Origin of the sequence: Paraburkholderia sp. EG286A (genome assembly GCF_040965375.1) — a bacterium.
In the GTDB taxonomy this organism is placed as follows: domain Bacteria; phylum Pseudomonadota; class Gammaproteobacteria; order Burkholderiales; family Burkholderiaceae; genus Paraburkholderia.
Genome location: NZ_JBFRCB010000002.1, coordinates 1 through 55,929 on the forward strand (window position 1 = coordinate 1; position 55,929 = coordinate 55,929).

The window sequence follows — 55,929 nt, forward strand, 5'->3', positions numbered from 1 at the left end:
CGCCTGCGCACGCTTTACGCCCAGTAATTCCGATTAACGCTCGCACCCTACGTATTACCGCGGCTGCTGGCACGTAGTTAGCCGGTGCTTATTCTTCCGGTACCGTCATCCCCGGCGGATATTAGCCGCCAGGATTTCTTTCCGGACAAAAGTGCTTTACAACCCGAAGGCCTTCTTCACACACGCGGCATTGCTGGATCAGGCTTTCGCCCATTGTCCAAAATTCCCCACTGCTGCCTCCCGTAGGAGTCTGGGCCGTGTCTCAGTCCCAGTGTGGCTGGTCGTCCTCTCAGACCAGCTACGGATCGTCGCCTTGGTAGGCCTTTACCCCACCAACTAGCTAATCCGCCATCGGCCACCCCAATAGCGCGAGGCCCGAAGGTCCCCCGCTTTCATCCAAAGATCGTATGCGGTATTAATCCGGCTTTCGCCGGGCTATCCCCCACTACTGGACATGTTCCGATGTATTACTCACCCGTTCGCCACTCGCCACCAGGTGCAAGCACCCGTGCTGCCGTTCGACTTGCATGTGTAAGGCATGCCGCCAGCGTTCAATCTGAGCCAGGATCAAACTCTTCAGTTCAATACCTGTTACTGTTTTCGGTCTCTCTCGAGACCGGTCGCTCACTCAAAGCTGACAGGAATTTGAATTGCTTCAAAAACCTGACTTACTTTAGTGTGAGACTCTTGATACTTTTGCTGCTCCTGACTTCGCTCCGAAGAACGGCATCAGGCCGCCACCGCATCAAGCGCCCACACTTATCGGCTGTAAATTTTTAAAGATCGATCGCGAAAGCGCCGTTAAACCATCGAACTACCCGGCGTTTTCTGCGTTGCTGCGTCAGCAGCAGAGAAACGAGATTATGAAGAATCTTTTTCGCTTCGTCAACTCCTTTTTTTCGCTCACCGCTTAAAAAAGCTGCCGACTCCTGCGCCCACCGGTTTCCGCGGCGGCCCTCGCTGCCCTGACGTCGGAGACATCGAACTGCGAAGGGGGCGAATCTTAGCGCCCCCGCCGGCACTGTGCAAGGGGGTGGCGAAAATATTCCTCACTTCCGGGTAAGGCCCCCCAGCGGCACCGCATTCGCCATCGCCGCGTAGCCCGCGTCGCTCGGGTGGATGTGGTCGCCGCTGTCATAGCCATAACGCAGTCGCACGGGGTCCGCCGGATCCCGCAGCGCCGCGTCGAAGTCGACCACGCCGTCGAACGCCCCGCTCGTCCGGATCCACTGGTTCACCGCCGTGCGGATCGCCTCGCGCTCCGGCGGCAGCGATGCCGGCGTGAGCGTCGCGCCGAAGATGCGTACGCCGCGCCCGTGCGCCTGCGCGATCACGCGGCGGTAGCCCGCGATCAGGTCGTTCGCGTCCACGTGCGTATGAGGAAAGTCGCAGTCGAGGGCCGAGCGCGCCGGCATCGCCTGGAAGTTGATGTCGTTGATGCCGATGAGCAGCACCACGGTCTTCACGCCCGGGTGGCCGAGCGCGTCGCGGCCAAAGCGGCGCTCGAGCGCCTCGCCGTAGCAAGGCGAATCGCTCAGCAGCCGGTTGCCGCTGATCCCGAGATCGATCACGGCGAGATCCGTGCGCTGCGACTGCGCGATGCGGCGCGCCAACGCGTCCGGCCAGCGACGGTTCTGATTGAGCGAGGAACGCATGCCGTCAGTAATGGAGTCGCCGATCGCCGCGACCGTCGACGCCCCCGGCGCCTCGACCGCCAGCCCCGTCACCCACGCGTACTGCGTAAAGCGCTCGGTGAACGCGCCAATCGACGGATCCGCGACGTGATTGCCCGGACGCGAAACGTAACTCACCTGATTCGCCACGCGATGCCACGCGACCATCTTTTGCTCGGGTCCCATATACGAACTGATGGCGTAGGGCGCGTGCGCCTTCAGATCGATCTGCACCGGGTCGCTGTCGAGCGCGGCACCGGGCGGCACCGACACCGCCGCTCGCCCGCCGAAGGTCACATGCGCCGTACGCGCCTCGCTCGCCGCCGCACCGCCCGCAGAAGGCGCAATCGCCATTGCCTCGATCACGAGCGGCGTGCGCCCATAGAGGTTGCTCACATGCACCCGCGCAACCGTGCCGCCCAGCGTCGGATACACGATCTGCCGAACGGTACGTCCGGCGACCTCGGGCGCGCGGTACAGCGCCGGGAGCGCGTCGCGCTCGGGAATCGACTGCAGCGCCGTCGCCCAGCTCGTAACCCAGGGGCCCGAGGATTGATCGGCGAACGCCGGAGACCCGGCGCCAAGTGAAATGAACATTGCGGCCGCAGCCGCGAGGGGAGCAAAGGAAATCTTCATCCGTGAACGAGTGCGCAGGCAAAGGCGCATTGTGCCCCATGGCCCGATGCACAGCCTTCCATCCGCCTGACAGTCGAGCACACTAAACCAAGCAAAAGCCCGCGCACACGCCGCCGAACGCACAAATCCCAGGCAATCCCGCTGCCGCCCCACTAAAACTCAGCTGTGGATCCACATTTCTTTGCCCTACCTCAAAAAATTCATTTACCGACCGGTCGGTTGGTTTATACTGCGCGACATACCCAACTTCGACGAGAGCGTCTCCATGTACACGCAATCCCTCGACATCCCCGGCAACGTTGCTCCGCTCGACGCGGACGCAACCTCGCCGGAGCAGGCGCAGTTCGACGCCATCATGGCCGCCGACGGCAAGATCGAGCCGCAGGACTGGATGCCCGAAGCCTATCGCAAGACGCTCGTGCGCCAGATCTCGCAGCATGCGCACTCGGAAATCGTCGGCATGCTGCCGGAGGGCAACTGGATCTCGCGCGCGCCGAGCCTCAAGCGCAAGGCGATCCTGCTCGCCAAGGTGCAGGACGAAGCGGGCCACGGCCTCTATCTCTATAGCGCGGCGGAAACGCTCGGCGTTTCGCGCGACCAGCTCGTCGACGCCCTGCACGCCGGCAAGGCCAAGTATTCGAGCATCTTCAATTACCCGACGCCCACGTGGGCCGATGTCGGCGTGATCGGCTGGCTTGTGGACGGCGCGGCGATCATGAACCAGATTCCGCTGTGCCGCTGCACGTACGGTCCGTACGCGCGCGCCATGATCCGAATCTGCAAGGAAGAGTCGTTCCACCAGCGTCAGGGCTTCGACGCCCTGCTCGCCATGATGAGCGGCACCGAAGCGCAGCGCGAACTCGTTCAGCAAGCCGTGAACCGCTGGTGGTGGCCCGTGCTGATGATGTTCGGCCCAGGCGACGCCGATTCGGTCCACAGCAACCAGTCGGCCAAATGGGGCATCAAGCGCATCTCGAACGACGATCTGCGCCAGAAGTTCGTCGATGCCACGGTCGAGCAGGCCAAGGTGCTGGGCGTGACGCTGCCCGATGCCGATCTGAAATGGAACGAAGCGCGCGGCCACTACGACTACGGCACGATCGACTGGGAAGAATTCTGGCGCGTCGTGAACGGCGACGGCCCGTGCAACCGCGAGCGTCTCGGTACGCGCGTGAAAGCGCACAACGAAGGCGCGTGGGTGCGCGAAGCCGCCCTCGCCCATGCCGAAAAGCAGCGTCAGCGCGCCGAAAAGCACGCCGCTTGAGCACACCTCATACATGAATCAGGAAGGAAGGAGATCCACGATGAACAAGGAATGGCCGATCTGGGAAGTGTTCGTGCGCAGCAAGCAGGGCCTCGACCACAAGCACTGTGGCAGCCTGCACGCCGCCGACGCCTCGATGGCGCTGCGCATGGCGCGCGACGTCTACACGCGCCGCCAGGAAGGCGTGAGCATCTGGGTGGTGCCGTCGTCGGCAATCACGGCATCGGATCCGAACGAAAAGGCTGAGCTCTTCGAGCCGGCCGGCGACAAGATCTATCGCCACCCGACGTTCTACACGCTGCCCGACGAAGTCAACCACATGTAAGAGCGCAACATGACGACGCCCACGCCCGAACAACTCGCGTACGTGCTGCGCCTCGCCGATACGGCGCTGATCCTCGGTCAGCGCAATACGGAATGGTGCGGCCACGGCCCGATCCTCGAAGAAGACATCGCACTCGCCAACATGAGCCTCGACCTGATCGGTCAGGCGCGCCTGCTCTACACGCATGCCGCCACGCTGGAAAAGGCGCTCACCGGCCGCGAGCGCACCGAGGACGACTACGCCTACTTCCGCGCCGAGCGCGAGTTTGCGAACTACACGCTCGCGGAGCTGCCGCACTTCGGCCCGCTCGCCGGCACGACGCATTCGGCCAACGACTACGCCGTGACGATCGTGCGCAACTTCCTCTACGCCACGCTGATGGAGCATCTGTGGACCGCGCTGCTGCGCTCCGCCGACCCGCAACTGGCCGCGATCGCCGAGCGCTCGATCAAGGAAACGCGCTACCACGTGCACCATGCGCGCGAGTGGCTGATCCGTTTCGGCGACGGCACCGATGAATCGCACCGCCGCGCCCAGGCAGCACTCGACTGGCTGATGCCGTACACGCGCGAGTTCTTCAGCACCGACGCCGTGGAAACGGCCGTGGCCGAAGCCGGCATCGCACCTCTCACGGCGCAGTTCGAAGCCGCGTGGCGCGCCGACGTGGAAGCCGCGCTCGAAGAAGCCACGCTTACGCTGCCAGAGCAGGTGTTCCACATCACGACCGGCAAGCACGGCGAGCACTCGGAGCACATGGGTTTCGTGCTCGCCGAGATGCAGAGCCTCGCGCGCCAGCACCCGGACGCGCGCTGGTAAGCATCCCCGCAGGAACAGAGGAAGTCACGATGCAAGCAACGGCAGATCACGCGCTCGAACGCGCCTGGGAAGTGCTGGAATCGGTGCCAGATCCGGAGATTCCGGTCGTGTCGATCCGTGAACTGGGCATCCTGCGCGACGTGCGCCGCGCCGACGACGGCCAGATCGAAGTGGTCATCACGCCCACCTACTCCGGCTGCCCGGCGATGTCGCAGATCGCGGAGGACGTCGCGCACGCGCTCGACGCCGCCGCGCTCGCGCCCTACCGCATCGCGACGACCCTCACGCCCGCGTGGACCACCGACTGGATCACCGACGAAGCGCGCGAGAAGCTGCGCGCCTATGGCATCGCGCCGCCCACGGGCAACTGCGGCTCGGCGCCTCAATCGGCCGAACAGCCGATCACCTTCATCGCGAAACCGAAGCCGCTGCCCGCGCCCGCCTGCCCGCACTGCGGCTCGCAGCACACCGAACGCCTCGCGCAGTTCGGCTCGACCGCGTGCAAGGCGCTCTACCGCTGCATCGACTGCCGCGAACCCTTCGACTACTTCAAACCGTACTGATATGGCCACTCCGCAATTCCATTCGCTGCGCATCCGCGAAGTGCGGCCCGAAACCGCGGACGCGGTCTCTGTCGCTTTCGAAGTCCCGCCCGAGCTGCGCGAGGCGTTTCGCTTCACCCAGGGGCAGTTCGTCACGCTCAAGACGCACATCGACGGTGAGGAAACGCGCCGTTCGTACTCGATCTGCGTGGGCGTGACCGACTACGACCGCGACGGCGAGCTGCGCATCGGCATCAAGCGCGTGCGCGGCGGGCGTTTCTCGAACTTCGCATTCGAGCAGCTCGCGCCCGGCCACGAGATCGACGTGATGACGCCCGATGGCCGCTTCTTCACGCACCTGAACGCCGAGCACGGCAAGCATTACGTGGCGTTCTCGGGCGGCTCGGGCATCACGCCCGTGCTCGCAATCATCAAGACGACGCTCGAAACGGAGCCGCGCAGCGCGTTCACGCTCGTGTACGGCAACCGCAGCGTCGACGCGATCATGTTCGCCGAAGAGCTGGAAGACCTGAAGAACCGCTTCATGAGCCGCTTCCGCCTCTACCACGTGCTTTCGGACGACCTGCAGGATGTCGAGCTCTTCAACGGCGTGCTCGATCAGGCCAAGTGCGCGGCGTTCCTCGAAACGCTGCTGCCCGCCGACGAGATCGACGAAGCCTTCATCTGCGGCCCCGGCCCGATGATGGACGCCGCCGAAGCCGCGTTCAAGGACGCGGGCGTGCCGCCGCAGAAGGTGCACGTGGAGCGCTTCGGCTCGCCGCTGCCGCAGGCGGGTGTGCCGAACGTCGAGATCACCGAAAACACGCCGGCCGCCGACCTCGAAATCGTCATCGACGGCAAGAAGCGCAAGATGCGCCTGCCGTACGAGGGCGTGAGCCTGCTCGACGTCGGCCTGAAGGCGGGTCTGGCGCTGCCTTACGCGTGCAAGGGCGGCGTGTGCTGCACCTGCCGCGCCAAGGTGCTCGAAGGCGAGGTGAAGATGGACAAGAACTACACGCTCGAGGAGCAGGAAGTGAAGGACGGCTTCGTGCTCACCTGCCAGTGCCATCCGGTGAGCGAGCGGGTGGTCGTGAGTTTCGACGAACGTTAAGGCGTTAGAGCAACAGCACGCTTTCGGCCCGCAGGCGATCCGCTTACACTAGGGGCCGCCCGCGGGTGTTGCAGCGCAGCGCTGCGACACCCGCGGGCGGCTCCTTTTGTTATTTGCGTGCTTTCGGGCTTACAGGGCGTTCAGCGTGAACGCAACGAGTTGTCGATGACCACGATTCACCTCATTTACGGCGAGCCGGCCGTGACGGCACTACGTCAGGCTCTCGAAGCGGCAGGCCGTCCGGACCGCGTGATCGCCCTGCGCGATGATCTGACGGTCGGCCCGTTGCGCGACATCGACGTGGCGGGCGACCCAGGCGTGGCGCAACGCGCCGCCTTCTGGGAGCGCCTGTGCGATGCGCCGCCAACCCTCGCTCACGACGACTGCGCGGCGTTGGGTACGCTCGAAGCCGACGACGCCCACGTAGTGATCTGGCACACGCACGACGCCGCCCACCAGCTCGCGCTGCGGCGTGTCTGCTACCGCTTGCGCGACGTCCCGCAGCGCCTGAACGAAGTGCGCCTGACTGCCGACGAAATTTCGGGCCCGAACGCCGCAGCCCGCATCGAGGCGCGCTTGCCCGACGCCGCGCCGATCTCGGTGCTGCGCATCACGCGTCTCGCGCTGGAGTGGCAGGAAGCCAAGTTCGCCAACGGCGAGACGCGCCGCTGGCGCGACAACACCTTCACGAGCGGCACGTGGAGCGACCTCGACGCCATGATCCTCGACGTGCTCGACGCCCATGAAGACCGCCCGGCGGGCGCATCCTGGCTCGCCAGCGACGTGCTCGGCGCGGCGCTCACGCGGGGCGGCGCCGGCTTCACGGTTGGCGAGCCCGTCGTGCTGTGGCGCCTGCGCGAGCTGTGTGCGGCCGAAGAACTGCGTCTGCGCGACGATATGTGCGCCGCCTGTGCCCCGCTCGCCGCTGCCGCGCGCGCCGCGCGTCCGCCGCTGCCGCAAACCGCCGCGCACCTTTCCCTCCCCCGCTGAATTCCCATGGCACGCACCCGAGCGCCCGACCACGAAACCCAACGCGACCAGATCCTCGAGCTCGCCGCCGCCAAATTCGCGCAAACGAGCTACCCGAGCACCTCGATGTCGGACCTCGCGGCCGCCAGCGGCACCTCGAAGGCGCGGCTCTATCACTATTACGAGAGCAAGGAAGCGATCCTCTTCGACCTGCTCGATCGCTACACCAAGCGGCTCATGCTGATCATCGCGGAGGTGGAAGGCGCGAGCCAGCGGCGCGGTCACGACGAGCGCGAGAGCTTCGCCGAGCTGATTCGCGCGTTTCTCGCCGAATACGAAACCTCGCACAGCCGCCACGTGGCGCTCCTGAACGACGTCAAATACCTCGTCGACGCCCAACGCGAGATCATCCTGAATCGCCAGCGCGACGTGGTCGCCGCCTTCACGCGCCAACTCGCGCGCGCGTATCCGGGCCAGGTCACGAACGAAAACCAGACCGCGCTGACGATGATGGTGTTCGGCATGATCAACTGGACGTTTACGTGGCTCAAGCCCGGCGGCCGCATGGGCTATCGCGACTTCGCCGAGCAGGTGATCGCCATGGTCGATCACGGTCTGAAGGGCGCCTGAAGGACGCCCGGACGGTGCTCCGGACGGTAGAAATTTTCGGGCCAGATTGCTGCAGTGCGACATGATGCGTCAGGGCAACAGTTGACACGTCAAACGACCCGCTCCGAATAAACGTTAATAATCAATCTGTTGCGCTTATATTTTTATTAATTAGGCGCAACACTCAAATTTGCACTCCGGGTTTTCCCTAGAGTGCACCCAGGGTTTCCGCTAGAATGCGTTTTGCGCTGCATCATGCGGCATGCATTTTAAGGAGAACCCACCATGAACCCGCTTTCGACCCAAGCCAACGTGCCGATCATTTCGTCCGCTCGTCCGCTGACGTCCGGACATGCGCCCGTCATGGTGCGAGTACTTACCTCGGCAGACCGCGAACGCCTGCTCGCGCACTTCCTCTCGCTCGACAGCGATGACCGCCTGCTGCGCTTCGGCCAGGCCGCGCCGGACCACGTGATCGAAAAGTACGTGCGCTCGATGGACTTCACGCGCGACACCGTGTTCGGCGTGTTCGACCATCAACTGCAACTCGTGGGCGTCGGTCATCTGGCCTACCTCCCGGCGGACGGCAACGGCCGCACGGCCGAGTTCGGCGTGTCCGTGCAGGAAAGCGCGCGCGGCCAGGGCATCGGCTCGAAGCTGTTCGAGCGCGCCGCCATCCGCAGCCGCAACACGCACGTCACCACGCTCTACATGCACTGCCTGTCGCGCAACTCGACGATGATGCACATCGCGAAGAAGTCGGGCATGAAGATCGAGTACGCCTACGGCGAAGCCGACGCCTATCTCTCGCTCGAGCCGGCCGACCAGAGCAGCATCATCGCCGAAATGCTCCAGGAGCAAGCCGCCGTGTTCGACTACGCGCTCAAGCGTCAGGCGCGCCAGACCAGCAAGCTGATGGAAACGATCCTGCCGCAGGCTGTCGCGGCGTGACTCCTGCCCTTCGGGATAGATTGATGCACTGAAAAAAGCGGCTTCGGCCGCTTTTTTTGCGTCTGCGGTACGGCGCCGCGCAGTCAGCGGATCGGCAAAGCCGTCGTTTCCTTGAAGGTGTCGAGCGAAAAACTGGACTTCACGTCGATCACCGACGGATGGTGCAGCAACTGGTCCTGCACGAAGCGCGAGAAGTGCGCCATGTCCTCCACCTGCACGCGCAGCAGGAAGTCCATGTCACCCGTCATCGCGTGGCAGGCCACCACCTCAGGCCAGGTCTGCACCGCCGCACGAAACAGCTCGGCGTGCGTCACCCCTTCGCGCCCGGCCGCGGTCGGCCCACGCTTTTCCAGCCGCACGTTCACATAGGCGAGCAGGTCGAGCCCCAGTTTCTGCGCATCGAGCAGCGCCACGTAGCTGCGAATCACGCCGCTTTCCTCCAGCCGCCGGATGCGCCGCAAACACGGGCTCGGCGAGAGATTCACGCGCTCGGCGATCTCCTGGTTCGAGAGCCGGCCATTCTCCTGAAGGATCGCCAGAATGCGTCTGTCGATTGCGTCCAATTCGATGCTTGCCATTTTCTGCCTTTCTAACATTCATTCAAGGCAGTTTATAGCGCAGATCGACGGTAACGCGACCCAACTCGCAAGTTTTCTCCCAATACGGCGGACTACACTGTGCAACACGAAATCTGATCTACATCAGTCAGGAGACAACCATGCAGGTCCCCAACTGGGAGAACCCCGTCGGCACCGACGGCTTCGAATTCATCGAATACACCGCACCGGACCCCAAGGCGCTCGGCAAACTGTTCGAACGCATGGGCTTCACGGCCATCGCGCGGCATCGCCACAAGGACGTGACGCTGTACCGCCAGGGCGACATCAACTTCATCGTCAACGGCGAACCCGCTTCGTTCGCCCAGCGCTTTGCGCGCCTGCACGGCCCGTCGATCTGCGCGATCGCCTTCCGCGTGCAGGACGCCGCCAAGGCCTACAAGCACGCGCTCGAACTCGGCGCGTGGGGCTTCGACAACAAGACCGGCCCGATGGAGCTGAACATTCCGGCCATCAAGGGCATTGGCGACTCGCTGATCTATTTCGTCGACCGCTGGCGCGGCAAGAACGGCGCGGCGCCGGGCAGCATTGGCGACATCAGCATCTACGATGTCGACTTCGAGCCGATCGCGGGCGCCGAACAGAACCCGGTGGGCCACGGTCTCACCTATATCGACCACCTCACGCACAACGTCCATCGCGGCCGCATGAACGAATGGGCCGAGTTCTACGAGCGCCTCTTCAACTTCCGCGAAATCCGCTACTTCGACATCGAAGGCAAGGTCACCGGCGTGAAGTCGAAGGCGATGACCTCGCCCTGCGGCAAGATCCGCATCCCGATCAACGAGGAAGGCGGCGAGACGGCAGGCCAGATCCAGGAATACCTCGACGCCTATCACGGCGAAGGCATCCAGCACATCGCGCTCGGCACGAACGACATCTACCGCACCGTGGATGGCCTGCGCGCCAGCGAAATCGCGCTGCTCGACACGATCGACACATACTACGAGCTCGTGAACCGCCGCATTCCGGGCCACACCGAGCCGCTCGAAGAACTCAAGAAGCGCAAGATCCTGATCGACGGCATGCCCGAAGACCTGCTGCTGCAGATCTTCACGGAGAACCAGATCGGCCCGATCTTCTTCGAGATCATCCAGCGCAAGGGCAACCAGGGCTTCGGCGAGGGCAACTTCAAGGCGTTGTTCGAATCGATCGAACTCGACCAGATCCGCCGCGGCGTGGTGCAGGACAAGGCATGACGCACTCGCGCCGATAAATTCGGCCAATGACAAACAAAAAGGGCGAAGATCGCACGATCTTCGCCCTTTTTGATTTTTGAATCCGCCGCCGCACACCCCGGCGCCGGATTCGGTGAATGGAATGCTGCGCGGATCAGCGCGGCATCAGGATTTGCGTTCGGCCTTCGCGGCCGGCATGGCGTTCGTATCAGCCCTCATGCTCAGCGTGTACTGGGCGCATCGAGTCGTCGCACTCTCGCCGCTCTTCGTGCTGGCGTTCGAATGCAGTGGCGCGCTCATGGCAAAGAACGCAGCCGAGACCGTCAGGAAGGTCTGGATATGTCGATTATTCATGCTGGACTCCTTTTTTAGACTGCCTGTTGCAGTAGTGCCCCTTTTAATAACTGTTAACAGCCAGGGAAGCTGCGCGGTTCGCACAGGTGAGGGAGTTAGACAGGATATTCAAGTCCGGTTCCCAGGTAGTGCAAGTTTTACACGTTGTTACTCCTCTGAGGAATTCGATACATCCGTTATTACACGGGGGTTTCAGGCCGTTTGCGCGACACGGCGCCACAGGCCCGAAACCTGCAGCGCAGTGCGGCGCGGCGCTCGGAGCCTCGAAGCGGCGGGTTTATCCGAGTGCTACTATCGAAAGAAAGAAGCCAATATGGCGACCCCGGCCAGAGCATTCACAAGATGCCGAGGCCCTGAAGTTCTGGCGATCCCACAACGGATTGGTTGGATGGAGGAAGACACATAATGAATGCCCCGCTAGACGCAGGTCAGCGCGCTTCGCTCGAAGCCGCACTCGCTTCCGTCACGCTCGACGATAAATACACCCTCGAACGCGGCCGCGCGTACATGAGCGGCATCCAGGCGCTGGTCCGCCTGCCGATGCTGCAGCAGGAACGCGACAAGGCCGCCGGTCTCAATACCGCGGGGTTCATCTCCGGCTATCGTGGCTCGCCGCTCGGTGGCCTCGATCAGTCCCTCTGGAAGGCGAAGCAGCATCTCGCCGCACATCAGATCGTTTTTCAGCCAGGCGTGAACGAAGACCTCGCCGCGACCGCCGTGTGGGGCTCGCAGCAGGTGAACCTGTACCCGTCCGCGAAATACGACGGCGTGTTTTCGATGTGGTACGGCAAGGGACCGGGCGTCGACCGCAGCGGCGACGTGTTCAAGCACGGCAATTCCGCCGGCTCGTCGCCGCACGGCGGCGTGCTCGTGCTTGCCGGCGACGACCATGCGGCCAAGTCGTCCACGCTCGCGCACCAGTCGGAGCACGTCTTCAAGGCCTGCGGCCTGCCGGTGCTGTTCCCCTCGAACGTGCAGGAATATCTCGACTTCGGCCTGCACGGCTGGGCGATGAGCCGCTACTCGGGCCTCTGGGTCGCGATGAAATGCGTGACCGATGTGGTGGAATCGTCGGCATCGGTCGAGCTCGACCCGCATCGCACGAACATCATCCTCCCCGAAGACTTCGCGATGCCCGAGGGCGGCCTGAACATTCGCTGGCCCGATCCGCCGCTCGTGCAGGAAGCGCGTCTGCTCGACTACAAGTGGTACGCGGGGCTCGCCTACGTGCGCGCCAACAAGCTCGACCGCATCGAGATCGATTCGCCGCATGCGCGCTTTGGCATCATCACGGGCGGCAAGGCGTATCTGGATGTGCGCCAGGCGCTTACCGACCTCGGCCTCGACGACGAAACCTGCTCGCGCATCGGTATCCGGCTCTACAAGGTCGGCTGCGTGTGGCCGCTCGAAGCGCAGGGCGCGCACGCGTTCGCGCGCGGTCTCGAAGAGATTCTCGTGGTCGAGGAAAAGCGCCAGATTCTCGAATACGCGATCAAGGAAGAGCTGTACAACTGGCCCGACGCACAGCGTCCGCGCGTGTACGGCAAGTTCGACGAAAAGGACGGCGCGGGCGGCGAGTGGTCGGTGCCGATGGGCAACTGGCTGCTGCCCGCGCACTACGAGCTGTCGCCCGCGATCATTGCGCGCGCCATTTCCACGCGGCTCGACAAGTTCGAATTGCCCTCGGACGTGCGCGCGCGTATCGCCGCGCGCATGAGCGTGATCGAGGCCAAGGAAAAGGCGCTCGCGAAGCCGCGCGTGCAGGCGGAGCGCAAGCCGTGGTTCTGCTCGGGCTGCCCGCACAACACGTCGACGAACGTGCCCGAGGGCTCGCGCGCGATGGCCGGCATCGGCTGCCACTACATGACCGTCTGGATGGACCGCAGCACGAGCACCTTCAGCCAGATGGGCGGCGAAGGCGTGGCGTGGGTCGGCCAGGCGCCGTTCACGAACGACAAGCACGTGTTCGCCAACCTCGGCGACGGCACCTATTTCCACTCGGGCCTGCTCGCCATCCGCGCGGCGATCGCCTCGAAGGCGAACATCACCTACAAGATTCTCTATAACGATGCGGTCGCGATGACGGGCGGCCAGCCGGTCGACGGCACGCTCACCGTGCCGCAGATCACGCATCAGGTCGCCGCCGAAGGCGCGGCGAAGATCGTGATCGTCACCGACGAACCCGAAAAGTACGAAGGTGAACCCGCCACGAAGCTCGCGCCGGGCGTGACGATCCACCACCGCGACCAGCTCGATGCGATCCAGCGCGAACTGCGCGAGGTTCCCGGCACGACGATCCTGATCTACGACCAGACCTGCGCCACCGAAAAGCGCCGCCGCCGCAAGCGCGGCACCTATCCGGACCCGGCGAAGCGCGTGGTCATCAACGAGGCTGTGTGCGAAGGCTGCGGCGATTGCTCGGTGCAGTCGAATTGCCTGAGCGTCGAGCCGCTCGATACGGAGTACGGCACGAAGCGCCAGATCAACCAGTCCACCTGCAACAAGGACTTCTCGTGCCTGAAGGGCTTCTGCCCGAGTTTCGTGACGGTGGAAGGCGGCCAGCTACGCAAGCCGAAGACGAGCAGCGTCGCGAACGAAGCGATGCCGACCGTCCCGACGCCCGACGTGCCCGCCATCGACCGCCCCTATGGCGTGCTCGTGACGGGCGTGGGCGGCACCGGCGTGGTGACGATCGGCGCGTTGCTCGGCATGGCCGCGCACCTCGAATCCAAGGGCGTGACCGTGCTCGACGTGACCGGCCTCGCGCAAAAGGGCGGCGCGGTGATGAGCCACGTGCAGATCGCCAACCGCCCCGGCGACATCCACGCCACGCGCATCGCCATGGGCGAGGCGAACCTCGTGATCGGCTGCGACGCCATCGTGACGGCCGGCGACGACTGCGTCTCGCGCATGCAGGAAGGCATGACGCACGTGGTGCTCAACAGCGCGCCCACGCCGACTGCCGAGTTCATCAAGAATCCGCAGTGGCAGTTCCCTGGCTCCAACACCGAGGCCGATGTGCGCGCCGCAGCGGGCACGGACCACGTCGCGACCGTCGATGCGAACCGCTACGCGCTCGCGCTGCTCGGCGACGCGATCTACACGAACCCGTTCGTGCTCGGCTACGCGTGGCAAAAGGGCTGGCTGCCGCTCACGCACGAGTCGCTCGCGCGCGCGATCGAGTTGAACGCGGTGCAGGTCGAGAAGAATCTTGCGGCATTCGAATGGGGCCGCCGCGTGGCGCACGATCGCGCCGCCGTGGATCAGCTCGTGAAGAAGCCGATGGCCGAGCAGAACGCCGACGCGGCCGGCGCGAAGATCGTCTCGCTGCACACGCCCAGGGCGCTCGACACGCTGATCGAAAAGCGCGCGCAGTATCTCGCCGCGTATCAGAACGCGGCATACGCGCGGCGTTATCGCGCGTTCGTCGAAAGCGTGCGCCAGGCCGAAGCGAAGCTCGAGCACGTCGACGGCCAGTCTCCGCTCACCGAAGCCGTGGCGAAGAACCTGCACAAGCTGATGGCGTACAAGGACGAGTACGAGGTCGCGCGCCTCTACGCGGACCCGGCGTTCATCGAGAAGATCAAGGCGAGTTTCGAAGGCGACTGGAAGGTGAACTTCCATCTCGCGCCGCCCTCGCTCGCGAAGCATGACGACAAAGGCCAGCTCGTGAAGAAGCAGTATGGCCCGCGCATGCTCACGGCCATGCGCATGCTCGCGAAGTTCAGGTTCCTGCGCGGCACGGTGCTCGACCCGTTCGGCCGCACCGAGGAACGCCGTCACGAACGCGCGTTGATCGGCGAGTATGAAACGCTGATGCGCGAGGTGATCGGCGGTTTGAGCGAAGCGAATCTGCCGCTCGCGCTGGAACTCGCGAACCTGCCCGACGCGATTCGCGGTTACGGCCATATCAAGGAGAACAACCTCAAGGCCGCGCGCGCGAAGTGGGCCACGTTGCTCGCGAAGTGGCGCTCGCCGGAAAACGGCGCGGCGCGGCACGCGGCTTGACGCTCGCCTGATTCGAGGCGGTAAAAACAAAGGGCGCTCCGTGCAATATGGAGCGCCCTTTTCACATCAGGCGAATCACGCCGACGCGATTTACTTCGCCGCAGCCTTCGCCACGTTCGCGTTGGCCGAAGCCACCGCCGTCATGTTGATGATGCGTCGCACCGTCGCCGCCGGCGTGAGGATGTGCACCGGCTTCGAGGCGCCCAGCAGGAACGGACCCACCGTCACGCCTTCGCCGCCGATCACCTTCAGCAGGTTGTAGGCGATGTTGGCCGCTTCCACGTTCGGCATGATCAGCAGGTTCGCTTCGCCCGTGAGCGTCGTGCCCGGGAACGACTGCTTGCGGATCAGCTCGGAGAGCGCCGCGTCGCCGTGCATTTCGCCGTCCACTTCGAGCTGCGGATCGCGCGCGGCGATCAGCTCGCGTGCGGCCTGCATGCGCTGCGACGTCGACGAACGCACGCTGCCGAAGTTCGATGACGACAGCAGCGCGACCTTCGGCGTGATGCCGAACTTCTCGATTTCGCGCGCGGCGAGGATCGTCATGTCGGCGAGCTGCTCGGCGCTCGGCACTTCGTTCACGTAGGTGTCGTTGATGAAGATGTTGCGGCCCGGCAGCATCAGCAGGTTCATCGCCGCGTAGTTCTCGGCTTCCTTCGCCTTGCCGAACACCTGGTCGATGAACTTGAGGTGGTAGTCGAAGCTGTTGAGCAGGCCGCAGACCATGCCGTCGGCGTCGCCGAGGTGCACGAGGATCGCGCCGATCAGCGTGTTGAACTTGCGCACCGAAGCCTTCGCCACGTCAGGCGTGATGCCCTGACGCGCGCCGAGTTCGTGGTACGCCTGCCAGCTCTTCTGGAAGCGCGGATCGTCTTCGGGATCGACGATCTCGAAGTCGGTGCCCGGACGCAGCTTCGAGCCCATCTTCTTCAGGCGCATTTCCACGACCGACGGACGGCCCACGATGATCGGCTTCGCGATCTTCTCGTTGAGCACGAACTGCGCGGCGCGCAGCACGCGCTCGTCTTCGCCTTCGGCGAACACGATGCGCGCGCAGTTGGCCTTCGCCGCCGCGAACACCGGACGCATCACCATGCCCGAGCGGTAGACCGTCGCGCCGAGCTGCTCGCGGTAGGCTTCCATGTCCTGGATCGGACGCGTGGCCACGCCCGAGTCCATCGCGGCCTGTGCCACGGCCGGCGCGATCTTGATGATGAGGCGCGGATCGAAAGGCTTCGGAATCAGATACTCCGGGCCGAATTCGAGCGTGTGGCCTTCATAGGCCTTCGCCACTTCGTCGCCCTGATCGGTTTCCTCGGCGAGCTCCGCGATCGCGCGCACGCACGCGAGCTTCATCTCTTCCGTGATGGTCGTCGCGCCCACGTCCAGCGCGCCGCGGAAGATGAACGGGAAGCACAGCACGTTGTTGACCTGGTTCGGATAGTCCGAACGGCCCGTGGCGATGATCGCGTCCGGGCGCACCTTCTTCGCTTCTTCCGGGCGGATTTCCGGCTCTGGGTTCGCGAGTGCGAGGATCAGCGGCTTGTCGCCCATCTCCTTGACCATCTCGGGCTTGAGCACGCCGGCGCTCGAGCAGCCGAGGAACACGTCGGCGGCCTTGATCGCGTCGCCGAGCGTGCGCGCTTCGGTGTTGGCGGCGTAGCGCGCCTTCGACGGATCGAGATTGCCGCGGCCTTCGTAAATCACACCCTTCGAGTCGGTGACGAGGACGTTCTCTTTCTTCAGACCGAGATTCACGAGCAGGTCCAGACACGCGATCGCCGCTGCGCCCGCGCCCGAGCACACGAGCTTCACTTCATCGAGTTTCTTCTCGACCACTTTCAGGCCGTTGAGAATCGCCGCCGAAGCGATGATGGCCGTGCCGTGCTGATCGTCGTGGAAGACCGGAATCTTCATGCGCTCGCGCAGCTTCTTCTCAATGTAGAAGCACTCGGGCGCCTTGATGTCTTCGAGGTTGATGCCGCCGAGCGTGGGCTCGAGCATCGCGATGGCTTCGACGAGCTTGTCCGGGTCGGTTTCGTCGAGTTCGATGTCGAACACGTCGATGCCGGCGAACTTCTTGAAAAGACAGCCCTTGCCTTCCATCACCGGCTTGGCCGCGAGCGGGCCGATATTGCCGAGGCCGAGCACGGCCGTGCCGTTCGTCACGACGCCGACGAGGTTGGCGCGCGAGGTGTACTTTTGTGCGTCGAGCGGTTCTTCGTAAATCGCCATGCACGCGGCCGCAACGCCGGGCGAGTAAGCAAGCGAAAGATCGACCTGGTTCGAGAGCGGTTTGGTCGGTGTGACCGAAATCTTGCCGGGCCTCGGATTCTGGTGATACGCGAGCGCACTTTGCTTCAGTTGTTCATCCATTTTCAGGCCTGCCTGGACGTGAGAGACGTGAGAGAGAGAATCTTTTATGGTCGTAGGCCCGCCGGTTCGCACGGCACGAGCGTTCCAGCAGGGCCGATTAGTGTACACCTGGCGCCGTTCGCGTCCACGTGGGTCAAAGACTGATACCGGGAATTCGCGCAGCCGATAATGTGGCCGCGCTTTTGTCTGACCGATGCGCGCCGATTACTCGAGCGCCGCGCCGCGGCGTTCGGGAATCAGGAAGAGGGTCGCGAGGATGTCGAGCACGTAGATGGCGGCGAGCATGCCGAGCGCCGCCGTGAAGGAATAGCGCGCGGCCAGCGCGCCCACGGCGAGCGGCCCGAAGCCGCCCACGGCGCGGCCGATGTTGAACAGCACGTTCTGCGCGGTGGCGCGTGCAGCGGTGGGATACAGCTCGGAGATGAGCGCGCCGTAGCCGCCGATCATGCCGTTGACGAACACGCCCATTGCCGCGCCGCCGATCAACAGCGCGAACGGCGTGGAAAGCTGCGCATAGACGAACACCATGACTACGGCGCCCGCCTGATAGAACAGAAAGGCGGGCCGGCGGCCGAACCGGTCGGCCGCGATGCCGAACAGCCAGATGCCGAGCGCCATGCCGGCAACCGTCGCGGCAGTCCACAGCCCCGACTTCGTGAGCGAATAGCCGAAGGACTTCGAAAGGTACGCGGGCAACCAGATCATCAGCCCGTAGTAGCCGAAGTTCTGCACCGAGCAGAGCACGGCCACGCCGAGGCTCGCGCGCGCGGTGCGCGCATCGGCCACGAGCATGCGCAGCGCGCGGGGGCGCTCGGCCCTGGCGGCAGCGGCCATGCGCCGCGCATGCGCGACGAAAAGCTCGGGCTCCTCCACGCGCCGCCGCACCACGAACGAGACGACCGCCGGCAGCAGCCCGATGGCGAACATGCCGCGCCAGCCGATCAGCGGGAGCAGCAGCGGCGTGAGCAGCGCCGCGGCCAGCACGCCCAGCTGCCAGCCGAGCCCGACATACGACGACGCCCGCGCGCGCAGCTGCGCGGGCCACGCCTCGGCAACGAGCGCCATGCCAATGCCGAACTCGCCGCCCAGCCCGATGCCCGCGATGGTGCGGTAGACGAGCAAGTCGCCGTAGCCGCGCGCCAGCGCGCACATGCCGGTGAAGACGGCAAACAGCAGAATGGTCCACGTGAGCACGCGCACGCGGCCGTAGCGGTCGCTCAACAGCCCGAACCCGATACCGCCCACGACCGCGCCGACGAGCGTCCAGGTGACGAGCGCACCCGCCTGCGCACCGGACAGATGCAGATCGGCGCTGATCGCGGGCAGCATGAAGCCGAGCATCAGCAGATCGAAGCCGTCCATGGCGTAGCCGAGCACCGAGGCGACGAGCGCACGCATGGCGTGGCCGCGCGTGGCGGCGGCCGGGTTGGTAGAAACGGCGGTCATAGGGGCAATCCTGGGAAACGTGCGCGCATGGGGAGCGCAAACCGGCGTGAGTGTAAAGGCGGGGCCGGGCCGTCACAACCGCGACGCCGACCGCGCGTAGCGCAGCGCCGCCGGCGTTCGCGCCCCACATCGCTGCCGGCGCTTGCCCGTGCGACTCGTCGGCGATCGTCAAGTCGGGTAAAATACCGGCCTACGCGCGCAAGAGAAGCCGTCCGGACCGGGCGAATCGCCTTGACCCATGCAGTGAGAAAGGTCAGACGATCCACGCCTCCGGGCCGCGCACCGCAGGCGCCGAAGCCACGCTTCGCGCCCGCCGTGCCAGCGCCACCGGGCCATGCGCCCACCCTCCTCCCGCACTCATATCCAAGGATTCGCCCATGACAGGCTACGATCGCCAGACGATCTCGGACGCAACCGCGAAAATGCTGCTCGAAGTGAAGGCCGTGCACTTCAACGCCGAAAAGCCCTTCATCTTCACTTCCGGCTGGGCGAGCCCGGTCTACATCGACTGCCGCAAGCTGATCTCGTATCCGCGCGTGCGCCGCGGCCTGATGGAAATGGCCGAAGCCACGATCCTGCGCGACGTCGGCTACGAGCAGATCGACGCCGTGGCCGGCGGCGAAACCGCGGGCATCCCGTTCGCGGCATGGCTCTCCGACCGCCTGATGGTGCCCATGCAGTACGTGCGCAAGAAGCCGAAGGGTTTCGGCCGCAATGCACAGATCGAGGGTCTGCTCACCGAAGGCCAGCGCGTGCTGCTCGTCGAAGACCTGACCACCGACAGCCGCAGCAAGATCAACTTCATCAACGCGCTGCGCACGGCCGGCGCGCAGGTGAACCACTGCTTCGTGCTGTTCCACTACAACATCTTCAAGGAAAGCGTCTCGGTCCTGAAGGACATCGACGTCGACCTGCACGCGCTCGCCACGTGGTGGGACGTGCTGCGCGTCGCCAAGGAATCGGGCTACTTCGAAACGAAGACGCTCGACGAAGTCGAGAAATTCCTGCACGCACCGGCCGAGTGGTCGGCTGCGCACGGCGGCGCAACGTCGGCACCGCAGTAAGCGCACGAGCCGCACGCGCGCGAGCGCGAGCGCATGTCAAAAAGGCCATCTGCCTCCTGGGCAGATGGCCTTTTTTACTGGCTGGCGTAGCGGTGTAAAGCGGGTGCGGCTCGTGTGCAGCGCGGCAGGATCAACGCGCCGTTTCTGCCTCGCCGCCCGCTTCGGACACATCGGGCGTATACGAGGAAAGATTGAGCAAGCCATTGCTCTGCGCGTACTGGAAAAGTTCGGAGTCTCGATCGAGTCCGAGCTTGCGCATCGCCGTGTTCTTCTGAGTACTAATTGTCTTAATACTGCGGTTCAGCTTCTCGGATATTTCTTTAATCGTCATGCCCGAAACAAAGAGCCGCACGACTTCGAGTTCCCGCTTTGAGAGAATGACTTCATCGGTTTTCCCGCCGCTATTGATGCGCAATTGATCGAGCGCAGTCTTCACCTGTGGGCTCATATATTCGAGATTGCGGCTCACATGCTGCACCGCGAGGCCGATGTGGCTCAGGTCGTCGGATTTGTGCACCACCGCGAACACGCCGAGTTCGCCGAGGCGTTTGAGCAGCGCGGGATTTTCGAGCATCGTGAGGACGACGATGGGAACGTTCGGGAAGTTGCGTCGCAGGTAGCCGATGAGCGGCAATCCGTCGCCGTACTGGCCGCCCGGCATGGCAAGGTCGGTCACCAGCACGTCGCAGGGACCGGTTTGCAACGCCTTGACGAGTTCGGTGGACTGGCGGGCGCGGCCAACGACCTGGATGCCGGGAAAGTTGAGCAGTGCATGTTCCGCACCAAACAAGATCACCGGATGATCGTCGGCGACTACGACCCTGATTGGTTGCTGCATTAGCCCTCCGTGTAGGCAAACCTGCTTATTTCTCCCGCGCGGCCAGTTCACATTTTGCTTCTTGTTTCCGGCCTCCGACGCGCCAGTTGCCCGAGCAGGAGAAGGTACAACTATAGCGGAATCCTCCTGCACGCTTGCTACGCGCGCAGGCGAAAGCTCGCTCGCTTATACCGCTATATTGGATCAAATTCGGACCAGGGAACAATTCCAAACTTTCCTTCAGGACAACGTGTCCCGAATTTCACAAACATGCAGGAGAACTCGCTGATGCGTACTCCCTATGACTTTGAGCCAGCTTGCATGCGCCGTGCATCCCGCCGTGCATCCCTATGCGCGGCCTTGGCGATGGCCAGTGTTGTGGCGACAACCAGCCTGGCCTGCGCAGGCGAAATATTCACGGTATCGAGCGCCGATTTCAGTGATGGCGGAAAAATCGGACCGCGCCAGGTCTTCAACGACGCGGGCTGCAATGGGCCGAACCAGTCGCCCAGTTTGACCTGGCGCAATGCTCCTGCCGCTACGCGCAGTTTTGCCATTACGATCTTCGATCGCGACGCGCCGGGACGCGGCTGGTGGCACTGGGCCGTCGCGAATATTCCAGCACGCGTGACGAGCCTGCCGGAGAACGCCAGCGCCACGGGCGCGCTGCGCAAGCTCGGCGCGATCGAGGCGCGCAACGACTTCAACATCGACGGCTATGGAGGCCCGTGCCCGCCGCCGGGCAATCCCCATCGCTACGTCGTCACCGTGTACGCGCTGAACGTCGAGACGCTCCCGCTCGCACAAGGCCGCCCGGCAGCGCTGTTCGATCGCGAGATCAGCGGCTCGACGCTCGGAAGCGCACAGATCACCGTCACGTACGGCCGCTGAGCGGCGGCGGTTGCGCCCGGCGAGTGTCTGAGCGCTTACGGGTAAGCCCCGATTTTTTTCCGGATGCGTTCACACGCGCGTCCGCATGACGTCTTAAAATACCGTTCCAGCACCGCCTTGGGTGATGGCGCCCCCCCAATCCCCTGCGTTCAGAGAGACTGAGATGAGCACGAAAGTTTTTGTCGACGGACAGGAAGGCACGACCGGCCTGAAGATTTTTGAATACCTGTCGCCACGCACCGACGTCGAGATCCTGCGTATCGACGATGCGAAGCGCAAGGACGTCGAGGAACGCCGCCGTCTCATCAACGCTTCGGACGTGACGTTCCTGTGCCTGCCCGACGTGGCCTCGCGCGAGTCGGCCTCGCTCGTCGAAAACGATCGCACCGTGTTGATCGACGCGAGCACGGCGTTCCGCACCCAGGCCGACTGGGCCTACGGCCTGCCCGAGCTGACCAAAGCCCAACGCGACAAGGTGCGCCAGTCGAAGCGCATCGCCGTGCCCGGCTGTCACGCATCGGCGTTCATTCTTGCCATGCGTCCGCTCGTCGAAGCAGGCCTCGTTGCGCCGGATTTCGCCGCGCACAGCTACTCGCTCACGGGCTACAGCGGCGGCGGCAAGAAGATGATTGCGGAGTACGAAGCGGGCGGCAACGCGAAGCTCGCGAGCCCGCGCCCGTACGCGCTCGGCCTCACGCACAAGCATTTGCCGGAAATGGCGGTGCACGGCGGCCTGAAGTCGGCGCCGGTGTTCACGCCGATCGTCGGCCCGTTCTACAAGGGCCTCGCGGTCACGACCTATTTTTCGCCGAAGCAGCTCACGCGCGGCGCCAAACCGCAGGACCTGCAGGCGCTCTTCGCCGAGTACTACGCGGGCGAGGCGTTCGTGCGCGTGGCGCCGTTCAACGCCGATGAAAACCTCGACGCCGGCATGTTCGACGTTCAGGCGAACAACGACACGAACCGTGTCGACCTGTTCGTGTTCGGCAACGACGAGCAGTTCGTCACCGTCGCGCGCCTCGACAACCTCGGCAAGGGCGCCTCGGGCGCGGCGATCCAGTGCATGAATCTCGCGATTGGCGCGGCTGAGAATACCGGCCTGCATGCCTGAGGCAGCGAGACTCGCCGCGCAAACAAAAAACCGGCTCGCTGAGCCGGTTTTTTTACGCCCTTCGTCCTCGCCTTGCGCCAATGCAAAACCTGCAGACGAAAAAAAGCCCGCCAATGTTTGGCGGGCTGAATCCATATCAGAGGAGACATGGAGGAGACAAGAAGCAGTATATCGACTAGCGTGATGCAATGCAACATGTAAAGTAGTGCGCACCCTGAATGTTGCGCAGCAACAACACATTCGTCATTGCCCTGTCATCGACAGGATGAACATCAGCTGATCGAGCCCCACAGGCCGCACGAGATGCACGTCGAAGCCCGCCGCAAGCGCCTCGTCGCGGTGGCGCGATTCTCCCCAGCCGGCGAGCGCGATCAGGAGCGGCACGCGCTCGCCGCCGACCGCACGCAATTCCCGCACGATCGCTCCGGGCTCGTCCTGCGCGAGCGAAAGCGCCACGATCGCCACGTCGGGCGCCCCGCGCGCGGCAAGATCGCGTGCCTCGTCGAGCGTGCGGGCCACAGATACGCCGTAGCCGAGATCGGTCAGCAAGGTGCTGAGCCCGTCCAGCGACTTCTCGTCGTTATCGGCGATCAGGATGCGCGTCTCCATCCGCCGTTCTCCTACCCTGAAAATGGCCTCACAGCCGGATCTCCCGTTGGATCCGGTGCGTGCCCTGTCGTCGTCATCGGTTCCCCGTCCCCACATCGCGGGCGGCGCCGTCAACCGGCCGCCATCCATCGAGATGCGTCACATTGTGCTCAGCCGCACGCCGGGTCTTTGTGCGTCACCGCGCGGTCGTCTGAAGATTTTGATCGCAAAACGCCCCCGAACGTTCGCCGCGCCTCATTGCGCCCCTTCATTTCACGCAGACTCGTCAGCCGCGGCCCGCGCGCCGCGCGGCCACCTTTCCGAGCACGGCGAAATCGGCGTCGCCGTCGCCGTGGGCCACGGCTTCGAGCAGGCTGTCGCGCAGCACGCTCGCGAGCGGCATCGGCGTCGCGGCGGCGTCGGCCGCGGCCAGCGCGAGCCGCACGTCCTTCAGGCCGAGGCGCGCCTTGAAGAGCGCGGGTTCGTAGCGCCGCTGCGCGATCATGCCGCCGTAGCCCGCATACACCGGGCCCGGAAACGGGCCGCCCGTCACGACGTCGAGGAAGTCGCGCATCGCGACGCCGTAGCCGTCGAGCAGCGCCGCGGCCTCGCCGAGCGACTCGACGGCCGCAGCCAGCATGAAGTTCGCGGCGAGTTTCATCACGTTCGCCTGCTGCGGCACGGCGCCGACGCGCCACGTTTTCTGGCCGATCACGTCGAACAGCGGCTGCACGCGGTCGATCGCCTCGGCCGCCCCTGCCGCCATGATCGTGAGCTTCGCCGCCTGCGCGGCGTCCGGGCGCCCGAGCACCGGTGCCGCCACGTAGTGCAGGCCACGCCCGGCATGGGCCTGCGCAAGCGCTTCGGCCAGCGCGACGGAAATGGTCGCCATGTTCACGTGCACGAGGCCTTGTGGCGCATGGTCGAGCAGCGTCGCGTCGATGACCTCGCGCAGCGCGGCGTCGTCGGCGAGCATCGAGAGCACGGCGTCGCCGGCAAAGGCCTCGCCCGGCGTGCCGACGATGCGCGCGCCCGCGTCGGCCAGCGCCTGCGCCTTCGCGGCCGTGCGGTTCCACACGCGCACCGAGTGGCCCGCCTTCAGCAGATTGCCGACCATCGCGCCGCCCATTTCGCCAAGACCGATAAATCCGATGTCCATCGCCTGCTCCTTCCATGAAAAACGAGGGGAAACCCGCGGCAAAGGTGCAGTACAGCACAAGACGGGCCACGCTGCAGGCGGGCTCCCGCGCCGCGCGAACGCGCGCGCGCCCAGGCAGCCGGTGCGATACTGCTTTGCATGGTCACCGCCACCTTCCGCTTTTACGAGGAGCTGAACGACTTTCTTGCGCGGCCGCTGCGCCGGCGTGCGTTCAGTTGCGCCTGCGCGCGCAATGCCACGACGAAACACATGATCGAGGCGCTCGGCGTGCCGCATACGGAGGTCGAGCTGATCCTCGTGAATGGCGAATCGGTGGGTTTCGACCATCCGCTCGCAGACGGCGACCGCGTGGCCGTCTACCCGAAGTTCGAGGCGCTCGACATCCGGCCGCTGCTGCGCGTGCGCGACGCACCGCTGCGCGAACTGCGCTTCGTCGCCGACGCGCATCTGGGCGGCCTCGCGCAACTCTTGCGGCTGGCCGGTTTCGATACGCTCTACGACAATCACTTCCCCGACGACGAGATCGAGGCGCTCGCCTCCGCCGAACACCGCATCGTCCTCACGCGCGACCGCGAGTTGCTCAAGCGGCGCAGCATCACGCACGGCTGCTACGTGCGCGCGCTCAAGCCGCGCGCCCAGGTCCACGAGATTTTCGAGCGGCTCGACCTCGCGTCGAGCGCGCGGCCGTTCCGGCTCTGCCTCATGTGCAACGCGCCGCTGCGGCCGATCGAGCGCGCCGCGGTGCGCGAGCGCGTGCCCGCCGGCGTCTACGACCGGCAGACGCGCTTCGTGACCTGCGACGTCTGCCAGCGGGTGTTCTGGGAAGGCTCGCACTGGCAGCGCATGCGCACGCTGATCGACGGCCTCACGCGGCCCACGGACGAAGCGCACGCGGCACATAACGGACACGAGCGCCACAACGGCCATGAGGGGCCGGACCGCGGCGACGGCGCGTAGTGGTATTCACGGGTACTCGATGCGGCTGAAAGACGTCCAGGAGGCCAGTCGCCGCGATGGACGCACGCGGGGGTTTGCGTACAATGCGCGCCACCGCCCAACACCGGAGCACGACATATGGCCATGAAGAAAACCGACCTTGAGAAGAACAAGGCGCTGAAACTGATGCAAGCGACGCACAAGAACGGGCCCGACCGTTTCGGCAAAGGTTCGGCGCAACCGGCGCTGGACCGCCGCGAACAGCGCAAGCTGGACCAGGCGCAAGGGCTCGTGCCCTTCGCATGCAAGCTCAACGCCGATCTCGTCGAGAAGCTGAAGGCGCGCGCCGAGGGTCACCCGGGCGGCGTGAGCGGTCTGCTCACGGAATTGCTGGAAGCCGGCCTCGCACGCGACGCTTCCTGAGCGCTCATCCGCAGCGAACGCGCAAAAAAAAAGCCAGAGCAGATGCTCTGGCTTTTTTACGACTGAAGGGCGCTTTAGTTTGCCTGGCCCTTGTCTGCCGTACCGGCGGCCGATGCGCCTTCCGACACAGCGGCACGCTTGCCGTGGTGCTTGAGTTGCTTGTGCTGCTTCTTGGCCTTTGCGGGCGCGCTGGCTGCCGGTGCGGTTGCTGCGGGAGCCGAAGCGTCTTGTGCGAATGCCGAAGCCGTGACCAGTGCGAACGATGCTGCGATGAGCGAGGCGAGAATCTTTTTCATCTGTTGTTCCCCAAACCTGACAAATAATGACCGGCACGTTGTGAATTAGAACAGCGTGAAACCGCGAAACGATCCGCTTGCCGATCTGGGCGGGCGTTTCGCGCGAAGCAGTATTACGCAGCGTAGGGCGTTTGTCATCCGCTAATGGCCGGGTGTATTTTCCGGGAGACAATTCCCTTTCAATTCGGATACGATCGGCATTTACGCGTCCGTTTTCCGGAAGTTCGTTGTTTTTTCACGTAATACGCTGAATCGGCCTGCCCCGAAAGAATTCGGGCCAGATTACCTCCCGAGTCAGATGCAATCGCGAAAAACTGGGCACCGCGCCCTTGCTCAACAGGACACCAGGCGGGACACCGCGCGCCGCGCGCGCCAACCGTCGAAAACGCTGTCGCGTCCGTTCCCCGCGAAAAGAGATCTCCGCTTGCAATCCGCCTCCCGCCGCCACCTGCGCGCCAATCTGCTGATGCTGACCGCCGCCCTGATCTGGGGCTCGGCGTTCGTCGCCCAGCGCCTGAGCCTCGACGCCATCGGCCCGTTCCTGTTCACCGGCCTGCGCTTCCTGCTGGGCGCCGGCGTCGTTTCGGTCTTTCTGCTCGCACGCCGCCACACCGGCCGGCGCGGCGCCGCAGACAGCGGCAACGCGGCGGCCCCGGCGCTGTTCAACGGCGCGCTGCTGCGCTCGGGCACCGTGCTCGGCCTCGTGCTGGCCGTTGCCATCTCGCTTCAGCAGATCGGGCTCGGCTACACGAAGATCGCCAATGCCGGCTTCATCAGTTCGCTCTATGTCGTGATCGTGCCGATGCTCGGCGTGCTGCTGCGCCATCGCACGGGCATCGGCACATGGCTCGGCGCCGCACTCGCTGCGGTTGGGCTCTACTTCCTCAGCATCAACGAGCACTTCTCGGTGATGTACGGCGACTGGTATCAGCTCGGCTGCGCGCTCGTGATCTCGATCCAGGTCATGCTCGTGGGCCACTACGCGCCACGCCACGATCCGCTCGCGCTTTCGATCGCGCAGTTCGTCGCCTGCGGCGTGGTGTGCCTCGCGATCGGGCTCGCGTGCGAACCGCTGCGCGCGGCCGACATCGTGCGCGCCGCGCCCACCATCCTCTATGGCGGCGCGCTCTCGGTGGGCATCGGTTATACGCTGCAGGTCGTCGCGCAGCGCGACGCCGCGCCCGCGCACGCCGCCGTGATCTTCAGCATGGAAGGCGTGTTCGCCGCGCTCGCGGGCTGGGCCGCACTCGGCGAAACGCTCACGCCGCGCGCACTCGTGGGCTGCGCGCTCATGCTCGCCGGCCTGCTCGCCTGCCAACTGCTGCCGGCCTGGCAAGCGCGCATGCTCGCGAAGCAGCGCGCCGCTGCGCAACCTGCCGAAACGGCGTAAAAACGCGCCATGATTTCCCGGCGTTGATATCGCGCTCCGCACTGTTTCGATAAATGGCGTCGCTCTCGAGCGACGCCATTTTTTTTCGTGTGGATAACGCTGGATTGCGCCGCGCCGAACCAGGTTATCCACGTCCACCTCTGGACAACCTGGGGACGACCTGGCGAACGACCTGTGGACCACTTCTTGATAACCACGCGCCTGGCGTTGCGGCCTGAAAAGTTATCCCAGCCGCTCGCCACGCGTACAAGCTTTGTCCGCATGGCTATCCGTTTTGCATCGGTATGAGCCGTCAGGCAATTTTCGTGTTGTCCACAGTTAATGCCAGGACTTGTTAACTGCTACTACTTATAAATATAAATACTGAAAAGACTATGGGGAAAATCGCGACGCTCGCTGCGCTCGCGTGCTGCGCATTCGCGCAGAGTCATTCCACTCTGGTTTTAATCGCGCGTGAGAACCCCGTCGACGAATCGCGGCAAGCCGAGCAACGCGCGTCGCGCGATCGATCTGCGGATCTCGCTTTTCCTGCCGGAAAAGCACACCGTCTCGCCCACGCTATGCACGCGGCCGCGTTCGATGCACGCCCATGCCAGGCAATGCGTCACGACGGCGCAGGACTCCTCGTCTTCGTCGGCGAACCAGCCGATGCTCGCCAGCGCCACGCTCGCGCGTCCCGCGCTGCGCGCAAGCGCGCCTTCGGCGGCTTCACGCGCCAAGGCTTCGCTAACGAGGCCGTTGTGCTCGATCGTCTGCGCGCTCACGCCAGGCAGCGCCGCAAGCGCGGCTTGCGAATGCGCCACGCAACCGAGATCGAGACAACCCGACGCTCCGCGCTGGTCGGCCAGCATCGCGCCGATCGCACCCGCCGTGCCGGTTTCGACGCTCACGAGCACGAGCGAGCGCGACTTCAGATAACCGACGATCTGCTTCGCAATATTCATGACGGCAACGACTGGATCAGGAAAAAGCCAGTGTCGCATGCAGGCGCAATAAAAAAGGGCGTGCCTCCCGAGGAGGCACGCCCTTGCTCAATGCATCGCGTGAGGAACAGCGTGGGGGCTAGTCGCCCGTCATCATCCGCTCAATCGTCGGCTCGAGATCGAGCAAACCGATGGTCGCGGGCTTGGCCTCGACGACGCCGAAGCATTCCGTGCGCCGTGGCGCCGGATCGACGAGGAAATTGCGCGCGTGATGCCCGCAACGCGCAGGCGGCAGAAGCCGCTCGGGCGGGATCACTTCGAACGCCGTCCCCACGGCGATGAAGAGATCGTCCGGCGTCATGTCGCCCTGAATGCGCCAGAGCGTCTCGTACTCGGGCGCGGCCTCGTTGAAGAACACCACGCCGGGCTTCACGCCCTCCACCTGCCCACACGACGGACAGGCCGCCTGCGGATCGAGCGCGCGGCCGGACACGGGAAACCGATAGTCGCAGTCGGTGCACAGCAGCGAAATCATGTCGCCGTGCAGATGCGTCACCTGGCGCGCGCCGGCCTGCTCGAGCATGTCGTCGATGTTCTGCGTGACGAGATGCACGCGCTCCGTGCCCCAGGCGTCCTGCCATTTCGCGAGCCGTTCGTGGGCGGCGTTCGGGCGCGCGTCGCCGCATTCGGCGATGCGCTGGTTGTAGAAACGGAACACCGCGGGCCGGTTGCGGCGCCACGTGAGGTAATTGCAGACCTCGTCGATGCTCGCGTGGGACCAGATGCCGTCGCCAGTGCGGAACGTCGAAATGCCGCTTTCCGCAGACAGCCCCGCACCGGAAAACACGAACAGGCGGGGGAGTCTGCCGGACTGCCCCGGTTGCCGGGATTGCGCCACGTTTGCCACTTTCGTCTCCTTGATCGAACGGCGACATTATGACCGTCCAGCGGCGTTTCGGCAGAGGTTCGCCATGGCGGACAGGCGCACGGTCCAGACGAGCGCGTTACGCGCCCCCAGAGGCGCCGCAGCGCGTCTGGCCACCCCAGCCCACGCACTGAGCCGCGACAGCCGCCTGAGCGGCCTCTGAGCACCTCCTGCTGCGATCGACCCAATAGACTGGCCCAATAAAAAAGGGATGCCGCAATGGCATCCCCTTTTTCAACCGGCGCGCGCGATCAGCGCGCGAACGACCTCACTCCACCGTCACCGACTTCGCGAGGTTACGCGGCTTGTCCACATCGGTGCCGCGCACGCACGCCGTGTGATACGCGAGCAGTTGCAGCGGCACGACGTGCAGGATCGGCGACAGCAGCCCGTAGTGTTCCGGCATGCGGATCACGTGGATGCCGTCTTCGCTCGTGATGTGCGTATCGGCATCGGCGAACACGTACAGCTGGCCGCCGCGCGCGCGCACTTCCTGCATGTTCGACTTGAGCTTCTCGAGCAGCGCGTCGTTGGGCGCGACCGTCACCACGGGCATCGCCTCGGTCACGAGCGCGAGCGGCCCGTGCTTGAGCTCGCCGGCCGGATACGCCTCGGCGTGGATGTACGAGATTTCCTTGAGCTTGAGCGCGCCTTCGAGCGCGATCGGGTAATGCAGCCCGCGCCCGAGGAACAACGCATTTTCCTTGCGCGCGAACTCTTCGGACCACGCGATGATCTGCGGCTCCAGCGCGAGCACGCCGTTGAGCGCGGCCGGCAGGTGGCGCAGCAGTTTCAGGTAGGCGGTTTCCTGTTCGGCGTTCACATGGCCGCGCAGCTTGCCGAGGGTGACGGCGAGAATGAAGAGGCCGACGAGCTGCGTGGTGAACGCCTTCGTCGACGCCACGCCGATCTCGCGCCCCGCGTGCGTGAGGAACTTGAGCGCGGTGAGCCGCACCATCGCGCTCGTCGCCACGTTGCACACCGCGAGCGTGTGCGCCATGCCGAGCGACTGCGCGTGCTTGAGCGCGGCGAGCGTGTCGGCGGTTTCGCCCGACTGCGAGATCGTCACGACGAGCGCGCGCGGATTCGGCACCGACTCGCGATAGCGGTATTCGCTCGCGATCTCGACATCGGTGCGGATCTTCGCCACCGACTCGAGCCAGTACTTCGCCGTGAGGCCCGCGTAGTAGCTCGTGCCGCACGCGAGAATCAGGATGCTGTCGATGCCCTTGAACACCTCGCCCGCGTTCTCGCCGAAGAGGTCGGGCGTGAAGGCGTCGGTGGCCGGAATCGTGTCGGAGATCGCACGCGGCTGCTCGAAGATTTCCTTCTGCATGTAGTGGCGATACGGGCCGAGATCGACCGCGCCGCCGTACGCGCCATAGGCCTGCACGTCGCGCACTTCACGCGTCACGATATTGCCGGCGCGATCGGCGATGCGCACGCCTTCCAGCGTGATCTCGCACACATCGCCCTCTTCCAGATAGCTGATGTGCTCGGCGCTGCCCGCGATGGCGAGCCCGTCCGACGCGATGAAATTCTCACCCTTGCCATAGCCCACCACGAGCGGCGAACCGGCGCGCGCGCCGACCACCGTATGCGGCTGGCTCTTGTGCACCACGCCGATCGCATACGCGCCCGCGAGCTGCTGCACGGCCGCGCGCACGGCGGCGAACAGGTCGCCCTGATACAGGCTGTGGACCAGATGCGCGATGACTTCGGTGTCGGTCTGCGAAACGAATTCGTAGCCCTTCGCGCGCAGCATTTCACGCAGCGACTCGTAGTTCTCGATGATGCCGTTGTGCACGATCGCGAGCGTGTCGCGCGAGAAGATCGGGTGCGCGTTGTTCACCGTGGGCGCGCCGTGCGTGGCCCAGCGCGTATGCGCGATGCCGGTCACGCCTTCGAAGTGCGCCTCGCGCACCTGCTCGTCGAGTTCGGCCACGCGCGCCACGCTGCGCACGCGCTGCGGGCCGTCGGCCGTCACGACGGCCACGCCGCACGAGTCGTAGCCGCGATATTCGAGCCGCCGCAGTCCTTCGATCAGGACGGGAACGATGTTACGTTGCGCTACCGCGCCGACGATGCCGCACATGGATTCGATCCTTTGCAATGAGAGGCGTGGGCGCCGCGCGCTTGTCGCGCGACAGGCGGCGCCCGCAATTCAACCGTTCAGTTCTTTTTCTTCACCGGCCGAACGTAGCCGGTTTTGGCGATCTGCGTTTTTTCGTTGAGCACGAGCGTGGCTTCCGGCACGTCCTTCCACACCGTCGTGCCCGCCGCGATCGTTACGCCGCGGCCCACGCGCACGGGCGCGACGAGTTGCGTATCCGAACCCACGAACACGTTGTCCTCGATGATCGTGCGGTGCTTGTTCGCGCCGTCGTAATTGCAGGTGATGGTGCCCGCGCCGATGTTCACGCCCGCGCCGACATCCGCATCGCCCACGTAGCTCAGGTGATTCGCCTTCGAGCCCACGCCGATGTTCGCGTTCTTCACCTCGACGAAGTTGCCCACGTGAACTTCATCGGCGAGCTTCGCGCCGGGACGCAGACGCGCGTAAGGCCCAAGCACCGCGTTCGCGCCGACCGTCGCGTTTTCGATATGCGTGTAGGCGTCCACACGCGTACCCGCGCCGATCGACGCGCTGCGAATCACGCAGTTCGGGCCCACGCTCACGTTGTCCGCCAGCGTCACCTCGCCTTCGAATACGCAGTTCACGTCGATGAACACGTCGCGCCCGCAGGTGAGCGAGCCGCGCACGTCGATGCGCGCCGGGTCCGCGAGCGTCACGCCCGCGACGAGCAGCGCTTCGGCCACCGTGCGCTGATGCACGCGCTCGAGTTCGGCGAGCTGCTGCTTGCTGTTCACGCCGAGCGTTTCCCATTCGTCATCGGGCTGCGCGGTCACGGCCGGATGACCGGCGGCGATCGCGGCTTCCACCACGTCGGTGAGGTAGTACTCGCCCTGCGCGTTGTCGTTCTTCAGCGCGGCGAGCCAGCCCGCGAGCGGCGCGGTCGGCGTCACGACGATGCCCGTGTTGATCTCGGCGATCTTGCGCTGCGCTTCGTTCGCGTCCTTCTGCTCGACGATGCGCTCGACCTTGCCCGCCGCGTCGCGCACGATGCGGCCGTAACCGGTCGGGTCGTCGAGCGTGACGGTCAGGATGCCGTAGCCGTTCTCGCCAGCGGTCTCGACGAGACGCCTGAGCGTGGAAGCGCGCGTGAGCGGCACGTCGCCGTAGAGCACGAGCGTGGGCACGTTGGCGTCGAGCAGCGGCAGCGCCTGCGCGAGCGCGTGGCCCGTGCCGAGCTGCTGCGCCTGCAGCGCGAACTGGACATCGGGTGCGCCGACGGCTTCGCGCACGGCTTCGCCGCCATGGCCGGCCACGACGACGAGCCGGGTGGGCGACAGCGTGCGGGCAGTATCGATGACGTGCGAGAGGAGCGGCTTGCCGGCGAGCGGGTGGAGCACTTTCGGCAGCGCGGAGTGCATGCGTTTGCCCATGCCTGCCGCGAGGATCACGATGTTCATTGCATCAGTGACTGGATGAGGAATGAAGCGGCTGATTTTAGCATGCGGGATATCCCCGACACGCCGGCCGGCCGGGCTCTCATGCCCCGAAAAACATTGTTTTACAACTGCTTTTCGTCGGATCGGCAGCCAGACATAAAAAACGCTCCGATGCGGGGTCGGAGCGTTTGAATCGAACCGCGGGGACGACTGAAAGGACGGTTCAAAGATCGTCGAACGGCGTGAACTTGATGGCCGTGCCTTCCGCAGGCGTGGGGTCGGTGGAACACGGCTCTTCGTCGAACGCGATGTCGCCCGCCGGATCGGCCACGCCCGTCGCGCGCAGGTCCGCGAAGTTGAACAGGTTCGCGTCCATGAGGTGCGACGGCACGACGTTGCCGAGCGCGTTGAACATGTTCTCGACGCGGCCCGGGAAGCGCTTGTCCCACTCGCGGATCAGCGCCTTCATCTCCGCGCGCTTCAGGTTCGGCTGGCTGCCGCACAGGTTGCACGGAATGATCGGGAATTCGCGCAGCACCGCGTACTTCTCGAGATCGGTTTCCTTCACGTAGGCAAGCGGCCGGATCACGACATTCTTGCCGTCGTCCGACTGCAGCTTGGGCGGCATGCCCTTGAGCTTGCCGCCGTAGAACAGGTTCAGCAGCAGCGTCTGCAGAATGTCGTCGCGATGATGGCCGAGCGCGATCTTGGTCGCCCCCAGTTCGCCCGCCACGCGGTACAGAATGCCGCGGCGCAGGCGCGAACACAGCGAGCAGGTCGTCTTGCCTTCAGGCACGAGACGCTTGACGATGCTGTACGTGTCCTGGTTCTCGATGTGGTACGGCACGCCTACCTTGTCGAGATATTCCGGCAGCACGTGCTCCGGAAAGCCCGGCTGCTTCTGGTCGAGGTTCACGGCCACGATGTCGAAGTCGATCGGCGCGCGCTCGCGCAGGCGCAGCAGCACGTCGAGCATCGCGTAGCTGTCCTTGCCGCCCGACAGGCAGACCATGACCTTGTCGCCGTTCTCGATCATGTTGTAGTCGCCGATCGCCTGGCCGACCTGACGCACGATGCGCTTGAACAGCTTGTTGTTCTCGTAGGCTTCCTTCTGCTCGCGGCGCGTGAGCGCCTGGCGGCCCGTTTCTTCGGTCGCGGCGTCCTCGCCAACGGGTAGCGTTTCGGGGGCGTTCATGAATCAGTCCTCTTTGATGCGAAAGACCTCGACGCCCACCGCGTCGCAGTCCGGATAAACGTCGGGCTTCTCGGTCGAGACGCGCACTGCGCGCACGAGTTCGTGCGACAGCAGCGCCGCGGCGAGATCGTCGCAGAGCGTCTCCTGCAGATGGATATGGCCCTTGCCCACGCGTTCGGCAACGGTCGAGCGCATGAAGTCGTAGTCCACGACTTCGCGCAGCTTGTCCTCTTGCGGCGTGGTCGAAGCAAGCGGCACGAACAGGTCGACATTGATGACGACGCGCTGTTCGCCGCGCTTCTCAAAGTCATGCACGCCGATGTTGATGTGCACTTCGTAGTCGCGCAGGAAAAGCCGGCGGCAGTCGGCGAGCCGGGGGTGAAGCAATACGGTGGACATACGGGTTCCAGTCGATAAAAGCGTGCGTTCTCTCGCACGTATGCCGGCGCGGCGCGCCCGGCGGGTCGTTCAGCCGGTCTGCAAAACCGCTCGTGCGCGGCGGCTTGCGTTCCTTTGTCTTCGTCAGCACCGCTCGCTCGCAGTTCTGCGCGCAGCGGGCTATGCATTTAGTTGCAAATCTTGTTGCAACCCACGTTCGGGCGTCAGCCGCCCGTCAAAAACATCACGTCGCGCGGCAGCGGGACGAGGTGCTGGCCGCCGTCCACGACGAGCGTCGTGCCGGTCACGCCGGTTGCCCGCGCCAGATACAGCGCGGCTTCCACGAGATCGGCGGGCCGCGACGCGCGCTTGAGCGGCGTGACCTGGTGCGCGGCGGCGAAGCTCGCCGGCGTCTGGTCGCCCGACTGCAGCGTGAGGCCGGGCGCGAGCCCCACCACGCGCACCTTCGGCGCGAGCGCCTGGGCGAGCGCGACGGTGGCGTTCTGCAGCGCGGCCTTCGTCAGCGTGTACGACAGATAGTCGGGATTCATGTTGTACAGCTTCTGGTCGAGCACATTGATCACGCACGTGCGCAGCGTCTCGTCGTCCGCCGCCGCCTCGGGCGTTGCCTCGTACAGCGTGCGCGCGAGCACGAGCGGCGCGCCCACGTTGATCGCCATGAGTTGCAGCAGCTTCGTGTAACCCACATCCTGCGCCGTGTCCTCGTCGAAGCGCGAGGCATTGTTGAGCACGCACGCGGGACGGCCGAGCGCCGCTGTGCAGTCCGGCACGAGCCGCGCCACCTGGGCTTCGTCGCCGAGGTCGGCATGCAGCGCCACGGCCCGGCGGCCCAGCGCGGCGATCTGCGCGACGACTTCGTCGGCGGCTTCGCGCGACTCGCCGTAATGGACGGCGACGTCCCAGCCGCGCACCGCAAAGCCGAGCGAGAACTCGCGGCCAATGCGGCGTGCTCCGCCCGTCACCAGCACGACGGGCGCCTTTACGTCAGAATCGGGGCGCGATCCTTCGCCGGATGCGCTCATGTCGGCGTCAGCCGGGCGGATGCCGGGAGTTGCGCTCATTTACAATGCCGGGATGAATCCGAAAGCTCACGAACCCGATAGTTTACCTGTTCCCGAGCCGATCGCGCTCGCGCAGTCCGAGGCGCTCGCGGCCACGTTGCGCGCCGAGATCGCCGCAGCGGGCGGGTGGCTGCCGTTCGACCGCTACATGGAACGCGCACTTTACGCGCCGGGACTCGGCTACTACGGGGGCGGAGCACGCAAGTTCGGCCTGTTCGCCGACGACGGCAGCGACTTTGTGACCGCGCCCGAGCTTTCGCCGCTGTTTGCCGCGACGCTCGCGCGCGCCGTGGGCGAAGCGCTCGCCGCCAGCGGCACGCACCGCCTGATGGAGTTCGGTGCGGGCACGGGCCGCCTCGCGGCGGGCGTGATGCTCGCACTCGACGCCGCCGGCGTGGCGTTCGACGCCTACGCCATCGTCGATCTGTCGGGCGAACTGCGCGAGCGCCAGCGCAAGACCATCGCGCAGCTCGCGCCGGCACTCCTCAATCGCGTGACGTGGCTCGATGCGCTGCCCGCGCAGTTCGAAGGCGTCGTGATCGGCAACGAGGTGCTCGACGCCATGCCGGTGCGCCTGTTCTCGCGCAAGGACGCCGTCTGGCACGAGCGCGGCGTGAGCGCAAACGCCGAAGGCGCCTTCGTCTTTTCCGATCAGCCGGCGAACTCGGGGCGCGACGCCAACTGGCCCGCAAGCGCGCTCGCGGGCGTGGAAGGCAGCGAAGACTACGTGACCGAAACGCACGAAGCCGCACTCGCGTTCACGCGCACGGTTTGCGCGATGCTCCAGCGCGGCGCGGCGTTCTTCATCGACTATGGCTTTCCGCGCCACGAGTACTACCATGCGCAGCGCGCGCAAGGCACGCTGATGTGCCACTACCGGCATCGCGCGCATGGCGACCCGTTCCTCTATCCCGGTTTGCAGGACATCACCGCGCACGTGGAATTCACGGGCATTGCCGAAGCGGGCGTCGAAGCGGGCGCGGACCTGCTCGGCTACACCACGCAGGCGCGCTTCCTGATGAACGCGGGCATCACCGAGGTGCTGGGCGAAATCGATCCGCGCGACGCGCAGCGCTTTCTGCCCGCCGCGAACGCGGTGCAGAAACTCGTTTCGGAAAGCGAGATGGGCGAGCTGTTCAAGGTGATCGCGTTTTCGCGCGGCATCGGCGAGACCATCGCGGCGTTCGCGCGCGGCGACCGCAGCCACACACTCTGACGCTCACGCCACGCGACCATGATCCGCTGGTTTCTCACCACCTTCATCGCCGTGGCGATTCTCTCGAGCGCCCAGCCGTGGCTCAAAAAGCTCGGCATCGGGCGCCTGCCCGGCGACATCACGCTGCGCATTTTCGGCCGCGAGTATCCGCTGCCGTTCATGTCGACGCTCGTGCTTTCGATGGCGCTTTCGTTTCTCGTGCGCGTGCTCTGAACGCGCGCTCGACTGATCAAGCCGTAGCGAGCGCGGCTTCCACCGCCGCCACGCGCGCCTCGTGCACCGCTTCCTTGATTTTCTCGGCGCCGCCGCGTTCGATCGAGCGCGCAATCGCCCCCGCATCCACGCCGCGCGCGGCCACGAGCGCCACACGCAGACGCTCCGCCTGCGGATACGGCGCGTTCTCCCAGTTCAGCCGCCCGCGCAAATCGGCCTCGCAGGCCTGCAACGCCTCGGCGAAACGCGCGGGTTTGCGCAGCGCGTCGCAGCGTTCGAGCATGCGCACGAGCGCCGCCGCGCCCATCTCCATCACGCGATGGACGTTGCCGTGCTCGCGCGCGACCAGCACCGCCAGCTCGCGGCAGTCGTTGGGCACGCGCAGACGGTCGCACAGCGGCTTGAGCAGATCGACGCTGCGTCCTTCGTGGCCGATGTGACGCGGCAGCACGTCCTCCGGCGTCGTGCCCTTGCCGAGATCGTGCATGAGTGCCGCGAAGCGCACCGGCAGCGTGTAGCCCTGCGCGGCCGCATGGTCGATCACCATCATCACGTGCACGCCCGTATCGACTTCCGGGTGATAGTCCGCGCGCTGCGGTACGCCCCACAGCACGTCGACCTCGGGCAGCACGCGCGCGAGCGCGCCGCAATCGCGCAGCACCTCGAACATGCGCGACGGCTTCGCTTCCATGAGACCGCGGGAGATTTCCTGCCACACGCGCTCGGGCACGAGTGAATCGACTTCGCCCGAAGCAACCATCTCGCGCATGAGTTCGAGCGTTTCGGGCGCGACGGTGAAATCGGCGAAACGCGCGGCAAAGCGCGCGATACGCAGAATGCGTACGGGGTCTTCGAGAAACGCGTCGCTCACGTGGCGAAACACGCGCGCTTCGAGATCGCGCGCGCCGCCGAACGGATCGACGACTTCCCCCGTGAGCACGCCGCCCGGCTGCATTTCCTGCGCCATCGCGTTAATGGTGAGATCGCGCCGTGCGAGGTCTTCCTCGAGCGTCACGTCGGGCGCGTAGAAGAACTGGAAGCCGTGATAACCCGCCGCCGTCTTGCGCTCGGTGCGCGCGAGCGCGTACTCCGCATGCGTTTCGGGATGCAGAAAGACCGGAAAGTCCTTGCCCACCGGACGATAACCCTGCGCGGCCATCTGCTCGGGCGTCGCGCCCACCACGACATAGTCGCGGTCGCGCACGGGCAGCCCGAGCATCTCGTCGCGGATCGCGCCGCCTACGACATAGATCTTCATTCGTCGTCGCGTTCGTCGTCCTGGACGATGTGCGTTTCGCGGCGCGCCGCCTCGACCCACTCGGCCACCGCGGGCAGGGCGCTCACGCGCTGCGCGTACGCCGCCGCTTCGGGCGAGAGCTTCGGCTGGTAGCTGTTGAAGCGCATGACGACCGGCGCGTACATCGCGTCGGCGATGCTGAATTCGCCGAACAGGAACGGCCCGCCGCTCGCGGCGAGGCACTCGCGCCAGAGCGCGTCGATGCGCGCGACGTCGGCGAGCGCGCCAGGCGTCGCGCCGGCGCCCGGCTTCACCTTGCGGATGTTCATCGGCATGTGGTTGCGCACTTCGCCGAAGCCCGCATGCATCTCCGCGCTCACGCTGCGCGCGCGGGCGCGCGCGTTCGCGTCGCGCGGCCACAGCGCGTGCTGCGGGAAGCGCTCGGCGAGCGTCTCGGCAATCGCGAGCGAATCCCACACGGCGAAGCCGTCGTCGCCAACGAGGCACGGCACCTTGCCCGAGGCCGAGAACGCCAGGATCGAGGACTTGGTGGCCGGCTCGTCGAGCTCGATCAGCACCTCCTCGAACGCCACGCCGAAGTGCTTGAGCAGCACCCACGGACGCATCGACCACGACGAATAGTTCTTGTCTCCGATTACGAGCTTCATTGTTCCAATGACCGTTGTGAGTTGAAAGAGCGCCGGCTGATCGTCCGCTTTGGACTATCGGCCGGCACTGGCGCGAAAGATGTTCAGCCGCGAACGCAGCGAGGCGTCGGCGAGATAGAGCGGCGCGATCGTCTCGATGCTCGCGGGCTCGATATCGAGCTCGGGGGCGAGCGGCCCGGTCAGCACGCTGTCCACCTTCATCGAATCGAGATTATCGCGCGTGAGCACCGGCACGCCCGGCGCCATCTCGAACGAGAGCGCCTGCAGGCGCCCGAACGCGTCGGGCAGCCGCACGATGCGCGCGTGCCGGCCCACCACTTCGCCGCAATACTGCAGCAGCTGTTCGAGCGTGTAGACCGTCGGGCCGCCGAGCTCGTAAGTGTGCCCGCTCGCGGCGTCGAGATCGAGCACGTTGACGATCGCCTTCGACACGTCGCCCACGAACACCGGCTGGAACTTCGCGTCGGGCATGGCGAGCGGGATCATCGGAAAGAGCCGCTGCAGGAGCGCGAAACGGTTGAGGAAGGTGTCCTCGGGACCGAACACGACGGAAGGCCGGAAGATGGTCGTGGCTAGCGCCGTGGCCGCGTGCACGGCTTTCTCGCCGTCGCCCTTCGAGCGCAGGTACATGCTCGGCCCACGCGGGTCGGCGCCGATGGCGCTGATGTGGATCAGGCGATGCACGCCCTTGCCTTCGCAGGCGGCGACGATCTTCGTGGGCAAGTCGACGTGCAGCTTCGCGAAGCCCGGGCCGTAGGGATCGCCGCGCCCGCCGTTGAGCGTGCCGACGAGATTGATGACCGCGTCCGCATTTTCGACGAACGCTGCGAGCGCGACCGGATCGGACACATCGGCCTCGATCACGTCGACGGGCAGCAGGGTGAGATGGCGGGCGTTGTAGCGGCGGCGGGTGGCGACGCGCACGTCCTTGCCCGCCTCGACGAGCGCGTTGACGAGATGGCTGCCGATGAATCCCGAACCGCCGATGACCGCAATGGCTTGATGTCGCATCTTCGACCTCCTCGGGCAGACGGCGCCGCCGCGTACGAGGTCCGGTTCGTCCCGCAGCGCGCCAGTCAGAAGACGGAGCACGCGGCGTGCCGTCATGCCGCGCGCGATTCCGTATGAAGGGAAGCGGCGCGGCCAAACGGCCCGGCGCTTACGGCGAGATATAGCCGAGACGCGCCTTCAGCGATTGCGGACGGCCCTCGAACAGCGCCGCATAGTAGACCGTGTTCGACAACACGTTTTTCACGTAATCGCGGGTTTCCTGGAACGGAATGGTTTCCGCGAAGATGGCGCCCTCGACGCCGCCCTGCAACGTCTGGCGCCATGCGCGCGGGCGGCCCGGCCCGGCGTTGTAGCCCGCGGTCGCGAGCACGGCGGAGCCGTCGAACTGATTGTAGATCATCGACAAATAGTTCGTCCCGAGCAGGATGTTGGTGTCGAGATCGTTGAGCTGGTCGCGCGACAGGGGCCCGAGGCCGATCTTCTTCGCCACCATCTGCGCCGTGGCCGGCATGATCTGCATGAGGCCGCTCGCGCCCACGCCCGACTTCGCATTGAGAATGAAACGCGATTCCTGGCGAATCAGGCCGTAGGCCCATTCGACGTCGAGGCCGTTGGTCTGCGCGTCGCGTTCCACGACGTCGCGGAACGGCGCGAGATAGCGCAGCGAGAAGTCGTGCTCCGTTTGCGTGCGGTCGGCCGTGTTAACGGTGCGGTCGAGCAGCTGGATGCGCTTCGCGTATTCGGCGACGGCGAGCAGCTGCCGGTCGCTCATGCCGCGCAGCGGCCAGTTCCATTCGCGATTGCCTTCGAGCCGCAGGTTCAGCGCGTAGAAGCGCTGCGCGAGCGCGAAGCCCGGCGTTTGCGCAACCTGGGCGATGTCGGCGTCGCTGACCGTGGTCTTCGGCGGGATGGTGATCTTCTGGCCGAGTTCTTCGGTGGCGAGCTGGCCGTAGAAGTTATAGCCCTGCGAGATCGTCGCGAACTCCTGGTTCGCCTGCCCCGTTTCGCCGGCCTGCTTGAGCGCGCGTGCGTGCCAGTAGACCCACGACGGCTGCGCGCGCAGTGCGGCCGGCATCTGTTCGATCGACCAGCGCACCATGGTCCAGTCGCCGCCCAGCAGCGCGGCGCGCGTACGCCATTCGTAAGCCGGGCTCGAGAGCGGCGCGTTGGCCGAGAGACGGTACCAGTCGAGCGCGGCCGGCAGACGCTTCAACGCGCCCTGATAGCCGATCGTGCCCCAGCCGATCGCCCGCTCCGGCGACGTGAGCTGCGGCGCGACGGTGGCGAACGTGGCCGCGGCCATGGCCGGGTCGTTGCGCGCCATCACGGTGACGGCCAGCAGTGCGAGCTGATGCGACTGCGGATCGCCGGTAACGCCTTGCGCGAGCGTGAGCGGCGGCGTGCTCACGGCCTGGCTGAACGCGGTCGGGTCGGGACGCTGCGAAAGGCCGTCGAGCAGCCTGGCGCCGGTCGAGGTCTGGTTCTGCTCGTAGGCGAGGCGGATCTGCTGCCACACGTCGTCGCTCGAGAACTGGCCTTTGATGGCAAGCGCGGTGATGAGGTCGACGCAGCCGTCGCCGTAATAACGCGGCTCGACGAGCAGCGCACGCGCGTCGTTCGTGACGTTCTCGCCGCGCGCCGCGCGCGACTCCAGCGCGTAGCACTTCACCTGCGTGTCGTCGTTGAGCACGAAGCGCGAATATTGCTGGTCGAAGTTCGCCCAGTCGTGGCGCGCGCCGAGCACGGTCAGATAGTCGTTGCGCATGCGGTCGGCGATCGCCTGGCCGTCGTAGCGCTGCAGGAACGACAGCACCGGCGCATCGGGCGCGTCGATGCGCGCGTGGCCTTGCGAATCGAACAGCTGCGGCTTGAGCTGGAAGTATTCGAGGTACGACGGCGCCGGGTAATCGGGAATCATCGCAGCGAGTTGTGCGGCGCGCGCCGGATCGTTGTTGCGCGCGGCTTCGCGAAGCTGGATGAAAGTCTGATCGTCGTTCGTAAGGACTGCGCCTGGGGGCAGTGCGACGGGGCGCACGGCGTCCGCCGTGCTGCATGCTACGAGTGCCGCGGCAGTCAGTGCGAGACCGACCACGCGATATACTCGGACAAGGCGTTTGGACATCGTTATTTCTGGAGCGCGAGGTGAACCCAAGCATAGCACGCAACCCTCACACGGAATCCAAAAAGGACTGGCGTGCAAGGCTGCTTCCTCGGCGAATTGAAGCGGCTTCCGACGTGGCAATCGGTGCGGCACTCGCGGCCCGTCTCGATGCGCTCGTCGCGCAATTTTCGCCGCGTTCGATCGGGTTCTACTGGCCCTTGCGCGGCGAGTTCGATGCGCGCGCCTGGATCACCGCCTGGCTCGCCGCCGATGCGTCACGCCGCGCCGCCCTGCCCGCCATTCCCGAGCGCCACACGCCGCTCGTCTTTCACGCCTGGACGCCCGACGCACCGATGCGCGAGGGCCATCACGGGATCCTCGAGCCGCAGTCACAGGAAGTGATCGTGCCCGATCTTCTCCTCGTACCCTGCGTGGGTTTCGATCGCGACGGCTATCGTCTCGGTTACGGCGGCGGCTACTACGACCGCACGCTGGCCGCCTGGCCGGGCGTTGCGTTGCCCGTCACGGTTGGCATTGCGTATGAAGCCTGCCGCATCGACGACGGCGTGCTCGCGCGCGAGGCGCACGACCTGCCGCTCGACGCCGTCGTGACCGAAGCCGCCACGCATCTTTGCCAACGTTCGCGTGAGCGCTGAACGCTGAACGCGCCTTGATCGCTCAGAGCGAGGCCGCCGCGCGCGCGGCCGTGTCATAGAGCCCCGACGCATTGCGCATGAGTTGCGCGGCGTCGCCGATCTGCTGGTTCGTGAGGCCGCTCTCCTTGAGCGTCGCGATGAGGCAGCTCTCGCGCACGTCGCGATAGCGCAGGCACAGCGTCTGGCCTTCCGGCGTGACCGAAAAGAAGACTTCCTTGCCGGTCTTTTCGCTTTTTACATACCCTCTGGAGACAAGCTTCTTCAACGCATACGTGGCCACGTGCGTGTCCTCGATGTTGAGCACGAAGCAGATATCCGCGAGCTTCTTGCGCCGCTCGCGATGGCCGACGTGATGGAGCAGCGACACCTCGATCGGCGTCATGTCCTTCACGCCCGCCGCCGACATGCAGCGCACCATCCAGCGGTTGAACGCGTTGCTCGCCATGATGAGCGCGTACTCGAACTCGGAAAGCTCGGCGCTCGTCTCGGAGACGAGATGTTCGGACGAAACGATCTTGGTCGGCTGGCGCGACATGGCAGATAACCCGGTAGTCGGTGTTCGAAAAGGCAAAGCGGCGTGGCGTGAGTGTAATTGCAGCGCGTTTGCCGTGCGCCTGGCGAAAACGCTTATTGATAATTTGTAGATAATTTATCGACAATGTACGCTAGAAAGGAACGACACCGGCCCCGCCTGTGCATCCCCGTGCGTTAATTTTTGACCGGTCGAACCGTCCCCTGATCGATCCAACATGCCGAATTCTGACCCTCGCATTTTTCCTCTCGGTGACGAAGCGCTCGTCTGCGAAGCGCCGCCGCCCGCCACGCTCGAGGTCCAGCGCCGCGTCTGGGCCGTCGCCGCGCTCGTGCGCGGCTGGGCGCCGGTGCGCGAAGTGGTGCCCGGCATGAACAACCTGACGATCACCTTCGATCCGCTCTCGGCCGACGCCGCGGCGCTCGCGGGTGCGCTGCGCGACGCATGGCGCGAGGCAGAAGACGCGAGCGCGGCAGGCCGCGAAGTCGAGATACCCGTGGTCTACGGCGGCGAACACGGCCCCGATCTCGAAGCGGTCGCGCAGCACTGCGCGTTCGCCGCCGCCGACGTCGCCGCGCGCCATGCCGCGGGCGTCTATACGGTGTTCTTCCTCGGCTTTCAGCCCGGCTTCGCCTATCTCGGCGGTCTCGAACCCGCGCTGCACACGCCGCGCCGCCGCGAGCCGCGCCTTGCCGTCCCGGCCGGGTCGGTGGGCATCGGCGGCGAGCAGACGGGCATCTATCCGGCCGCTTCGCCAGGCGGCTGGCAGCTGATCGGCCGCACCGCCGTGAAGCTGTTCGACCCTTCGCGCAATCCGCCTTCGCTGCTCATGCCGGGCGACCGCGTGCGTTTCACCATCGCGGAGCTCCACGCATGATCGAAGTACTGCGCGCGGGCCTGCTCACCACGGTCCAGGATCTCGGCCGCCCCGGCTACCGGCATCTGGGCGTCGCCACCGGCGGCGCGCTCGATACGCTCGCGCTCGAAGTGGGCAACCGCCTCGTCGGCAACCGGCCCGACGCCGCCGGCGTGGAAATCACCTTCGGCCCCGTCGCGCTGCGCTTCGCGCGCGCCACGCGCGTCGCCATTACCGGCACCGACTTCGGCGCGACGCTCGGCGGCCGCCCGGTCTGGTCGTGGTGGAGCCTGCCCGTGGCCGCCGGCGAGGAACTCGTGCTGAACGGCGCGAAGCGCGGCATGCGCGCCTATGTGTGCGTGGCCGGCGGCGTCGACGTGCTGCCCATGCTCGGCTCGCGCAGCACCGACCTCGCGGCGGGCTTCGGCGGCCTCGCGGGCCGCGCGCTCAAGGACGGCGACCGGCTCGCCACGGGCGCCTCGTTCGCGCCGGGCCGCGAGCGCGCCGCGCTCGACCCGGGCGCGCCGGCCTTTGGCGTGAAGGCGCCCGTGTGGTGCAACTTCGCGCTCGCGGACGAGCCGCATCACCGGCGCGGACGCCATCCGGACGGCATGGCCTGGGCCGTGCCCGTGCGCGTGCTGCGCGGCCCCGAATACGACAGCTTCACACCGGAGGCGCAGCGCGCGCTCTGGTCCGATGAATGGCAGATCACGCCCAACAGCAACCGCATGGGCTTTCGGCTCACGGGCACGCCGCTCGCGCGCGCGAACGGCGCGGACCTGCTCTCGCACGCCGTGCTGCCCGGCACGATCCAGGTGCCGCCGAGCGGCCAGCCGATCGTGCTGATGGCCGACGCGCAGACCACGGGCGGCTACCCGAAGATCGGCTCCGTGATTCGCGCCGACTGGTGGAAGCTCGCCCAGGTGCGGCTGACCGGGGGCGTGCGTTTCGTGGAAGCGACGCCGGCCGCCGCGCGCGCGGCGCTGGAAGAGGAACGGGCGTATTTGCGGCAGATCGACACCGCGATCGCCATGCACGACGAACGCCTTGCGAGCCGCCGCGCAAACGCGGCCGCGAGCGCGTGATTTTCAGGCACCACCAGGTAAGACGAGCAGCAAGAGGAACACATCATGACCACCATCGATCTGAATGCCGATCTCGGCGAAGGCTGCGGCTCCGACGAGGCGCTGCTCGACCTCGTGAGCTCCGCCAACATCGCGTGCGGCTGGCACGCGGGCGGCGCCAACGCCATGCGCGAATGCGTGCGCTGGGCCGTGGAGAAAGGCGTGTCGATCGGCGCGCATCCGAGCTTCAACGACCCCGAAAACTTCGGCCGCAAGGAGATGAACCTGCCGCCCGAGGAAATCTACGCGGGCGTGCTGTATCAGCTCGGCGCGCTCTCTGCGATCGCCCAGGCCGAAGGCGGCCGCATCGCCCACGTGAAGCCGCACGGCGCGCTCTACAACCAGGCCGCGCGTGACCCGCAGATCGCCGAGGCCATCGTCTCCGCGGTGCACGACTTCGATCCGTCCGTGACGGTGTTCGCGCTCGCGGGCAGCGGCCTCGTGACGGCAGCGCGCGAGGCGGGGCTCGTCGCGATCGAGGAAGTGTTCGCCGACCGCGGCTATCGCGCGGACGGCTCGCTCGTGCCGCGCAGCGAGCCGGGCGCGTTGCTCGACGACGAAGACACCGTGCTCACGCGCACGCTCGCGATGATCCGCGAGCAGCGCGTGCAGGCGGTGAACGGCGCCTGGGTGGCGCTCAACGCGCAGACCATTTGCCTGCACGGCGACGGCCCGCACGCGCTCGCGTTCGCGCGACGCATCCGTACGGCGCTCGACGACGCCGGCATTGGCGTGCGCGCGGCGGGCGCCGGCCAAGCCTGACGCACGCGAATTTGAATGCAGCAAGGCGCACGGCATGCGCCGCGCGCCGCTCGAGCCGTATCACCGAAGGCAATCACCAGGCAATCCCTCGGCAGCGCAAGCTTGCCAGGCGTAGTTGTGTACCCAGCAGGTTCGTAGTCGTATCCAGCAGGTTCGTAGTTGTGCGAATGGCCGACAGAGCCACGAAGTCAACGCCGCTATCCGCGGCAATCAATGACAAGCCAATACGTTTGGAGATCTACATGCAGAGCACCGTCAACTTATGGCCGCTGATCGGCGTGGCCGTCATCATCGCCGGCTTCTTGCTACGCTTCAATCCGATGCTGATCGTCGCCGCGGCGGCCGTCGTCACCGGTTTCGCCGGGGGCTTCCCGGTCGCGAAGATTCTCGCCGCCATCGGCACCGGCTTCATCAAGACCCGCAACATTCCGCTCATCATCCTGTTGCCGCTCGCCGTGATCGGGCTGCTCGAGCGCCACGGCCTGCGTGAGCGCGCGCAGATCTGGATCGGCAGCATCAAGGCGGCCACCGCTGGCCGTCTGCTGATCGTCTATCTGCTCGTGCGCGAGTTGACCGCCGCCGTCGGCTTGACGGGCCTCGGCGGCCATCCGCAGATGGTGCGCCCGCTCATCGCGCCGATGGCCGAAGGCGCCACCGAAAACCGCTTCGGCAAGCTCTCCGACGCCGTGCGCTACAAGCTGCGCGCCTATTCGGCCGCGACCGACAACGTGGGTCTCTTCTTCGGCGAGGACATCTTCGTCGCGTTCGGCGCGATCGTGCTGATGGTCACGCTGCTCAAGGAAGCGGGCGTTTCGGTCGAGCCGATCCACGTGGCGTTCTGGGGCATTCCCACGGCGATCTGCGCGTTCCTGATTCACGGCTTCCGGCTCTGGCTGCTCGACCGCAAGCTCGAACGCGAACTGGGCGCCATGCGCAACGCGAGCGACGCCAAGGCTGCAAGCCGTGCTCAAGGAGACGAAGCATGACGCTCACCCTCAACTGGCTCTTCTGGCTGCTCGGCATCGTGCTGCTCATCGTCGGCGGCATGATCGTGATGGACCGCGAGCATCCGCGCCGCTTCACGGCGGGCGGCTTCTGGCTGCTCTACGCGCTGATCTTTCTCGTCGGCGACCTGCTGCCCGCCGAAGTCGTGGGCGTGCTCGTGCTCGCCATGGCGCTGATCGCGGGGCTCGGCGGCGTGACGGCCGCGAAGCCCAAGGTGCTCGCGCTCGAAACGCGTCTCGCCAGCGCGAAGCGGCTGGGCAACAAGCTCTTCGTGCCGGCGCTCACCATTCCGGTCATCACGGTCGTGCTCACGCTCGCGGCCAGCCATCTCGTCTTCGGCGGCAAGGCGCTCATCGACCCGAAGAACGTCACGCTGATCGGCTTCGGCATCGGCTGCGTGATCGCGCTCGTGATTGCCTGCATCATCACGCGCGACAGCGTCGGCCAGTCGATGAAGGAAACGCGCCGCCTCGTCGACGCACTCTCGTGGGCCGCCGTCCTGCCGCAAATGCTCGGCATGCTCGGCCTCGTGTTCTCGGACGCGGGCGTGGGCAAGGCCGTGGCGCACGTCACGACGTCGTACATCAACATGGACGTGCGCTTCGTCGCCGTCGTCGTGTATTGCGTGGGCATGGCGCTCTTCACGATCATCATGGGCAACGGCTTCGCCGCGTTTCCGGTGATGACGGGCGGCGTGGGCGTTCCGGTGCTGGTGGGCGTGTTCCACGTCAATCCGGCGATGATGGCCGCCATCGGCATGTTCTCGGGCTACTGCGGCACGCTGATGACGCCGATGGCCGCGAACTTCAACATGGTGCCCGCGGCCCTGCTGGAGCTGCCCGACAAGAACGCGGTGATCCGCGTGCAGGTGCCCACGGCGCTGGGCATCCTCGCGGCGAATATCGTGCTGCTGAACGTGTTCGGGTTTTGACGTCTCGTACGCATGCGGTTGCAAAAAAGCCGGCGAAAGCCGGCTTTTTGCATTCAGGCCGCGTGCGAGCGCGCAGGGCTTAACCCGGCTCAACCCGGGTCGACATTGAAGCCACGCTGGCGCAGCAGCTGGAGCACGCCTTTGGGGCCGCCCAGGTGCAGCGCGCCGACGGCGACGAAGAGCGGCTTGTTGGGCGCCACATACTGCTGCATGCGCGAAACGAAGCGCCGGTTGCGCTCGTAGACGATGCGGTTGTCGACCGACGCCGCCACCCGCGCGTCGTGCGAGAGCTTTTCGGTGCGCGCCGATTCCCAGGCGGCGATCGCGTCGGCGTCGCCCACGCGCCACAGGTGCAGCAGCGTCTGCACGTCGGATACGTTTTGCGCCGGCGTCTGCGCCAGGTCCTGGGCGAGCATCTCGCGCTGCTGCGCGAGGCTCAGGTTCGTGAAGGCGCGCATCTGCTCGCCGAGCGTCTCCAGCCCGACGATGCGGCGGCCCTTCCAGCGCAGGAACACGTTCTGCAGCTGCGCCTCGGTGCCGTACTCGGTCTGCAGGCCGGCGCTCAGCGAATCGTAGGTTTCCACCAGCAGCGAGGCGAGCCACGGCCGCATCTTGCGGATCTCGGCGAGCGCCTCGGGATTGCCGCGCATGCGCGCCTCGAGTTTCTGCCAGAGCGGATCGGGCAACAGGCCCGGCAGACAGGGCCGTCTGCACACCCCGTATTTCGAGACGTCGTCCTGGGACACCAGCAGATCGTCGGGGGACAGCTCGAGCGCAAGAATGGGCGACGCGCCGAGCGCCGCGAGAATCTGCGGGCGAAACGGCTGGCCGGGCGGATAGTCGGCGGGGTCGCCCACATGGAGCGTGCCGAGCAGATAGATCGTGAGATTGCCGCGCGTGGCGACGTAGAACGGCATGCGCGCAGGCTGGGTGCGCACCGGGCCGCCAGCCGTCGTGCCCGATGCGTAGCTCGGCACGGCGGGCGCGGCGTGAAAGCCGGGAATGCCGCCGTTCGCGCCGCGCGGCATGGGCACGGCCGGGTGCACCCCGGGCGTGTTGGCGACGGCGCCGCCAGCGACCGCCGGGCCCGCGGCGCCGGCGAGCACGCCGACCGCGAGCGCCAGCGTGAGCGCCACGCGCGCCGCAGCGCGCGACGCTTTCTTCAACGCCGCACGCAACGCCACCGCGAATGCCACACCAAAAGCCACACCGAATGTCACACGAACAGCCGTACCCAGCCCGGCCGCCACGGCAAGCGCGGCAGCCGGAATGATTGAAAGGACGGCGGAGAAAACGGTGGAAAAAACAGTGAAAAAGGCGGCACGACGGCCGCCCATCAACTGGCGGCGCGTAGCAATAAAACGACGCGCCGCCGTCGCTTCAGGCCGGCATGGGCCGCCCATCCTCTTCCCCCACCTCCTCTGCACGATGGCAGGATACCTGACGGCCGTCCACTTCGCGAAGAACAGGCACTTCCTTACGACACCGCTCGACCGCGTATGGACAACGTTGATGGAACGTGCAACCAGACGGCGGGTTGAGCGGCGAAGGCAATTCGCCCTCGAGCTTGATCTTCACGCGGCGGTCCGCCTCGAAGATCGCGGGCGTGGCCGAGAGCAGCGAGCGCGTGTACGGATGGCGCGGCCGCGAGATCACCGTGTCCTTGTCGCCCAGTTCCGCCACGCCGCCCAGATACATCACCATCACGTCGTCGGCAATGTGCTCGACCACGGCCAGGTTGTGCGAGATGAACACGTAGCTCGTGCGGAACTGCTCCTGCAAGTCCATGAACAGATTGAGAATCTGCGCCTGGATCGAGACGTCGAGCGCGGAAACCGGCTCGTCGGCCACGACGATCTGCGGGTCGAGAATCATGGCCCGCGCGATCGCCACGCGCTGGCGCTGGCCGCCCGAGAACATGTGCGGATAGCGCTTGGCGTGCTCGGGGCGCAGGCCGACGATGCGCATCATGTGCGCGATGCGGTCCGCGCGCTCGCTCGCCGTGAGGCGCGTGTTGATGGCGAGCGGCTCGCCGAGCGTCTGCTCCACGGTCTTGCGCGGGTTGAGCGAGGCGAACGGGTTCTGGAACACCATCTGCACGCGGCGGCGCAGCGCGGCGATCTTCGCGGCGTTGGCGTGCGCAACGTCCTCGCCGTCGATGGTCAGCTTGCCCGCGGTGGGCGGCTCGATCATCGTGAGCTGGCGCGCGAGCGTCGATTTGCCGCAGCCGGACTCGCCCACCACGGCGAGCGTGCGCCCGCGCGTGAGCGAGAACGACACGCCGTTGAGCGCCTTCACGGTGCCCGTGCCGAACATGCCGCGCTTGACGGTGTAGTGCTTCTTGAGATCGTCGGCGATGAGAACCTTGTCGTCCTGATGGTCCTGATGAGCCGCGTGTTGCTGGACTGCGTTCATCGCGCGCCTCCACTGGATTGAGTCACCGCCGCGTTCAGCGGCTTGATGCAGCGCACTTGCGCGTAGCCGCTTTCATCGGTTACTGCGTCGAGCGCGGGCCGCGCCTTCATGCAGTCATCCACCACATACTTGCAGCGCGGCGCGAACAGACAGCCGCTCGGCCGGTCGTCGCGGCCGGGCACCATGCCGGGCAGCGCGGCAAGCCGCATCGCCCCCTTGTTGTGCTCGGGAATCGCGGCGAGCAGCGCTTCCGTGTACGGATGATGCGGACGCGAAAAGATGTCCGGCACGCGGTTCGTTTCGATGATCTCGCCCGCGTACATCACGGCCACGCGTTGCGCGACTTCGGAAACCACGGCCAGATCGTGCGAGATCAGCACGAGCGCCATGCCGCGGTCCTTCTGCAGACGCACGAGCAGTTCCATGATCTGCGCCTGGATCGTCACGTCGAGCGCCGTGGTGGGCTCGTCGGCGATCAGCAGCTTCGGGTTGCAGGCCACGGCCATCGCAATCATCACGCGCTGGTTCATGCCGCCCGACATCTGGTGCGGGAAGTTGTCGATGCGGTTCTTCGCGTCGGGAATGCCGACCTGGTCGAGCAGTTCGATGGCGCGCGCATGCAGCGCGGAGCCGCGCAGGCCCTCGTGCAGCTTGAGCACTTCCTTGATCTGATAGCCGACGGTGTAGCTCGGGTTCAGGCTCGTGAGCGCGTCCTGGAACACCATGGCGATGTCCTTGCCGACGATGCGGCGGCGCTCCTTGCCCGTGGCGCCCAGCAGATCGCGGCCGTCGAAGGTGATCGAATCCGCCGTCACCTTGCCGGGGGCGTCGATGAGGCCCATCAGCGCCATCATCGTCACGCTCTTGCCCGAGCCCGATTCGCCGACGATGCCGAGCACTTCGCCGGGCGCGACCGACAGGTTCACGCGGTCAACGGCGGGCAGGCCGTTGAAGTTCACGGCCAGATTACGGATGGTCAAAAGTTCGTTGTTCATGTCAGTCCTCGCCGGGCCGCCCCAAGAGGACTGACGCCCCCTCGGGGGGCAACGACCGAAGGGAGTGTGGGGGTCGTCTTCATGTCAGGCCATCCGCTTGAGCTTGGGATCGAGCGCGTCGCGCAGCCCGTCGCCGAGCAGGTTGATCGCGAGCACCGAAATGAGGATGGACAGACCCGGCATCGTGACGATCCACCATGCGCTGTCGATGTAGTCGCGCGCCGAGGCGAGCATCGCGCCCCACTCCGCACGCGGCGGCTGCACGCCGAGGCCGAGGAAGCCGAGCGCGGCGGCGTCGAGAATCGCCGAGCTAAAGCCGAGCGTCGCCTGCACGATGAGCGGCGCCGTACAGTTTGGCAGCACCTGCGAGAACATCAGGCGCAGCGTGCCGGCACCGGCCACGCGCGAAGCGGTCACGTACTCCTTGTGCAGTTCGCCCAAAGCCGAACCGCGCGTGAGACGCACGTAGCCGGGCAGCGCCACGATCGCGATCGCGAGCATGGTGTTCGTGAGACCCGGACCGATGATCGCGACCACGGCCACCGCGAGCAACAGCGAGGGCAGCGCGAGCAGCACGTCCATGAGACGCATGATCGGCGTATCGGCCCACTTCTCGAAGAACGCGGCGACGAGCCCGAGCACGATGCCCGGAATCAGCGCGAGCACCACCGAGACGCAGCCGATCCACAGCGAAAGCCGCGCGCCGTACATCAGACGCGAGAGGATGTCGCGGCCCGCTTCGTCGGTGCCGAGGATGAACTTCCAGTTGCCGCCGTCGAGCCAGGCGGGCGGAATCTTCACGTAGTCGCGGTACTGCTCGATGGGGCTGTGCGGCGCGATCAGCGGTGCGAAGATCGCGATGACGATCAGCGCGAGCACGATCACGCCGGCGCCCACGGCGCCCTTGTTGCGCGAGAAGTTCGCCCAGAATTCGCGCAGCACGAGCGCGCGGCCCGAAGGCGGCGTGACGGCGCGAGGCACGGTGTTCTGAATGTCAGCCATCATGCCTCCTGGTGTTGAATGTGGTGTTGTGGGGTTCGCATTTTCATGGCTCGCTTACCTCGTATGTCGAATGCGCGGGTTGAGCACGCCGTACAGCAGATCGACGAACAGGTTCACGACGATCACGAGTGTCGCGATCATGAGAATGCCGCCTTGCACCACCGGGTAGTCGCGCCGGCTGATCGCGTCGATCAGCCATTTGCCGATGCCGGGCCAGGAGAACAGCGTTTCGGTGAGCACCGCGCCCGCGAGCAGCGTGCCGACCTGCAGGCCGATCACGGTCACCACGGGAATGAGCGCGTTGCGCAGCGCATGCACGACGATCACGCGCACGGGCGAAAGCCCTTTGGCGCGCGCGGTGCGGATGTAGTCCTCGCGCAGCACTTCAAGCATGGACGAGCGCGTCATGCGCGCGACCACGGCGAGCGGAATCGTGCCGAGCACGATGGCGGGCAGGATCAGGTGCGAGAGCACCGAGCGGAACGCGCCTTCGTCGGTGCCGGGCAGGAGCGAGTCGATCAGCATGAAGCCGGTCACGTGCGGAATGTCGAATTCCACCGCGATGCGGCCCGACACGGGCGTCCAGCCGAGCTTCGACGAGAACACCATGATGAGGATGAGCCCCCACCAGAAGATCGGCATGGAGTAGCCGGTGAGCGCGGTGCCCATGACGCCGTGATCGACGACGGTGCCGCGCCGCAGTGCCGCGAACACGCCAGCGGGCAAGCCGACCGCGAGCGCGAAGATAAGCGCGCATAGCGACAGCTCGACGGTAGCGGGAAAGCGCGCGAGAAACTCGCCCATCACGCTCGTGTTGGTGATGATCGAGGTGCCGAGATTGCCGTGCACGGCGTGCCAGACGTAGTGCACATACTGCATCGGCAGGGGCTCGTCGAGCCCCAGGCGGTGCATCGCCTCGGCGTGCATTTGCGGATCGACGCCGCGCTCGCCCATCATCACTTCGATAGGGTCGCCCGGGATCAGGTGGATGAGTGCGAACGCAAGGATGGTGATCCCGATGAACGTGGGTATGACCATGCCGATGCGGCGCAATACGAAGCGGAACATGTGGTGTTCCCCCAAAAGCTTGAAATGAAACGCAACCGGCGACAGGGGCTCGTGACCCCGGTCGCCGGACCATTTTCCGCCGGTCCTGGCTGATAGGCGGACCGAGCGGAAAGTCTTACCCGATTATCCTTACTGCATGCCCACGCCGTCGAAGCGCGCGTAGCCAAGCGGTTCGATGCGCATGTCGGTCACCTTCTTGCTGACCGGCTGATAGACGGTCGAGTGAGCGATCGGCGAGAACGGCAGTTGCTTCGCGAAGATCTGCTGCGCTTCCTGGTAGTACTTCGTGCGCTGCGCAACATCCGAGGTCTGACGGCCCTTCTGGACCAGGTCGTCGAACGGCTTGTAGCACCACTTGCCGAAGTTGTTGCCGTTCACCGCTTCGCAGCCGAGCAGCGTGCCGAGCCAGTTGTCCGGATCGCCGTTGTCGCCCGTCCAGCCGATCAGCATCGAGTCGTCTTCGCCTGCGTGCGCGCGCTTGATGTACTCGCCCCACTCATACGTGACGATCTTCGCCTTCACGCCGATCTTGGCCCAGTCGGCCTGGATCATCTCGGCCATCAGACGTGCGTTCGGGTTGTAGGCGCGCTGCACAGGCATGGCCCACAGCGTGATCTCGAAGCCGTTCGACATGCCAGCCTTGGCGAGCAGCGCCTTGGCCTTCTCCGGGTCGTACGCGTTGGCCGGCAGGTTCTTGACGTAGGACCACTGCGTCGGCGGCATCGGGTTGGTTGCGAGCTGGCCCGCACCCTGGTACACCGAGTCGATGATCGCCTTCTTGTTGATCGCCATGTCGAGCGCGTGGCGCACATCGACGTTGTCGAGCGGCTTGTGGGTGACGTTGTACGACAGGTAGCCCAGGTTGAAGCCCGGCTGCGACGGCATCGCGATGTTCGGCTCGGCCTTCAGCGGCGCGATGTCGGCGGGACGCGGATAGCTCATCACCTGGCATTCGTCGCGCTTGATCTTCTGCACGCGCACGCTGGCGTCCGGCGTGATCGAGAAGATCAGCTTCGAGAGCTTCACGGCGCCCGGCTTCCAGTAGTCGGGATTGCCGTCGTAGCGGATCGTCGCGTCCTTCGTGTAGCTCTTGAAGATGAACGGACCCGTGCCGACCGGGAACTGGTTGATGTCGGCGGCCTTGCCGGCCTTCATCAGTTGATCCGCGTATTCAGCCGACAGGATCGAGGCGAATTCCATCGCCATGTTCTGGATGAACGGCGCGTTCGGCTCGTTCAGCGTGAACTTGACCGTGTACGGGTCGACCTTCTCGACCTTCGCGATCAGCTTGTCGAGGCCCATGTCGGTGAAGTACGGGAACGACACCGGGTACGCCTTGCGGAACGCATTGTTCGGGTTGAGCATGCGATCGAACGAGAACACGACGTCGTCCGCATTGAATTCGCGCGTGGGCTTGAAGAACGAGGTGGTCTGGAACTTCACGCCATGACGCAGATGGAACGTGTAGGTCTTGCCGTCCGGCGAAACGTCCCACGATTCTGCGAGACCCGGTTCGACCTTGGTGCCGCCGCGCTCGAATTCGACGAGGCGGTTGTAGACGGTGAACGTGTTCGCGGTGAAGTCGGTGCCGGTCGTGTATTGGGCCGGATCGAAGCCAGCGGGGCTGCCTTCCGAGCAGTAGACGAGCGTCTTGTTCGGAATGCTTTGCGCGGCGTGCGCGAGCGGGGCTCCAGCAATCGATGCCGCTGCGAGCGCCACGAGAGACGTCATTCGTGCAGCACGCAACAGTTTGTTTTCTTTCATGTTTCCTCCAGTTCAGTGCCGGCTTGCGCCAGCGTAGCGCGATCTTACACAGCAGGTGCCGCAGTCACAAGCAAGCCAAAAGTCCCGTCGCCTGTGGAAAACGCCGGGTTGACAGGATCGCTTGTTGCCGCATGGTGCGCTGCAACGTAGCTTTGCCCCTTTTTGTTGCGCCGGAAACTGACAATAGCGCGCCGAATTGACGCGCGCTCCCGGGCGGGCCTGAGCGCCTGACCAGGGTCACCCGGAGTGATCCGGATCGGGCTATTCAAAAGAAAACCGCGCGGCCCGGGGGTCCGGAAACCGCGCGGTTTGTCGCCGCCTGGCGGGGCGAGAGCAAGCGCCCTAGAAGCCGAGCCGCCCGCAAATGGCCTTGGTGGCCGGCGCCGCGTTGAGCGTATAGAAGTGGATGCCCGGCACGCCCGCATCGACGAGACGGCGGCACAGGTCGGTCACCACGTCGAGCCCGAACGCGCGGATCGACTCGCGGTCGTCGCCGAAGCTTTCCAGACGTTTGGCGACCCAGCGCGGCACTTCGGCGCCGCACATCTCCGAAAAACGCATGAGCTGCGAGTAGTTCGTGATCGGCATGATGCCGGGCACGATGGGAATATCCACGCCCAGCTTCTTCGCGTCGTCGACGAAGCGGAAATACGCATCCGCGTTGAAGAAGTACTGCGTGATCGCCGAATTGGCGCCCGCTTTCACCTTTTGCGCGAACGCTTCGAGGTCGTGGCGCGGCGAACGCGCCTGCGGGTGGTACTCGGGATACGCGGCCACTTCGATGTGGAACGCGTCGCCGGTTTCCTC

At 65.6% G+C, this 55,929-nt stretch carries 52 protein-coding genes and 1 rRNA gene (1 of these 53 only partly in view); 24 read left to right on the forward strand and 29 right to left on the reverse strand.

Translation table 11 applies throughout. The features are described 5' to 3' along the window. A 16S ribosomal RNA gene (locus AB4Y35_RS06680) occupies nt 1-583 on the reverse strand; the annotation flags it as partial. A 466-nt stretch (nt 584-1,049) separates the two neighbouring features. Next, a complete protein-coding gene (locus AB4Y35_RS06685) occupies nt 1,050-2,270 on the reverse strand; it encodes an SGNH/GDSL hydrolase family protein (protein WP_368703876.1) in 1,221 nt (406 codons plus the stop codon). A 304-nt stretch (nt 2,271-2,574) separates the two neighbouring features. Between AB4Y35_RS06685 and paaA the strand changes: the two genes are divergently transcribed. The 8 genes from paaA to AB4Y35_RS06725 all read left to right on the forward strand — a co-directional run bounded on the left by paaA (nt 2,575) and on the right by AB4Y35_RS06725 (nt 8,896). Beyond that, on the forward strand, nt 2,575-3,573 hold the full coding sequence (gene paaA / locus AB4Y35_RS06690) for a 1,2-phenylacetyl-CoA epoxidase subunit PaaA (RefSeq protein WP_368703877.1): 999 nt from the start codon (nt 2,575-2,577) through the stop codon (nt 3,571-3,573). A 40-nt stretch (nt 3,574-3,613) separates the two neighbouring features. After that, nucleotides 3,614-3,898 (forward strand): 1,2-phenylacetyl-CoA epoxidase subunit PaaB, encoded by a 285-nt coding sequence (gene paaB / locus AB4Y35_RS06695; RefSeq protein ID WP_010092957.1) that lies wholly within the window; start codon nt 3,614-3,616, stop codon nt 3,896-3,898. 9 nt (nt 3,899-3,907) lie between these two features. Further along, complete coding sequence (gene paaC, locus AB4Y35_RS06700; RefSeq protein WP_321931180.1) at nt 3,908-4,714, forward strand: 1,2-phenylacetyl-CoA epoxidase subunit PaaC; 807 nt, start codon at nt 3,908-3,910, stop codon at nt 4,712-4,714. Nucleotides 4,715-4,743: 29 nt separating this feature from the next. Next, nucleotides 4,744-5,277: a 1,2-phenylacetyl-CoA epoxidase subunit PaaD gene (paaD, locus tag AB4Y35_RS06705; protein ID WP_028203443.1), complete on the forward strand. Its 534-nt coding sequence runs from the start codon at nt 4,744-4,746 to the stop codon at nt 5,275-5,277. Between the two features lies 1 nt (nt 5,278). Further along, nucleotides 5,279-6,367 (forward strand): 1,2-phenylacetyl-CoA epoxidase subunit PaaE, encoded by a 1,089-nt coding sequence (gene paaE / locus AB4Y35_RS06710; RefSeq protein ID WP_368692281.1) that lies wholly within the window; start codon nt 5,279-5,281, stop codon nt 6,365-6,367. Nucleotides 6,368-6,532: 165 nt separating this feature from the next. Beyond that, nucleotides 6,533-7,357, forward strand: a complete 825-nt coding sequence (locus AB4Y35_RS06715; protein ID WP_368703878.1) for a DUF1835 domain-containing protein — start codon at nt 6,533-6,535, stop codon at nt 7,355-7,357. A 6-nt stretch (nt 7,358-7,363) separates the two neighbouring features. Next, complete coding sequence (locus AB4Y35_RS06720; protein WP_342920421.1) at nt 7,364-7,966, forward strand: TetR/AcrR family transcriptional regulator; 603 nt, start codon at nt 7,364-7,366, stop codon at nt 7,964-7,966. 264 nt (nt 7,967-8,230) lie between these two features. Beyond that, nucleotides 8,231-8,896 (forward strand): GNAT family N-acetyltransferase, encoded by a 666-nt coding sequence (locus AB4Y35_RS06725; protein WP_368703879.1) that lies wholly within the window; start codon nt 8,231-8,233, stop codon nt 8,894-8,896. 83 nt (nt 8,897-8,979) lie between these two features. On the opposite strand, the gene AB4Y35_RS06730 is transcribed toward AB4Y35_RS06725, so the two are convergent. After that, entirely contained in the window at nt 8,980-9,474 is a 495-nt protein-coding gene (locus AB4Y35_RS06730; RefSeq protein WP_028203439.1) for an Lrp/AsnC family transcriptional regulator, read from the reverse strand. A gap of 140 nt (nt 9,475-9,614) precedes the next feature. Here AB4Y35_RS06730 and hppD point away from each other — a divergent pair, with 140 nt between their 5' ends. Next, a complete protein-coding gene (gene hppD / locus AB4Y35_RS06735) occupies nt 9,615-10,712 on the forward strand; it encodes a 4-hydroxyphenylpyruvate dioxygenase (protein WP_368703880.1) in 1,098 nt (365 codons plus the stop codon). Nucleotides 10,713-10,856: 144 nt separating this feature from the next. On the opposite strand, the gene AB4Y35_RS06740 is transcribed toward hppD, so the two are convergent. After that, nucleotides 10,857-11,045, reverse strand: coding sequence for a hypothetical protein (locus AB4Y35_RS06740; protein ID WP_368703881.1), 189 nt, complete (start codon nt 11,043-11,045; stop codon nt 10,857-10,859). A gap of 405 nt (nt 11,046-11,450) precedes the next feature. Here AB4Y35_RS06740 and AB4Y35_RS06745 point away from each other — a divergent pair, with 405 nt between their 5' ends. Continuing rightward, nucleotides 11,451-15,053 carry an indolepyruvate ferredoxin oxidoreductase family protein gene (locus tag AB4Y35_RS06745; RefSeq protein WP_368703882.1) on the forward strand — a complete coding sequence of 1,201 codons (3,603 nt, stop codon included), beginning with the start codon at nt 11,451-11,453 and terminating at the stop codon, nt 15,051-15,053. 90 nt (nt 15,054-15,143) lie between these two features. On the opposite strand, the gene AB4Y35_RS06750 is transcribed toward AB4Y35_RS06745, so the two are convergent. Together AB4Y35_RS06750 and AB4Y35_RS06755 are read right to left on the reverse strand one after the other, a co-directional pair. Continuing rightward, nucleotides 15,144-17,429: an NADP-dependent malic enzyme gene (locus tag AB4Y35_RS06750; RefSeq protein ID WP_368703883.1), complete on the reverse strand. Its 2,286-nt coding sequence runs from the start codon at nt 17,427-17,429 to the stop codon at nt 15,144-15,146. A 204-nt stretch (nt 17,430-17,633) separates the two neighbouring features. After that, entirely contained in the window at nt 17,634-18,875 is a 1,242-nt protein-coding gene (locus tag AB4Y35_RS06755) for an MFS transporter (protein ID WP_368703884.1), read from the reverse strand. Nucleotides 18,876-19,252: 377 nt separating this feature from the next. Between AB4Y35_RS06755 and AB4Y35_RS06760 the strand changes: the two genes are divergently transcribed. Beyond that, complete coding sequence (locus AB4Y35_RS06760) at nt 19,253-19,939, forward strand: orotate phosphoribosyltransferase (RefSeq protein WP_028203433.1); 687 nt, start codon at nt 19,253-19,255, stop codon at nt 19,937-19,939. Nucleotides 19,940-20,069: 130 nt separating this feature from the next. Here the strand turns inward: AB4Y35_RS06760 and AB4Y35_RS06765 are convergent, their stop codons facing one another. After that, entirely contained in the window at nt 20,070-20,777 is a 708-nt protein-coding gene (locus AB4Y35_RS06765) for a response regulator (RefSeq protein WP_368704621.1), read from the reverse strand. A gap of 345 nt (nt 20,778-21,122) precedes the next feature. Here AB4Y35_RS06765 and AB4Y35_RS06770 point away from each other — a divergent pair, with 345 nt between their 5' ends. Both AB4Y35_RS06770 and argC read left to right on the forward strand, forming a co-directional pair. Further along, a complete protein-coding gene (locus AB4Y35_RS06770) occupies nt 21,123-21,647 on the forward strand; it encodes a YbhB/YbcL family Raf kinase inhibitor-like protein (protein ID WP_368703885.1) in 525 nt (174 codons plus the stop codon). A 163-nt stretch (nt 21,648-21,810) separates the two neighbouring features. Continuing rightward, nucleotides 21,811-22,758: an N-acetyl-gamma-glutamyl-phosphate reductase gene (argC, locus tag AB4Y35_RS06775; protein ID WP_368703886.1), complete on the forward strand. Its 948-nt coding sequence runs from the start codon at nt 21,811-21,813 to the stop codon at nt 22,756-22,758. A 243-nt stretch (nt 22,759-23,001) separates the two neighbouring features. On the opposite strand, the gene AB4Y35_RS06780 is transcribed toward argC, so the two are convergent. Together AB4Y35_RS06780 and AB4Y35_RS06785 are read right to left on the reverse strand one after the other, a co-directional pair. Then, a complete protein-coding gene (locus AB4Y35_RS06780; RefSeq protein ID WP_368703887.1) occupies nt 23,002-23,367 on the reverse strand; it encodes a response regulator in 366 nt (121 codons plus the stop codon). A 265-nt stretch (nt 23,368-23,632) separates the two neighbouring features. After that, the gene (locus AB4Y35_RS06785) at nt 23,633-24,505 is read right to left on the reverse strand and encodes an NAD(P)-dependent oxidoreductase (RefSeq protein WP_368703888.1); all 873 of its coding nucleotides are present in this window, start codon (nt 24,503-24,505) and stop codon (nt 23,633-23,635) included. 138 nt (nt 24,506-24,643) lie between these two features. On the opposite strand from AB4Y35_RS06785, the gene AB4Y35_RS06790 reads away from it, so the two are divergent. Further along, nucleotides 24,644-25,462 carry a Mut7-C RNAse domain-containing protein gene (locus AB4Y35_RS06790; protein ID WP_368703889.1) on the forward strand — a complete coding sequence of 273 codons (819 nt, stop codon included), beginning with the start codon at nt 24,644-24,646 and terminating at the stop codon, nt 25,460-25,462. A gap of 117 nt (nt 25,463-25,579) precedes the next feature. Beyond that, on the forward strand, nt 25,580-25,864 hold the full coding sequence (locus tag AB4Y35_RS06795) for a hypothetical protein (protein WP_368692293.1): 285 nt from the start codon (nt 25,580-25,582) through the stop codon (nt 25,862-25,864). Between the two features lie 74 nt (nt 25,865-25,938). Here the strand turns inward: AB4Y35_RS06795 and AB4Y35_RS06800 are convergent, their stop codons facing one another. Continuing rightward, nucleotides 25,939-26,160 (reverse strand): hypothetical protein, encoded by a 222-nt coding sequence (locus tag AB4Y35_RS06800; RefSeq protein WP_028203426.1) that lies wholly within the window; start codon nt 26,158-26,160, stop codon nt 25,939-25,941. 424 nt (nt 26,161-26,584) lie between these two features. Here AB4Y35_RS06800 and AB4Y35_RS06805 point away from each other — a divergent pair, with 424 nt between their 5' ends. Further along, a complete protein-coding gene (locus AB4Y35_RS06805) occupies nt 26,585-27,550 on the forward strand; it encodes a DMT family transporter (protein ID WP_368703890.1) in 966 nt (321 codons plus the stop codon). A gap of 443 nt (nt 27,551-27,993) precedes the next feature. On the opposite strand, the gene AB4Y35_RS06810 is transcribed toward AB4Y35_RS06805, so the two are convergent. The 7 genes from AB4Y35_RS06810 to AB4Y35_RS06840 all read right to left on the reverse strand — a co-directional run bounded on the left by AB4Y35_RS06810 (nt 27,994) and on the right by AB4Y35_RS06840 (nt 35,527). Beyond that, nucleotides 27,994-28,494, reverse strand: a complete 501-nt coding sequence (locus tag AB4Y35_RS06810; RefSeq protein WP_368703891.1) for a CinA family protein — start codon at nt 28,492-28,494, stop codon at nt 27,994-27,996. A gap of 118 nt (nt 28,495-28,612) precedes the next feature. Next, entirely contained in the window at nt 28,613-29,380 is a 768-nt protein-coding gene (locus AB4Y35_RS06815; protein WP_368703892.1) for an NAD-dependent deacetylase, read from the reverse strand. 286 nt (nt 29,381-29,666) lie between these two features. Beyond that, entirely contained in the window at nt 29,667-31,493 is a 1,827-nt protein-coding gene (glmS, locus tag AB4Y35_RS06820) for a glutamine--fructose-6-phosphate transaminase (isomerizing) (RefSeq protein WP_368703893.1), read from the reverse strand. Nucleotides 31,494-31,570: 77 nt separating this feature from the next. Further along, the gene (gene glmU, locus AB4Y35_RS06825; protein WP_368703894.1) at nt 31,571-32,932 is read right to left on the reverse strand and encodes a bifunctional UDP-N-acetylglucosamine diphosphorylase/glucosamine-1-phosphate N-acetyltransferase GlmU; all 1,362 of its coding nucleotides are present in this window, start codon (nt 32,930-32,932) and stop codon (nt 31,571-31,573) included. A 202-nt stretch (nt 32,933-33,134) separates the two neighbouring features. Beyond that, nucleotides 33,135-34,106, reverse strand: coding sequence for a tRNA 2-thiocytidine(32) synthetase TtcA (ttcA, locus tag AB4Y35_RS06830; protein ID WP_368703895.1), 972 nt, complete (start codon nt 34,104-34,106; stop codon nt 33,135-33,137). A 3-nt stretch (nt 34,107-34,109) separates the two neighbouring features. Further along, nucleotides 34,110-34,505: a dihydroneopterin aldolase gene (locus AB4Y35_RS06835; protein ID WP_028203420.1), complete on the reverse strand. Its 396-nt coding sequence runs from the start codon at nt 34,503-34,505 to the stop codon at nt 34,110-34,112. 203 nt (nt 34,506-34,708) lie between these two features. Continuing rightward, nucleotides 34,709-35,527: an SDR family oxidoreductase gene (locus AB4Y35_RS06840; RefSeq protein WP_368704622.1), complete on the reverse strand. Its 819-nt coding sequence runs from the start codon at nt 35,525-35,527 to the stop codon at nt 34,709-34,711. Between the two features lie 52 nt (nt 35,528-35,579). Between AB4Y35_RS06840 and AB4Y35_RS06845 the strand changes: the two genes are divergently transcribed. Beyond that, complete coding sequence (locus tag AB4Y35_RS06845) at nt 35,580-36,782, forward strand: class I SAM-dependent methyltransferase (RefSeq protein WP_368703896.1); 1,203 nt, start codon at nt 35,580-35,582, stop codon at nt 36,780-36,782. Between the two features lie 18 nt (nt 36,783-36,800). Next, a complete protein-coding gene (locus tag AB4Y35_RS06850; RefSeq protein ID WP_321915292.1) occupies nt 36,801-36,995 on the forward strand; it encodes a DUF2905 domain-containing protein in 195 nt (64 codons plus the stop codon). Between the two features lie 16 nt (nt 36,996-37,011). Here AB4Y35_RS06850 and AB4Y35_RS06855 read toward each other — a convergent pair whose 3' ends face one another. The 4 genes from AB4Y35_RS06855 to AB4Y35_RS06870 all read right to left on the reverse strand — a co-directional run bounded on the left by AB4Y35_RS06855 (nt 37,012) and on the right by AB4Y35_RS06870 (nt 42,033). Beyond that, nucleotides 37,012-38,253 carry a multifunctional CCA addition/repair protein gene (locus tag AB4Y35_RS06855; protein WP_368692300.1) on the reverse strand — a complete coding sequence of 414 codons (1,242 nt, stop codon included), beginning with the start codon at nt 38,251-38,253 and terminating at the stop codon, nt 37,012-37,014. Then, nucleotides 38,250-38,900 carry a glutathione S-transferase family protein gene (locus AB4Y35_RS06860; RefSeq protein ID WP_368703897.1) on the reverse strand — a complete coding sequence of 217 codons (651 nt, stop codon included), beginning with the start codon at nt 38,898-38,900 and terminating at the stop codon, nt 38,250-38,252. Before AB4Y35_RS06860 ends, AB4Y35_RS06855 begins: the two co-directional genes overlap by 4 nt. 54 nt (nt 38,901-38,954) lie before the next feature. After that, nucleotides 38,955-39,911, reverse strand: coding sequence for a complex I NDUFA9 subunit family protein (locus AB4Y35_RS06865; RefSeq protein WP_368703898.1), 957 nt, complete (start codon nt 39,909-39,911; stop codon nt 38,955-38,957). Nucleotides 39,912-40,059: 148 nt separating this feature from the next. Beyond that, nucleotides 40,060-42,033, reverse strand: coding sequence for a transglycosylase SLT domain-containing protein (locus AB4Y35_RS06870; protein WP_368703899.1), 1,974 nt, complete (start codon nt 42,031-42,033; stop codon nt 40,060-40,062). Between the two features lie 8 nt (nt 42,034-42,041). Here AB4Y35_RS06870 and AB4Y35_RS06875 point away from each other — a divergent pair, with 8 nt between their 5' ends. Continuing rightward, the gene (locus AB4Y35_RS06875; RefSeq protein WP_321931212.1) at nt 42,042-42,668 is read left to right on the forward strand and encodes a 5-formyltetrahydrofolate cyclo-ligase; all 627 of its coding nucleotides are present in this window, start codon (nt 42,042-42,044) and stop codon (nt 42,666-42,668) included. Nucleotides 42,669-42,690: 22 nt separating this feature from the next. Here AB4Y35_RS06875 and AB4Y35_RS06880 read toward each other — a convergent pair whose 3' ends face one another. Then, entirely contained in the window at nt 42,691-43,203 is a 513-nt protein-coding gene (locus tag AB4Y35_RS06880) for a winged helix DNA-binding protein (protein WP_368703900.1), read from the reverse strand. A gap of 214 nt (nt 43,204-43,417) precedes the next feature. Here AB4Y35_RS06880 and pxpB point away from each other — a divergent pair, with 214 nt between their 5' ends. The 5 genes from pxpB to AB4Y35_RS06905 all read left to right on the forward strand — a co-directional run bounded on the left by pxpB (nt 43,418) and on the right by AB4Y35_RS06905 (nt 47,878). Continuing rightward, the gene (gene pxpB / locus AB4Y35_RS06885; RefSeq protein ID WP_368703901.1) at nt 43,418-44,077 is read left to right on the forward strand and encodes a 5-oxoprolinase subunit PxpB; all 660 of its coding nucleotides are present in this window, start codon (nt 43,418-43,420) and stop codon (nt 44,075-44,077) included. Next, nucleotides 44,074-45,141 carry a biotin-dependent carboxyltransferase family protein gene (locus AB4Y35_RS06890; protein WP_368703902.1) on the forward strand — a complete coding sequence of 356 codons (1,068 nt, stop codon included), beginning with the start codon at nt 44,074-44,076 and terminating at the stop codon, nt 45,139-45,141. Before pxpB ends, AB4Y35_RS06890 begins: the two co-directional genes overlap by 4 nt. Nucleotides 45,142-45,186: 45 nt before the next feature. Further along, nucleotides 45,187-45,942 carry a 5-oxoprolinase subunit PxpA gene (pxpA, locus tag AB4Y35_RS06895; protein ID WP_368703903.1) on the forward strand — a complete coding sequence of 252 codons (756 nt, stop codon included), beginning with the start codon at nt 45,187-45,189 and terminating at the stop codon, nt 45,940-45,942. Between the two features lie 242 nt (nt 45,943-46,184). Then, the gene (locus AB4Y35_RS06900) at nt 46,185-46,928 is read left to right on the forward strand and encodes a DUF969 domain-containing protein (protein ID WP_368692306.1); all 744 of its coding nucleotides are present in this window, start codon (nt 46,185-46,187) and stop codon (nt 46,926-46,928) included. Further along, nucleotides 46,925-47,878, forward strand: coding sequence for a DUF979 domain-containing protein (locus AB4Y35_RS06905; RefSeq protein WP_368703904.1), 954 nt, complete (start codon nt 46,925-46,927; stop codon nt 47,876-47,878). Before AB4Y35_RS06900 ends, AB4Y35_RS06905 begins: the two co-directional genes overlap by 4 nt. 89 nt (nt 47,879-47,967) lie before the next feature. Here the strand turns inward: AB4Y35_RS06905 and AB4Y35_RS06910 are convergent, their stop codons facing one another. From AB4Y35_RS06910 to metF, 7 genes are all read right to left on the reverse strand, one after another. Then, the gene (locus AB4Y35_RS06910; RefSeq protein WP_368703905.1) at nt 47,968-49,074 is read right to left on the reverse strand and encodes a TraB/GumN family protein; all 1,107 of its coding nucleotides are present in this window, start codon (nt 49,072-49,074) and stop codon (nt 47,968-47,970) included. Between the two features lie 184 nt (nt 49,075-49,258). Beyond that, entirely contained in the window at nt 49,259-50,293 is a 1,035-nt protein-coding gene (locus tag AB4Y35_RS06915; RefSeq protein WP_368692308.1) for a peptide ABC transporter ATP-binding protein, read from the reverse strand. Further along, nucleotides 50,290-51,288 carry an ABC transporter ATP-binding protein gene (locus AB4Y35_RS06920; protein ID WP_368703906.1) on the reverse strand — a complete coding sequence of 333 codons (999 nt, stop codon included), beginning with the start codon at nt 51,286-51,288 and terminating at the stop codon, nt 50,290-50,292. Before AB4Y35_RS06920 ends, AB4Y35_RS06915 begins: the two co-directional genes overlap by 4 nt. Before the next feature lie 84 nt (nt 51,289-51,372). Next, the gene (locus AB4Y35_RS06925; protein WP_342920443.1) at nt 51,373-52,290 is read right to left on the reverse strand and encodes an ABC transporter permease subunit; all 918 of its coding nucleotides are present in this window, start codon (nt 52,288-52,290) and stop codon (nt 51,373-51,375) included. Between the two features lie 54 nt (nt 52,291-52,344). Beyond that, nucleotides 52,345-53,358: an ABC transporter permease subunit gene (locus tag AB4Y35_RS06930; RefSeq protein ID WP_368703907.1), complete on the reverse strand. Its 1,014-nt coding sequence runs from the start codon at nt 53,356-53,358 to the stop codon at nt 52,345-52,347. 129 nt (nt 53,359-53,487) lie between these two features. Continuing rightward, entirely contained in the window at nt 53,488-55,122 is a 1,635-nt protein-coding gene (locus AB4Y35_RS06935; RefSeq protein ID WP_368703908.1) for an ABC transporter substrate-binding protein, read from the reverse strand. A gap of 342 nt (nt 55,123-55,464) precedes the next feature. Then, nucleotides 55,465-55,929: the 3' portion of a methylenetetrahydrofolate reductase [NAD(P)H] gene (gene metF / locus AB4Y35_RS06940; RefSeq protein ID WP_368703909.1), read on the reverse strand. The gene runs 366 nt beyond the window's last position; only the last 465 of its 831 coding nucleotides appear in the window; its start codon lies off the right edge, out of view; the stop codon is at nt 55,465-55,467.

Excerpts from the sequence above, each read along its gene's own strand:
- paaE (WP_368692281.1), top strand. The coding sequence starts at position 5,279 with ATGGCCACTCCGCAATTCCATTCGCTGCGCATCCGCGAAGTGCGGCCC.
- AB4Y35_RS06790 (WP_368703889.1), top strand. The coding sequence starts at position 24,644 with ATGGTCACCGCCACCTTCCGCTTTTACGAGGAGCTGAACGACTTTCTT.
- pxpA (WP_368703903.1), top strand. The coding sequence starts at position 45,187 with ATGACCACCATCGATCTGAATGCCGATCTCGGCGAAGGCTGCGGCTCC.
- AB4Y35_RS06730 (WP_028203439.1), bottom strand. The coding sequence starts at position 9,474 with ATGGCAAGCATCGAATTGGACGCAATCGACAGACGCATTCTGGCGATC.
- AB4Y35_RS06685 (WP_368703876.1), bottom strand. The coding sequence starts at position 2,270 with ATGTTCATTTCACTTGGCGCCGGGTCTCCGGCGTTCGCCGATCAATCC.
- AB4Y35_RS06750 (WP_368703883.1), bottom strand. The coding sequence starts at position 17,429 with ATGGATGAACAACTGAAGCAAAGTGCGCTCGCGTATCACCAGAATCCG.
- argC (WP_368703886.1), top strand. The coding sequence starts at position 21,811 with ATGAGCACGAAAGTTTTTGTCGACGGACAGGAAGGCACGACCGGCCTG.
- paaB (WP_010092957.1), top strand. The coding sequence starts at position 3,614 with ATGAACAAGGAATGGCCGATCTGGGAAGTGTTCGTGCGCAGCAAGCAG.
- paaA (WP_368703877.1), top strand. The coding sequence starts at position 2,575 with ATGTACACGCAATCCCTCGACATCCCCGGCAACGTTGCTCCGCTCGAC.
- AB4Y35_RS06850 (WP_321915292.1), top strand. The coding sequence starts at position 36,801 with ATGATCCGCTGGTTTCTCACCACCTTCATCGCCGTGGCGATTCTCTCG.
- AB4Y35_RS06715 (WP_368703878.1), top strand. The coding sequence starts at position 6,533 with ATGACCACGATTCACCTCATTTACGGCGAGCCGGCCGTGACGGCACTA.
- AB4Y35_RS06795 (WP_368692293.1), top strand. The coding sequence starts at position 25,580 with ATGGCCATGAAGAAAACCGACCTTGAGAAGAACAAGGCGCTGAAACTG.
- AB4Y35_RS06725 (WP_368703879.1), top strand. The coding sequence starts at position 8,231 with ATGAACCCGCTTTCGACCCAAGCCAACGTGCCGATCATTTCGTCCGCT.
- AB4Y35_RS06905 (WP_368703904.1), top strand. The coding sequence starts at position 46,925 with ATGACGCTCACCCTCAACTGGCTCTTCTGGCTGCTCGGCATCGTGCTG.
- glmU (WP_368703894.1), bottom strand. The coding sequence starts at position 32,932 with ATGAACATCGTGATCCTCGCGGCAGGCATGGGCAAACGCATGCACTCC.
- AB4Y35_RS06835 (WP_028203420.1), bottom strand. The coding sequence starts at position 34,505 with ATGTCCACCGTATTGCTTCACCCCCGGCTCGCCGACTGCCGCCGGCTT.
- AB4Y35_RS06915 (WP_368692308.1), bottom strand. The coding sequence starts at position 50,293 with ATGAACGCAGTCCAGCAACACGCGGCTCATCAGGACCATCAGGACGAC.
- AB4Y35_RS06720 (WP_342920421.1), top strand. The coding sequence starts at position 7,364 with ATGGCACGCACCCGAGCGCCCGACCACGAAACCCAACGCGACCAGATC.
- AB4Y35_RS06755 (WP_368703884.1), bottom strand. The coding sequence starts at position 18,875 with ATGACCGCCGTTTCTACCAACCCGGCCGCCGCCACGCGCGGCCACGCC.
- AB4Y35_RS06925 (WP_342920443.1), bottom strand. The coding sequence starts at position 52,290 with ATGGCTGACATTCAGAACACCGTGCCTCGCGCCGTCACGCCGCCTTCG.
- AB4Y35_RS06745 (WP_368703882.1), top strand. The coding sequence starts at position 11,451 with ATGAATGCCCCGCTAGACGCAGGTCAGCGCGCTTCGCTCGAAGCCGCA.
- AB4Y35_RS06855 (WP_368692300.1), bottom strand. The coding sequence starts at position 38,253 with ATGAAGATCTATGTCGTAGGCGGCGCGATCCGCGACGAGATGCTCGGG.
- ttcA (WP_368703895.1), bottom strand. The coding sequence starts at position 34,106 with ATGAACGCCCCCGAAACGCTACCCGTTGGCGAGGACGCCGCGACCGAA.
- AB4Y35_RS06870 (WP_368703899.1), bottom strand. The coding sequence starts at position 42,033 with ATGTCCAAACGCCTTGTCCGAGTATATCGCGTGGTCGGTCTCGCACTG.
- AB4Y35_RS06785 (WP_368703888.1), bottom strand. The coding sequence starts at position 24,505 with ATGGACATCGGATTTATCGGTCTTGGCGAAATGGGCGGCGCGATGGTC.
- AB4Y35_RS06810 (WP_368703891.1), bottom strand. The coding sequence starts at position 28,494 with ATGAATATTGCGAAGCAGATCGTCGGTTATCTGAAGTCGCGCTCGCTC.
- AB4Y35_RS06860 (WP_368703897.1), bottom strand. The coding sequence starts at position 38,900 with ATGAAGCTCGTAATCGGAGACAAGAACTATTCGTCGTGGTCGATGCGT.
- hppD (WP_368703880.1), top strand. The coding sequence starts at position 9,615 with ATGCAGGTCCCCAACTGGGAGAACCCCGTCGGCACCGACGGCTTCGAA.
- AB4Y35_RS06800 (WP_028203426.1), bottom strand. The coding sequence starts at position 26,160 with ATGAAAAAGATTCTCGCCTCGCTCATCGCAGCATCGTTCGCACTGGTC.
- paaC (WP_321931180.1), top strand. The coding sequence starts at position 3,908 with ATGACGACGCCCACGCCCGAACAACTCGCGTACGTGCTGCGCCTCGCC.
- AB4Y35_RS06765 (WP_368704621.1), bottom strand. The coding sequence starts at position 20,777 with ATGCAGCAACCAATCAGGGTCGTAGTCGCCGACGATCATCCGGTGATC.
- AB4Y35_RS06935 (WP_368703908.1), bottom strand. The coding sequence starts at position 55,122 with ATGAAAGAAAACAAACTGTTGCGTGCTGCACGAATGACGTCTCTCGTG.
- AB4Y35_RS06865 (WP_368703898.1), bottom strand. The coding sequence starts at position 39,911 with ATGCGACATCAAGCCATTGCGGTCATCGGCGGTTCGGGATTCATCGGC.
- AB4Y35_RS06930 (WP_368703907.1), bottom strand. The coding sequence starts at position 53,358 with ATGTTCCGCTTCGTATTGCGCCGCATCGGCATGGTCATACCCACGTTC.
- AB4Y35_RS06840 (WP_368704622.1), bottom strand. The coding sequence starts at position 35,527 with ATGAGCGCATCCGGCGAAGGATCGCGCCCCGATTCTGACGTAAAGGCG.
- AB4Y35_RS06845 (WP_368703896.1), top strand. The coding sequence starts at position 35,580 with ATGAATCCGAAAGCTCACGAACCCGATAGTTTACCTGTTCCCGAGCCG.
- AB4Y35_RS06880 (WP_368703900.1), bottom strand. The coding sequence starts at position 43,203 with ATGTCGCGCCAGCCGACCAAGATCGTTTCGTCCGAACATCTCGTCTCC.
- AB4Y35_RS06770 (WP_368703885.1), top strand. The coding sequence starts at position 21,123 with ATGGCCAGTGTTGTGGCGACAACCAGCCTGGCCTGCGCAGGCGAAATA.
- paaD (WP_028203443.1), top strand. The coding sequence starts at position 4,744 with ATGCAAGCAACGGCAGATCACGCGCTCGAACGCGCCTGGGAAGTGCTG.
- AB4Y35_RS06920 (WP_368703906.1), bottom strand. The coding sequence starts at position 51,288 with ATGAACAACGAACTTTTGACCATCCGTAATCTGGCCGTGAACTTCAAC.
- glmS (WP_368703893.1), bottom strand. The coding sequence starts at position 31,493 with ATGTGCGGCATCGTCGGCGCGGTAGCGCAACGTAACATCGTTCCCGTC.
- AB4Y35_RS06780 (WP_368703887.1), bottom strand. The coding sequence starts at position 23,367 with ATGGAGACGCGCATCCTGATCGCCGATAACGACGAGAAGTCGCTGGAC.
- pxpB (WP_368703901.1), top strand. The coding sequence starts at position 43,418 with ATGCCGAATTCTGACCCTCGCATTTTTCCTCTCGGTGACGAAGCGCTC.
- AB4Y35_RS06900 (WP_368692306.1), top strand. The coding sequence starts at position 46,185 with ATGCAGAGCACCGTCAACTTATGGCCGCTGATCGGCGTGGCCGTCATC.
- AB4Y35_RS06740 (WP_368703881.1), bottom strand. The coding sequence starts at position 11,045 with ATGAATAATCGACATATCCAGACCTTCCTGACGGTCTCGGCTGCGTTC.
- AB4Y35_RS06890 (WP_368703902.1), top strand. The coding sequence starts at position 44,074 with ATGATCGAAGTACTGCGCGCGGGCCTGCTCACCACGGTCCAGGATCTC.
- AB4Y35_RS06760 (WP_028203433.1), top strand. The coding sequence starts at position 19,253 with ATGACAGGCTACGATCGCCAGACGATCTCGGACGCAACCGCGAAAATG.